The organism is Trichocoleus sp. DQ-A3, from assembly GCF_039961975.1.
Taxonomy (GTDB): domain Bacteria; phylum Cyanobacteriota; class Cyanobacteriia; order Cyanobacteriales; family FACHB-T130; genus FACHB-T130.
Genome location: NZ_JAMPKC010000011.1, coordinates 1 through 57,671 on the forward strand (window position 1 = coordinate 1; position 57,671 = coordinate 57,671).

Below are 57,671 nucleotides of genomic sequence, written 5' to 3' on the forward strand. Positions count from 1 at the left end.
CTAGCGTTGTGGAACCACACCGACTCCATCCCGAACTCGGAGGTGAAACGCAACTGCGGCGAAGATACTCGGTGGGTGACTGCCTGGGAAAATAGCTCAGTGCCAGGTTGATTATCAAAAAGCTCTCTTGCCGAATAATGATGCAAGAGAGCTTTTTTGCTTTTTGTATTGGGGGATAAATACTTTTGCTTAATTTCTTGAATAACCTTTAACCTAGAATTGTTGAACGAGAGATTGAGCTGTGGATGCCATATTAGAGCGATCGCATGAATTAAAACAAGCTTTAATTGAGTTTGTCTTGGAGGCGGAAGGAGAGCTGGCGCAATCGCTAGAAGCTTATGCCGCTGCTCAGCCACACCGAGAGCGTCAGGATATTGCACAAAGAGACCTAATTATTGATACCTTCTTGACTGAAGGAAAAGTAGGGGATGGGGATAAAGACGTTTTGGATTTGTTTCTGGAGAGCCAGCCAGAATTGTCCGAAAATGATCGCAACTTAGTCGGTAGCTGGCGGTGTAGCTTCATTGGCTTGTTTGCTACGCTCCAAGTCTTACCAGATGGCTTTGAGTTGATGAACTGGCTGACTGCTAAGCGCTACATCGTCAAGCCAAACACGCTTCTAACGTGGCAGGAGATGAGCCGGTTTAAAGAGGGAGAAATTTTACTCACTCGCATTGCACCTGTAACCGAGAGCGTCTGGATGTTTTCTGGCCCTTGTATCCCAATGGGGAGATTAGGAAAACCCAAGCTGGCGGTGGCAATCGGAAATTTTAAGGAAAATTACAACAAGTCGCTTTATAGCGATGCCCCAGAACTTCTAGAACTGGCGTGGCAATCAGTAGAACAATATCACCAAGATTTTCTGGGCTTTTTTGGTAGCGACGAAGTCGTAATGCCTGGGTACCAGATGAATAAGAAGATAGAAGAATTTCAGGAATTACTAACTAAGAAACGCTTAGCAGCGGCAGGCATTGATGAAAATAAATCGCTCTCGGAAATAGCCGCAGAAGCTGGGGTTACAGAAGAGGAAATGAAAGCAGCCGCAGAAGAATCAGGTGCCGATTCAAAAGCGATCGCTCAGATGTTTGACAGCAAAAACCCAACTAAGATGGTGACACCTAAAGTTGAGTTGCCTGCAAATCTCAAGAAAGCCGAACAGCTAACAGCCCTCACCCATCCTCGTTGGGGTCAAATATTTCTGCCTACATACAGCCGGTTCAAGGCAATGCTAGAAGCAGAAGACTGGCAGAACAACATTGAAAACACTGAGAAGCTGGTTCGTCAGTATCTAGAAGACTCGACGATTAATGCCTTCATTTGGCATCGCTTAGCCGAAACTTATCCAGCCCAAATGGAAAAGCTGTTGAAAACAGTGTTACAGCGTCCAGAATTGAAAATTGACCGCGATTTAGACGCTTTACTCCAAGAATATAACAAGGCGTTAGAGCCTGATTTACCGGAGATTGCCAGTGTGCCAGTGCATTTACATGATTTATTTCAGGAAGCGCTGGCAGAGGTTAGTAAATCAAAATCCAAGGGCAAGAGTAAAAAGAAGATAGGAATAGGCTTTCAAAAGTAGCGATTGGGACTGAAGTGGTTACTGTAGCACTTCTCAGTTGGATGGAATGTATTGCGGTTCTAAGGTTTGGTAGGGGCTTTTTGATTGCCATGCCCCTACAGATGTATCGCAACCCAATCGAGAATTGCTATAACTCCAGTGCTATCGCCAGTGTCAGCAATTGGTAGAATCACTATTTGCAACTTCATCCCAGTCCCTCTTCATGCCAGCCGCAGTTGTCACGCTAAAAAAAACTGAAAATCAGGATCGTTTAATCATTCAGAATCCCGCAGCAGGACTATCCTTGCAGGGACGTATTCGGGTGCCGGGGGATAAATCTATCTCTCACCGGGCTTTGATGTTGGGAGCGATCGCCCAAGGAGAAACCACCATTCAGGGACTTCTCTTGGGAGAAGATCCCCGCAGCACTGCTAGCTGTTTTCGGGCGATGGGTGCCGAAATTTCGGAACTGAATCCGGAAATGGTGCGAATTCAAGGCATCGGACTCGGCTGCTTGCAAGAACCCACCTCAGTTTTGGATGCCGGTAACTCAGGTACTACCTTGCGGCTGATGCTGGGGCTTCTCGCCTCTCATCCGGGACGTTTTTTTGCGGTGACAGGGGATAGCTCGCTGCGATCGCGCCCAATGTCTCGCGTTGTTAAACCGTTACAAGAGATGGGCGCTCAAATTTGGGGACGTCAGAACGACTCTTTAGCGCCTCTAGCAATTCAAGGACAACAACTGCGACCGATTCACTATCACTCTCCGATTGCTTCAGCACAAGTCAAATCTTGTATCCTCCTAGCTGGATTGATGGTGGAAGGACAAACTACCGTTACCGAACCCGCCCTCTCCCGCGACCATAGCGAACGGATGCTCAAAGCTTTCGGGGCAGAACTCAGCATCGATCCAGAAACCAATAGCGTCACCATTACTGGCTCAGCCAAGCTGCAAGGGCAGCCGGTGGTTGTGCCTGGGGATATCAGCTCAGCTGCCTTTTGGCTGGTTGCTGGGGCGATTGTACCGGGTTCGGAGTTGTGCGTGGAAAATGTAGGGGTCAATCCCACCCGCACCGGCATTCTGGAAGCTCTGGAGAGGATGGGCGCTGACATTCAGATGGAAAATCAGCGGATTGTCGCGGGTGAGCCAGTAGCAGATTTGCGGGTACGTTCCAGTGCCCTTAAAGCATGTGAAATTGCTGGCGATCTAATTCCTCGCCTGATAGATGAGATTCCGATTTTGGCTGTAGCGGCAGTGTTTGCCCAAGGAACTACTGTAATTCGAGATGCAGCAGAGTTGCGGGTCAAAGAAAGCGATCGCATTGCCGTTATGGCATCTCAGCTCAACCGCATGGGTGCCAAGGTTACAGAAAGACCCGATGGGTTAGAAATTACGGGGGGCACTCCTCTCATCGGCACTGATGTTGATAGTCATACCGACCATCGAATTGCCATGAGTTTAGCAATTGCTGCCCTTAATGCAGAAGGCACTACCACAATTGGGCGTGCGGAAGCCGCGGCTATTTCTTACCCTGACTTCTTTCAATCCTTAATCGGGATTATCAAGTGATATTTAAGCTCAGATGCTTACAGCATTTGCGTTTTCACCCTAGTTAAAAAAAAAGCAAGGTGGGTAGTATCCACTTTGCTTTTTAAATGAAGAATCACACAGCGATCGCCTTGGCTTTAGGCGATAATTGTTCGCGGTTATGAGGTTCCTCAAAATCAATTAACGGCCCTTTCGGAACAATTCTGGTGGGATTAACTTTTGGGTGGCTTTTATAGTAATGGCGTTTGATATGGTCGAGGTTGCAGGTTTCCTTTACCCCCGGCACCTGGTAGAGGTCTTTCAGGTAATTCCAGAGATTGGGGTAATCCACAATCCGGCGTGAATTGCACTTGAAGTGGACATAGTAAACGGCATCAAAGCGCAAGAGAGTGGTAAACATACACCAATCTGCCTCGGTGAGGCTTTCTCCACACAGATAGCGTTGCTCCGCTAACACTTTTTCCCAACGATCGAGAGCATCGAATAGTTCCGTCACCGCTTCATCGTAGGCGGCTTGGCTAGTCGCAAATCCTGCTCGATAAACGCCATTATTAATCGGTTGGTAAATTGCATCGATCGTCTTATCAACCGCCTCCTGCAATTCTGTTGGATAAAAATTCATCTCAGACTTGGCGAAATCATCGAATTCTGTATCAAACATCCGAATGATCTCGCGGGATTCATTATTCACAATCGTGGTAGTTTCTTTATCCCAAAGAACTGGGACAGTCACCCGCCCATTGTAATTAGAATCCGCTTTAAGATAAACTTCCCACAAATAGCGAGTCTTATTTACCGTATCGGGGATAGAACCTGGTTCTTCTGAGAATTCCCAACTATTTTGCTCAATTTCGGGTGCCACGACTGAGAGACTGATAACATCTTCTAATCCCTTCAATTGGCGCATAATTGCGGTTCGTTGCGCCCAAGGACAAGCCCAGGAAATATAGAGATGATAGCGACCTGGTTCAGCCTTAAAGCCACTAGAACCATCAGCTGTAATTTTGTTGCGGAAGGTTGTTGATGGACGAATAAATTTTCCTTGGGAGTCTTCTTGTTCTCGTTCGCTAACCCACTTTCTATCAATCAAAAGACCTAAACCCATAACGTTCTCCTTTGAGAGTATGAAGGGCAACCCCAGGAAGATTGCCCCACACTTATTGGTTCAGGTTCTCACCTAAAATTCATCGGTCTTAGGTGCAAAATAGGGCGAGTACCTTACTCAGCGCTGAGGATTTTTGGCACTTTGAAAAAGTCACCCTCTTGATCTGGGGCACCTGTGAGAATAGCTTCCCGGTTGGGAAAGGGTTGCAGTTCATCAGGGCGTGTCACATTGCTGACATCAATTGCCCTTGTTGTGGGTTGCACATCACTGACATCAAGTTCGCTTAATTGTTCAAAATACTCCAAAATACTGCCTAGTTGGGTCGTAAATTGGGCTTCTTCTTCGGGGGTCAGTTCTAGGCGAGCCAGATGGGCAACTTTGCGAACTTGTTCGCGGTCAATCATAACAGTGGTAATGGCTTATTGGTAATTGGTCATTTGATAGTAGATAGTAGGTAATTTTTTCTCTTTTGTTGATTACCTATTACCTGTTACCTAAAAGAAGATATCCATCGTAGATCGCCCAGTCGTTTTGAGCCAGTTTTGGGCTTCGATGTAGTTATTCGGAGCCATACTAATCGCTTGTTTCCAATATTCTCCGGCTTTGTCAAACAAAGCTTCAGCAGCTTCGGGATCTCCATCTTCCTTGAGCTTTTCACCCTGGAAGTGGTAAATGACGGCAATATTATTCAACGCTTGAGGCAGGCGAGGATTACAGTCAAGCGCTTGGTGGTAGTATTCCAAAGCCTGCTCGTGGTCACCATTGCTGGCGTATATCAGCCCCATATTGTAGAGGATATAACTGCGGTCGTAAGTGTCTTCCTCTAGGGTTAGGGCTTCCCTGTAATTGTCTAGAGCTTCGGCGTATTCACCATCTGCCTGCGCTGACATACCATCGCGGTAGTAGATGAAGGCTTCTTTTGCTTTCTTGTTGGCAGGCAGGATTTTCAGGATTATATCCGCCATTACCGTGAAGCTCTTGTCAATGAAGTTATCGTTTTTTTGCGTTCTTGGCATATCCGGCTCTGTAATGCTGCGCTAATTAGGAAAGTGTAGAGTGGTCAGTTTATCGCTCAGTGATGCTCTTTAAGCTAATTTAACGCGCTCTGGGAGTCAACTGGATTGAGATTAACAAATGCGATCGCGCATTTCTTGTTCTTTCCTCAATCAACCGAGTTTCTCAGCATTTTTTTCGCAGACGTATTATTTTATACAAAATAAATACTAGTTCTTGTGTATATTTAGAGAATGGAAATCTGTGCGCTTATATATACGGAATTAAAGCTTGGCGATCGCTCAGATGTAAGGCTAATGCACCCTTGACTATGGTTGAGGTTAATAATGCAAAGTGCCATCTGGGAGAATTGCACTATTGAGCTGGACGCCTTCGAGAAGCGCATTCTCAAAATCAGCATTTCGCAAATCTGCCCCCCGCAAGTCCGTTCCTCGGAGAATGGCATTGCTCAAGTCAGCACTAATCAGATTAGTTTCCCGCAAATCAGCCTTTGTGAGGTCAGCGCCCGGTAACTTCGCCATCGTCAACTCAGAACCGGCAAGGTTAGCGCCTGTGAGATTGGCTTTAATCAGCGCAGCCAAATTCAAATTAACGCCGCTCAAGTTAGCACCGCTGAGGTCGCTATTAATAAAGCTGGCACCGCCTAGATTTGCCCCGCCAAAATTGGCACCCCTTAAATCGGCAGCACTAAGATTGGCACCGGCGAGATCGGCACGCCTCAAGTCAGCCGCCCTCAAGTCCGCATCTCTTAACTCAGCGCCCCTCAAGTCACACTGAGGACATTGTTTAGTTTTTAGCAACTGTTGAACGTGTTCCAGATTGGCTGCTTTGAGTGGTGTTGCTAATCCCAGAAGTGAGAATAGAAAAAGGGACAGCCACATTAGCGAGGCGAAGCGGTGCTTCAGTTTAGTGTGGCAGATGCTAACAGAGAATAGGTTAAGAGCGATCGCGCAAGTTCTGGGTTTCATAATCTGCCTGCTGGAATTTGCCAAAATTTTATACTGGTGATAGTAGCCTCCGTCCTTGAGGAAAGCACATGGCTCCCAATCCCACCCTCATGCAAGCAGTTGAACACCTGGGCTACCGTGTCACGGTTGGCGATGTGGCAACCCAAGCTGGGTTAAATGTCAACATGGCTCAGGCTGGATTACTCGCTCTGGCATCCGACGCCGGTGGACACTTGCAGGTAGCAGAAACCGGCGAGATAGTCTACCTTTTCCCTAAGAATTTCCGGACAGTTCTCCGCAATAAGTTCTTGCGGTTGCGACTGAAGGAATGGTGGGAAAAAATTTGGAAAGTTTTGTTTTACCTGATCCGGATTTCCTTCGGGATTATCCTGATTGCTTCCATTGTCCTAATTTTTGTCGCGATCACAGTTATTCTAATCGCCGTCAATAGCAGCCGCGACAGCGATGATTCCGGCGGCGGTCATCACGGTGGCGGCGGTATGGTTTTTATGCCCCGCTTCTGGTTTGGCCCTGACATCTGGTGGTTTTTCTATCCAGACTATAGCGATCGCTACCAGCAGCGTCGTGTCTCATCCCCTCAAGGCAAGAGAGAGATGAACTTCCTAGAAGCCGTCTTCTCCTTTCTATTTGGTGACGGGAATCCTAATGCCGATTTAGAAGAACGCCGCTGGCAAGAAATTGCCACTGTCATTCGCAATAATCAGGGTGCGGTGACAGCCGAACAAATCGCCCCTTATCTCGATGACATGGGTAAAGGCTGGGGCAAAGAATACGAAGATTATATGCTGCCCGTCCTCACTCGTTTTAATGGGCAACCAGAAGTCAGCCCAGACGGAGAAATCGTCTATCACTTCCCAGAATTACAAACTACAGCGCAAGAGCGAAATTCGCAGCCGGTGGCTGCTTATCTTCGAGAGCGTCCTTGGCGCTTTAGCCAAGCCGATAGCGGACAAATTATGCTCTCTGCTGGATTAGGTGCCGTGAATATTATCGGTGCTTTAGTTCTTAATTCCCTGTTACGGGGTGAGATAGGAGTTCAATTAGCACAATCTGGCGGACTCATCGCCTTCGTGCAGTCAATTTACTGGATTTTACTGAGTTACGGCATCGCCTTCCTGTCAATTCCCCTAATCCGCTATTTCTGGATTCAGTGGAGAAATCAGCGAATTGAAGCCCGAAATCAACAACGACAAGAACGAGCCATCTTGTTAAATCAAGCGAATTCCGCTTTGCAGAAGAAAATTGCTTATGCTCAACAATTTGCTGCGAAAACAGTCATCGGTCGCGAGGATTTAGCCTACACGACCGAAACCGAGCTTATAGAACAGGAGATCGAGCAAGCCGATAAGATTGATGCAGAATGGCAGCGTCGCCTCAACCAGAGCGGTTCATAAAGATTCCTTGGGGCGTTTAAAAATCAAGAAACCATAACCATAACCCGGATGGGAATTCACGCCGGTTAATTCCCAGCCTTCCTGTCCGAGTTGATTGGATAATTCATGGAGAGGTGGGATGTCTTGTTTATCTCGAAAGTCTTTTTCGTTGACACTTTTGGGTCGGAGATCGCCTGCAAAGTAGTCAAACCGAACAAAGAGATACTCCCACTTTTTCACAGCAATCCTTCTGGCGTTTGATTAAGTCAGCTGAAAAGCAAGGAGCGATCGCTCCGGGATGAGCGAAGCGATGTCACTTGGTGGCTACCGCTTCGCTCATCCCGACTTTGGGGAGGTAACAGCCCCGCCTCTACTGCACTTTCATGCTAGCGATCGCGGTGCGCTGGTAATAATGCCCCAAAATTTGCTGGTAGTTTGTCCCCTGCTGAGCTAAATTGTAAGCCCCCCACTGGCTTAAACCAAGACCGTGACCGAAACCACGACCGTTGAGCTGAAAACCCGTTCCTGTAGAGCTAACCGTGAACAACGTACTCCTAAGCTTCAGTGCTTGACGCAGCTGACTTCCAGTCATCCGCCGCGTGCTACCACTTCCAACGACTTTCATCGTCATAATCCGTCCGCTAGGAGTGGTGCGTTCCGGTATCAAAGATTTAACATTGCTTACACCCAGAAGCCGACTAAGTTCGTTGCGGGAGAAGCTTTTCTGCCACTGGTAGCCCGGTGTCCCTTGGTCGTAGTCTGGAACGCCGCGCAGGTAAGCCAAGGGTTCCGACCAAACATTTTCCACATTTTCCGTGTGTCCTCCAGAAGCGGAGTGGAAGACAGCAAGAATAATTTGACCGTTGTAGGTTAAAACTTGCCCAGCCGTGGCATTCACAGCCATTTGCGTTGACTCGGCTTCGGTTTCCAGACCTTTGTAAACTTGCCAAGTCTGGGTATCGCCGACATCAAAAACGCTATTGCCAGCAGTTTGACGCTTATACAAGGCGTAGGAACGAGCGGCGACAGCTTGCGCCTTCAAGGCTTCCAGAGGCCAATTAGCACTCATTTCCGAGCCTAAGACGCTGTAAAGATATTGTTCTAAATCAACTTGGTTGACGGCGGTGAGTCCTTTGCCGGTGCGAACCAATCGAGTGCGTCCCCGATACCAGCGATCGCCGATCCAAACATAACCGCCAGCCGTCGGTTCCACTATCAGCTGCGTGCTTTGCTCTCCGCCCAGCGCCACGCCACCGCTTGTAGGACGGGCTTCCATGCCATCCATTGCCGCCATTTGCCCTACCACTCGACCGGCACTATCGCGGATTACGGCTTTGGTGGAACTGCCCACGGTAATCTTGCTGACGCCTTCTTGAATCGCTACGCGCAGTTCCATCGCTTTCGCAGGAGCAACCAGCATGAGCCACAACAAAAAAGTCAGCCACCATTTAGAAGGATGTAGCCGCCCGGAGGACGCCTTCCCGAAGCCTAAGATGAAGCAAGAAGTCTGAAGCATGAAGGATTTCTGTTTGCCTAGGAGCTGTTTAGTTACCATCTATTAAAATCTCCTCACACGATGCCAAATAGAGTGCTAGGGATAGTCATTATTAAATTCCACTTAAATTGAGCATGAGAGCAAGAATCCCGTCCTTGAACTTCTCTTAGGAAGGTGGATTTATTAAGTCCCAATTCAAAAGCGTATGGGTATGGCACAGAAAAAGCCCTTACATGAAGATGAATGAGTGTCAGTTATTTAATCCACGTTCCTTAGTTCAAGACCCTTGAGAGCTGATCCGCTTATAAATTGGCACAACCCACTGACTTTTCTTATCGTGGATATATTTACCATGTTTGCTGCCGGAGTGCTACTCATAAACCTTGTGAACTTTTATCCTGAGTCTTCAGCGGAACTGCGTGTTCCCCAGATGCTGTGTCAGGATAGTTACGGAAGGCAATTCCTAGACTTTGTGACCGTTTTCTTGCCAAAATGCAAATTACTTTTTTAGGGACAAGCTCTGGTGTACCGACGCGATCGCGCAATGTGTCCAGCGTGGCTTTACGGCTACCTCAACGAGGAGAACTCTGGCTGTTTGACTGTGGTGAAGGTACCCAACACCAGCTATTACGGAGTGACCTGAAAATCGGTCAACTGAACCGTATTTTTATCACCCATATGCACGGAGACCATATATTCGGCTTAATGGGTCTTTTGGCAACCTGTGGTTTGGCTGGCAATGTTCAACGCATTGACCTCTACGGTCCCCCCGGTCTCAATGAATACCTGCGTGCTTGCAGACAATACTCTTCAACCCATTTTTCCTACCCGGTTCAGGTTCACATCGTACAGCCTGGAGTGGTGTATGAAGATGAAGAATTTATCGTCACCTGTGGCCCCCTGAAGCATCGCGTCACTGCTTTTGGCTACCGAGTCACTGAAAAAGACCGTCCGGGGCGCTTCGACGTGGAAAAAGCCGCAGCCCTGTCAATTCCTCCGGGTCGGGTCTATGGACAACTCAAACGTGGCGAAACTGTGACGCTGCTAGATGGACGGCAAATTCATGGGGCAGATCTGTGTGGACCGACAGAAATCGGTCGCAAAATTGTTTACTGTACCGACACAGTTTATTGCGACGAGGCGGTAGAACTTTCGCAGGATGCGGATGTGTTAATTCACGAAGCAACCTTTGCCCACCAAGACGCCCAGCTAGCTTTTGATCGCTTGCACTCCACTTCAACGATGGCGGCTCAAGTTGCTCATACTGCTGGTGTTAAGCACTTGATCATGACTCATTTCAGTCCCCGCTATGCCCCCGGTAATGCCATTGTGCTGGATGACCTGCTTACGGAAGCGCGTGCCATTTTTCCGAGTACGGAATTGGCTTATGATTTTCTAAATTATGAGGTGCCTCGGCGGCGGGAAGAGGAATTAAAAATTAAAAATTCTCTTTTTTAATTTTTAATTGTGCATTGTTACTGTTTACAGACCGCTGGCGTTCCGCAGCCGGTCGCGTATTTCAACGAGACGGTTTTGACTGCTGACGGGCGATCGCGGTAGCGGAACTTCTGTGTTGGGCCAGCCGCTGAGATCGTTACAAGGACACGCTAAAGGCGGCATTCCTACAGTCCGGACGGGGACGGGCATGGTGCAACGAGAACAGGGTGACACATCCCATGCTGGTGTCAGCAACTGGGCAATTGGTTCTGCGGTGCCCTCTAAGTAGCAGTCCCCCGAGTCTGGGGAGAGGATTTGCTGCCAGCAGTTTTCAAATTCTTGCGAGTAGCGATCGCCCCGAATCACGGGTTGTGGCAGCAGCGCTTCTTGACCATTCCGAATCAAAACTTTTTTGCCTAACTGAAACCAATAAGCAAGATACTGTTTGACTTGGTGTTGAGATGCCATAGCAAAGGAGTGAATGGTAATAGGTATAGGGTAATGAACAACTCGCTTTTTCTCAATTAGCAATGAGTCATTCGCAATTGCCAGTTTGCCTTTAAGTCTTTCTATGCTAGCGCCTATGATAATTTTGGTAACGGCGTTCCCAGGTGGCTCAGGTTGAGAACGTGACCGGCAGTAACTAAGTAGACTGGGTTAGCGATCGCGCCCACTCGACGCACCAGCCTTCCCAAGCGATCGCGGAACATTCGACCGAGGGGATAGGCGGGAACAACGCCCCACCCCGTTTCCTCTGCCACCAAAATCGCATCACTGACGCTACTTTCCAAACTTTCCAGCAACTCCTGGCACGTCCTTTCCCAAGATTCATCGTCTTGGTCTAAAAAATTCGCCACCCAAGTTCCCAAAGAATCAACGAGGAGACAACTAGAATTCTGAGATGCCCGAATCGTTGCCGCCAGTGTTAGCGGCACTTGCAGCGTTGTCCATTCCCTAGGGCGTCGTTGTTGATGTTGTTCAATTCGAGCCAGCCATTCTAGATCGTTGGGGTCAACGTGAGCCGTTGCCACATAGATAACCGGCTTACCCGAACGCATTGCCAGAGTCTCCGCCCACTCACTTTTCCCGGAACGGGCTGGACCAGTCACTAAGATTAAATGCTTAACAGAAGTCATTCAGATGCGATCGCAAAGAACTTTTTTATCCGTTTCCGGCGAGTTGTGCATTAAAGTTAAATTCAACAGTGGCAGGATTTGTATCTTACCCACCTGTACAGTGTCCGGGTTATTCTAGCGGTCAGGCTTCCCATAAATTTTCATTTTGTGCATCGAGACCGTTAATCCTACCAGACAAATAAACAAATAAAATAGAAACACAAAGCATAGAAACACAAAGCAAGTAAAAATACCAGGAAAAGCACCAATCCCAACCTTTTAGAGATTCTAGCGGCAGTTAGTTAACAGGTTTGATTTGCAGGAGTGGCGTCAGATAACTATGAAACCAGAATTAAAACGGATTGAGACAACACTGGATCGATTGGCTGATCAAAGTCCTGTCATAGACAATCCGTCCCCTTGGGAAGATCAGCCCGATCCGAAGGGGTGGGGTTCAGAGGCATCATCAGATGCCAATCGCTCAATTTCAATGACCGTACAGGCTCTCTCTGACCAAAAGCAATCTGGCAAGACACCCGTCCTGCCAAAATTAAAAGCTCCCAGTTTCACCAACCATCGGAACGCTGCCAATCCTGCCTTGGCGATGACCCTGTTGCAAGAAATTGAAGCGATTGTTGGAGGTTGGCAGAAAGAACTTCATCAAACCTTGCGCCAAATTCAAGATATTTATCTAGAAGGGCCGATTGTTGATGGTTGGTTAGAGTCTCATTCCCGCGAACCAGAGGTTGGGGTTGAGGCGCTGCGTCAGGTGGTAGACAAGGGTCATGCCAAGTCCGTACACCAGCTGATGGACTATGTAGAAGAACTGTGCAATCAACCCGATGAAAAGGTGACTTGTGAATCTCCACGGGCTGGATACCGCCTGGTAGGAATGGATGAGAATGGTCAATTTTGGTCGCGTCCCTGTCCACCCGAACAGATTCCGAGTGTGAGTGTCGCGATCGCTCGTTATCAAAAGCTGCGCCTGCTGCTGAATCGCAAAGAGGATCTGGAAACCCGCCTCAGTCAACTAGCGGAAACACTCGTTGTTCTACATAGTCATCTAAGTGAGAATTAAAAATGCAAAATTCAAAATTGAAAATCAGTAATTTCTGCGATTTTTAATTTGTAATTTTGCACTTTTAATTAAGGTGTCCCCAATCCCAAATTTATGACAGAGCCTAAAGTTTCTGCGATTATCTGTACTCACAATCGAGAGCAGTATTTAGGTGCTGCCATTGATAGTTTGCTGAATCAAGATTTTCCGGATTTTGAAGTCGTGGTAGTGGATAATGCCTCCAGCGATCGCACATCCGAAATCGTCAAAGCACGACCAGGGGTAAGATACGTCTACGAAGGCGTTATGGGTCTATCTGTCGCCCGCAACACGGGTGCCAAGGAAGCCAAAAGTGCAATTCTCGCCTATCTAGATGATGATGCCGTTGCTAGCCCGTCTTGGCTGTCGGCACTCTATGATGCTTATCAAAGCAATGAAAAACTAGCGATCGCGGGTGGCAAAGTTACCTTAATCTGGCCCGATGGCATCACGCCTCCTCTGTGGCTTTCCCCTGGACTATCTGGGTGCTTGGGAGCATACGATTTAGGAGATTCCATCGTCTATATCAAACAACCTGGTATGACCCCCAGAGGCTTGAATTACTCGCTCAGACGTACCTTTTTAGAGCAAATTGAGGGGTTCGATGTTAATCTGGGTCGAGTCGGAAAAAATTTGTTATCAAATGAAGAATTACACATGACAGAACGGGCACTCAAATTAGGTTGGCAAGTTGCCTATCTGCCTGACGCCTTGGTTGCCCATAATGTATCTCCCGAACGCCTTGAACAAGCTTGGTTTTTGAGCCGAGGCTGGTGGCAGGGCATCAGTGAATGTTACCGCGAACAAATCGCCGGTAAGGCAGGACCGCGCCAGCTATTGTTAGGAGGCGAACGACTCGTGCGAGGTCTCTACAAATCTGTTAAATATTTTGGTGATGCTGCCCAACGGTTTGACAATCTCGTGTATGCCTACGGTCAGGTGGGTTATTTGAGTGCAGCAATTCAAGGGATGTTATCTGCTCCTTTCAAAGTGCAAAATCCAGAGCCGGAATTAAAAATTGAAAAAGAAAATTCTTAATTTTTAATTCTTAATTGCTAATTTCTAATTGTTCTTTCATCCTTCACGGTCATGACCTCCACACCCTCCAAACTTCCTGTTTCGGTTCTGATTCCCGCTAAAAATGAACAAGCAAATCTGGCGGCTTGCCTGGAGAGTGTAGCCAGGGCTGATGAAGTGTTTGTCGTAGATTCCCAAAGTAGCGATCGCTCGATTGAAATTTCCGAAAGTTACGGCGCAAAAGTTGTCCAATTTCACTTCAACGGTCGCTGGCCTAAAAAGAAAAACTGGGCTTTGGACAATCTGCCTTTTAGTAACGAATGGGTGCTAATTGTTGATTGTGATGAGCGCATTACCCCCGAACTCTGGGATGAAATTGCAACTGCCATTCAGAATCCAGAATACGAAGGCTACTACCTGAACCGTAAAGTATTTTTCCTTGGCAAATGGATTCAACATGGCGGTAGGTATCCCGACTGGAACCTGCGTTTGTTTAAGCACAAAACAGGTCGCTACGAAAACTTGGGGACAGAAGAAATCCGCAACACAGGCGACAACGAAGTTCACGAACACGTCATTTTGCAAGGCAAAGCAGGCTATCTGAAAAACGATATGCTGCACATTGACTTTCGGGACGTATTCCACTGGTTGGAACGGCATAACCGCTACTCGAACTGGGAAGCCCGCGTTTATTTAAATATCCTGACTGGCAAAGACGAAAGCGGCACGATTGGCGCTAATTTGTTTGGGGATGCGGTACAGCGCAAGCGGTATCTCAAAAAAACTTGGGTGCGCCTTCCATTCAAACCGTTGATTCGGTTTATTTTGATTTACATTATTCAGCGAGGCTTTTTGGATGGGAAAGCTGGATACATCTATGCACGGTTGATGAGTCAATACGAGTATCAAATTGGCGTCAAACTTTATGAATTAATGGAGTTTGGCGGTCAGTTGAACGTAGCAGCTTCCTCCTCCGTGCCTCCCCAGCCCGTACCCCAGCCAGATTCATTAAAAGGAAGCGTGTAGGGTGTTGGAACCAGGCGAACAACCGCCAGCGATCGCGTCGGAATCTCTTGTTGATTTACGCCGCTACGACCAATCCTGGTTTGACAGAGGACGACCGGGTTGGTTTGTCTTGCTGTGGTGGTTGGTACAAGCGATCGCCTTTCCCTTAACTCCCCATCCCTCTAGCGGTATCCGCTGCTGGCTTTTGCGTCTGTTTGGGGCAAAAATCGGCAGCGGCTTAGTCATCCGACCAACCGCCCGCTTTACTTATCCCTGGAAAATCGAAATCGGAGATTATAGCTGGATTGGGGATGATGTCGTTTTATACAGCCTTGACCGCATTCAGATCGGTCAGCACTGCGTCATTTCCCAAAAAAGCTACCTCTGTACCGGCAGTCATGACATCCAAGACCCAGCTTTCAAGCTAATGACAGCCAGTATCACGATTGGCAACGGCGTCTGGATTGCCACAGATTGCTTTATTGCGCCTGGGGTTGAAATCGGAGCGAATTCTGTGATTGGGGCACGTAGCAGCGTTTTCGGTAACATTCCACCCCAGCAGGTCTGCTGGGGCAGTCCTTGCCGTCCCCACTACCCTAGAGAAATTAAAAATTAGAAATTAAAAGTGGTGGAAAGAATCCCTTTTCTTTAATCTTTAAGTTTGCATTTTTAATTATTCATTCATTCATATTCCGATAAGTAGCAACGGCTGACGGAGAGATTCGGTTTAAGTAGCGGAAAATCCAATACTTAAATATCGTGTCCAAAATGACGGGAAATGTAGCAATAAATAGAAAGTTAAAATCTCTGTTTTCTGGTAAGCCTAAATGCCTTGCCGTTCCTTCCAGAATGACTTCCCAGCCGTGAGGAGAGTGAAATCCTACAAAGATGTCAGTGAACAAGATAATAATAAAAGCTTTAGCACTGTCACTGAGACCATAAACTACGTCATCTATAAAAGCTTTGAAAACTGCAATTTCTTTTTGGCTATTAAGTAGTAATAGGTAAAGAGATCCCGCTGCAATTAGGTCGGCAAAAACATTTTTGATAGCGTTGGCACTTCGGTGACTATATTCCTCCCCAATTTTTAATGCCTTCTCTTTAACTTCTTCTTCCATTTCCTCCTTAGATAATTGAGGAGCTATACCCATTAAGTTTTTGAATTTTAGTAATTCTTCAAATCTTTGCAATTCCTGAAAAGCCTCTTCTTCTAGATCGACATTCAGGAAAATCTCAGTTTTGTTTGGCTCCCGGAAGCGATCGACAAGAGGGCCGACGAAGAAAGTTTTACTTACTTGTTGAGTTAATAGAGGAACTAAAATTAAAACTAAAATAAACCGAATAGAAACAATGGTTTTCGTTTGAGAAGTACGAAAACTTTGAACAACTTCTTCTTCTGAATTCGGGTCAAAGTTTCTCTTGAGTCGATCTAGCGTACTCAAGATTGAGCGAGGCACAAAACTGGTTGTGTCAGTCATTGTTTCTGCCTCATCAGCCACTCGGTCGTCTGTAGAAAACAAAGTTGGCTGATTGACTAGATTCTTCGCTTCAATCCGGTCAACCTTCCTCAAATTTACTTCTACAGATTTAGATTTAGGAACAGGGACTAAGGCTGATGAGGAACGATTTTTTTCAGGCTTGTATTTAGATAAAACATCATCAATAAATTTAAGCTTTTCTAAAGTTATGGATTGTTTATCTTGAGGTTCAAAATCTTCTGTTCTAAAATTTGCCGCTCCAGTCGTCCTTGTTTTTCTTGTTACATCTGGATTAGAACGAGTCACTACTGAAGTGCTGGCCTGAAACTCTGCTAGCCCAAATTTAGCCGTTTTTAAATATTTTTTAAGTTTCGTTTCAAAAAAAGACATGGCATTTTCACGGTATTTTTGACCATCGGGGGAGATTTTTTTTCCGTCAAAATGTTCATCTTCCAAAGCCTTAATCATTAAGGCTGCCTTATATGCGCGATCCAAGGCTCTCTCAGGAGTTTCTGAGAACCACTGGTTGGCAGTTCCTAAGTAAGATTGGAGCTGTGACAAGAAAGATAGTTTCATAATAGAAACCGAACGATTACACAAGTATCACTCAGCGTTTAGCAATGTTAACGCAATCGCAGACCATCTGGATCGTCGGGCCGACTCGCAGTGGAAAGACAACTCGCCTTGTAAACCTGTTTTGCCAGTGGGTTGAACGGGGATCTCAACCGCGAGGTTGGCGTCGGAAGGCGGGAAGGCGGGAGCAGGCACCGACAATTTTAGTCTTTGCGGCTAATGATGATAATCGGAGCGAATTAGCTGACCGCTTGGCTACAGCAACACAGGGGCGGTATCCGATTCAATCTAAAACGCCTTTGGGTTTCTTTCAGGACGAGGCGATCTTATTTTGGCCTTTATTGATTCAGCGGTTGAATCTTAGGGCACAATTTCCAGTTAGACTGCGCCCAGAAACTGAGCAGGAGTTAGCCACCCGGTTGTGGCGTCCGGAGTTGGATAATGGTAGCCTTCAGTTTTTGGGGGTGAGCGAGTCTCGTTCGGTGCGTCGCGTTCTGGACTTGTTGCAGCTGTGCGCGATCGCAGGACGACCTATTGAAGAAATTCCCAGTCTTCTCGAACAAGGTTTTGCAGATCAACAAGGGTTTGCCAGGGACGACGATCCGGTGGTGGATCGTCCCGACTGGGAGAAAATCGGAAAATTGCTGATTGATTGGCGGCAATGGTGTTTAGACCGGGGATTGCTGACCTATGGGATTATTTGCGAACTTTATTGGCGTTATCTGCTGCCAGACGAAGCTTATCAGCAGCACTTGATTCGCCGGTATCAGGGAGTACTGGCGGATAATGTGGATGATTATCCAGCGATCGCCTGCGATCTATTCAACTTCCTTTTAGATAAAGGAGCAGCCGGAGCCTTTACCTATAATCCGGATGGGGCAGTACGACTCGGTTTGAACGCCGATCCAAATTATCTAGCCAGTCTGGAGTGGCGCTGTCAGGTAGAAACTTTGAGCCAGGAACCGAGCAGTGTGGCGGCACTTTACGGAAAGCCGGTGGTGGAAGCGGTGAGCGATCCCATGTTTCTGTTGACCTTACCAGATTCGGTACAGTTGATTCAAACCACATCCCGCGCTCAGTTGTTGCGAGAAACCGCTTTGGCGATCGCAAAGGCGATACACAGTGGGCAGGTGCAACCTCAGGAAGTGGCAGTGATTGCCCCTGGTTTGGATGCGATCGCTCGCTATACCTTAATCGAAATCCTCAGCAGCCAGGATATCCCCGTCCAAACCTTGAGCGAACAGCGTCCCCTGAATGCTTCCCCGACGATCCGGGCGCTGCTGACGCTGCTGGCACTCGTTTATCCAGGCTTGGGGCGGCTGGTAGACCGGGATGCCGTTGCGGAAATGCTGGTAGTACTGAGTCAGGAGTCCGGATTCAGGAGTCCGGAGTCAGGAGGTAGCACCCATTCATCCCCGATCGTTCATCCTTCATCCTTCAAGATTGACCCAGTCAGGGCGGGTTTATTAGCCGATTACTGCTATTCCCCCGATCCAGAGCAACCCCGGTTGCTGCCGGTGACGTATTTCCCCCGCTGGGATCGGCTAGGGCACTCAGCCTGTGCTGCTTATGAAGAAATTTTGCAGTGGCTAGAAGTGCAACGAGGTCAGCTGGAACAGCGTCTGATTCCCAACTGCGTCGCCTTGCTTGACCGGGCAATTCAGCAGTTTTTGTGGAAAGGCAGCAATCTCCCCTACGACCAGCTAGCCGCCTTACGCGAACTGATGGAAACCGCCCAACACTACTGGGAAGTCGATGGACGGCTGCGGCAGAGCGATCGCATTGAAACCCCAGATTACACCACGATCGATCGGTTTATCTGCTTGTTGCGTCGCGGTACTGTCACCGCGAACCCTTATCCCGTGCGCCCCCTCGGTCTTGACCGTCACGCCGTGACTTTGGCAACCATCTTCCAATATCGGGCGGCTCGTCGGTTCCACCGATGGCAATTTTGGCTGGATGCCGGTTCGCACCTCTGGTCAAAAGGCGGTGCTGCCACTCTCTACGGTGCCCCTTTGTTTCTCAAGGATTGGTCGGGAGAGGCGCTAACCGAAGAAGATACCCAAGAAGCAGATGAGCAAAGACTGCGGCGGATTTTGCTGGATTTACTGGGGCGAGTGGGGGAGCGAATTTATCTGTGCCATAGCGATTTGGCGACCAATGGACAGGAGCAAACTGGCCCGTTATTGTCCTTAGTCAATGCTTCAATTCCTTTGAACCCTGATTATGCACTCAGCTAACCACGCGATCTTGGCGAGGTTTTTAGAGGGCATGGAGAAAAAGGGTGAGTATCCAGATATATGCCCAAGCCATCGGTATCCCGATAAATAATCCCGCGATCGCCCAGCCTCTTTGATGGGCTTTGAATTGTTCAATACTCCGCCATTTTTTACTTTTCCAAGCCCATTCATTGCCCTTAGAACCGAGGGCGAACCCCATCAACCAACCGATACTCGGTATCCAGGCTAAAAGTCCAATCCAAACATGATTGCTCAAAGGCCATAGATAAGGCATCAGAAATGCGCCCCAATTCCAACCTTTGATTTCATCGGGTACTGGTACTGTCTCATCCAATAAACCGCCTTGCCCAGAATTATTGACCAGGGTTGGTTGCTTTGAAGGTTGGATACCCGTTGAAGTTTTAATCCTTGTTCCTTCTTTAAGCGCTTTCAGGGCAGATTTTGCACCCGCGAACCGTTCCTCTGGAGCTGGTTCTGTTAACTTTTGAATCCAGCTAATGAATGGGGGACTGATGCTCACCTGCTCAGAAAATTGAATCCGCAAGTTCCGAGAAGGCAAATCTGCCGGTGCCGTACCTGTCAACAAATGAATTAAAGTAGCTCCCAGGGAATACAAGTCTGAAGCTGGAACAGACCTTCCGCCAAATTGTTCCATCGGCGCATAGCCGTAAGTTCCGACGACAGTAAAGGTAGCTCCCTCTTTCGCGGCTTTATCTTGCACCGCTCCAAAATCAACCAAATATACCTTGTCGTCATCACCCCAAATTAAATTGCTCGGTTTGATGTCTCGGTGTAGGACTGGGGGACTCAGCTCGTGTAGATAAATCAGAATATTCAGAATTTCCGAGGCAATCTTACGGACTTCCTTTTCAGTGAACTTTTTCCCTTGTACGAGTAATTCCTTCAGAGAGGTACCGGGGATGTGTTCTTGGACTAACCCGAACCAGAGCGATCGCTCATCGATACAAAAATCATCCCCATATTTAGGAATTCGGGGATGATTCAACTGCTTAAGGATTTGTGCTTCTCGCTCAAACAGTTTGAGATCGTCCCACTGTACCTCGCCGCCAAATGCGAGGAGTTTGACAACGACTAAATTTTTTTCTTCAGTTTCAATATCCGTCGCTAACCAAGTTTGTCGTCCCGCATTTTGTCCCAATCTTTGTTTGAGTTGATAACGCCCCTGTAATATCTGTTCGGCTTGCAGCATTATTCGTTATTTTCCGTAGAAAGCTGAGATGAGGGATTTAGAAACTTAGTATTTGCCTTCACGTATACTGATAATTCGGTTTTTTATCTTGTCACAGCGCCCTTATCTACCTTCCTATCTGCTCTTTTGGTATCTCTAGTGTGCCCGCAGGACAGGCTGGTTTGCCATTGTTATAAATTGGCTCTGGTAGTTTGGTAGCACCAACAGCATTAGATTCACACAAAATTGCTATTGTTTTCATCTTGCCCTTAACAGCATCTGAGGATTTTGCAGGTACTATAAACACACCTCCAACATAGCTTTTGTTATTACGATGGGGTATTGCGTAGTTAAATGCAGCTTTACTCGCCACCATACGAGTTGCATATTCGTAATTTCCTTTCTTATTTTCAACGCCAACCCCTAGTTTTTCAACCGAATCAGAAAAGTCATTCTTTTCTATAAAATAAGCTTGCTGACCCCGATTCATCGCCCCAACAGATTGTCTTGCTTCTGATTTTTCAATGATTGCCCGTTTGTTAAAAAAACTTGGCAGAGCAATAGCCGCGATGAGAGCCATAAAAGTAAATAATGGCAGCACAGTTAAAAGGACTAAACGACCATAACGAACCGAATTGCCCTTTGACGGAGCCTCTGTTTCGCTATTGGAGCTTTTAAAATTTTCCACTTGTTGCAGAGCTTCAAGTGCCTCGCGCGCCGTGGTAAATCGTTTTTCTGGAGCTGGCTCTATAAGCTTCTCAATCCAACTGCTGAAATGAGGATTGAGGCGAACTTTATCGGTAAATTGAATCCGCATCTGATGCTGCGGTAACTCAGAAGGCGGCGTTCCAGTTAACAAGTGGATTAGGGTGGCTCCTAGTGCGTAAAGGTCGGATGATGGAACTGCACGTCCCCACAACTGTTCTGGTGGCGCATAGCCACTGGTTCCCACCACAGTAAAGGTGACACCTTCTGCCTTTGCACGGTCTTGAACCGCACCAAAATCAACCAAATAAAACTGCCGATCTTCCCCCAAAATTATGTTGCTAGGTTTAATGTCTCGATGTAATACAGGTGGACTTAATTCGTGCAGATAAATTAGAATTTCTAGGATGTCCGTGGCAACATAGCGTACCTGCTCTGGTGTAAATTTTTTGCCTTGATCTAATAGCTGACGCAGGGAATTGCCGGGAATGTAATCTTGCACTAATCCAAACCAAGGTAAGCCGCCGCCTGCCTGTTCATCGAGAGAAAAATAATCTTGATAGGTCGGAATTCTGGGATGGTTTAAGTTTTTCAAAACTTGAGCTTCCCGTTCAAACAGCTTGAGTTCCTCCCACTGCATTTGAGGGCTGAAAGCTAGCAATTTGACAATTACCGATTCGCTGGGTTCTGCTTCTAAATCTTCTGCCAGCCAGGTTTGACGCCCTGCATTTTGTCCCAGTTGTTGTGTGAGGTGATAATGCCCCTGTAATATCTTTTCTGCTTGCAGCATGATAATTTTACTTAGTTAGTTGCTAATTGAAGGATTGAAAGATTACGAATACCTAGTTTGGGATGGTTCTTGGTCATTCGCTCCTATCTCAGCCAGTCTTGGATCTGTCGAGCTATCCAGTTACATTCAGGTTCAGTCAGGTTCTGAGCGAAACAGTATTTCAGCAATCCAGTTTCGAGAGTGACTCCTTCTAAAGGAATTGCTTCAACATTTTTGATGCTAGAAACTTTCCCCCGATGGCTAAGATATTTCAACCCAAACAATTCCCTTTTAATTACAAAGTTATCTTGATAGAATTCGATGCAATAATCTCCCCAATAGTTGAGTATGGGCCATTTCAAATCGGCGGGAATTTTCCACAATTCATTGTGTAGGCTCATCCATAGCCGACCCAAAATAAGTGTTAATAGAATGGAGAAAATGAACAAAAACATCGTAGGAAGCGATGACAACAGGGAGAGGAGCATATAAAATATTGAGAAAGCCAGCGATAACAGCACCAAACCCAGCAAAAATAGAGCGATTATGGAGGTCGCTACTAGCATCAATTTCCCTGTAAAGGCGAGAATGTCTTTAACTAGCAAGATTCCCCGCCCAGGAATTTTAATTTTTAACTGAGTAGAAGACTTCCAAAGCTGAACGCGACTGCCAGCAGGCTGACGGATTTGTTGCAGGAGGGCGTTGAGAGAACGATTGGCTTTGAGATCCTCCAGTGCTTGACGGGCGGTGCGATATCGTTGCTCTAAATCGGGTTCTGCGATCGCTTCAATCCACCGTACAAAATTGGAGTTAAGGCTAACCTTGTCGCTAAAGTGAATCCGTAGATTCTTTTGAGGCAAATCTGCCGGGGCGATGCCGGTTAACAAATGGATCAAAGTTGCCCCCAGCGCATACAAGTCGGATGCCGGAACTGCCTTTCCCCAAAATTGCTCTAGCGGCGCATAGCCAGTCGTTCCCACCACAGTGAAGGTGACTCCCTCCGCCACGGCTGAATCTTGAACTGCGCCGAAATCCACCAGATAAATTTGTTCATCTTCTCCCCAAATCAAGTTGCTAGGCTTGATGTCGCGGTGCAGCAACGGCGGGCTTAACTCGTGCAGATAGATAAGAATATTCAGCACCTCGGTGGCAATCTGCCGCACCTGGGCTTCGGTAAAGCGTTTGCCCTGTTTCAATAATTCTTGCAGGGAGGCACCAGGAATGTATTCTTGCACCAATCCAAACCAGCACAAACCAGCGCCAATCTGCTTATCGAGAGAAAAATAATCTCGATATTGGGGAATTTTGGGGTAATCGAGATTTTTCAGAACTTGCGCTTCGCGCTCAAATAGCTTGAATTCGTCCCACTGCATCTGGGGGCTGAAGGCTAGCAGTTTGACGATGACTTGTTGTGGCGGTGATGCCTCAATGTCAGTTGCTAGCCAGGTTTGACGCCCAGCATTTTGTCCTAATTTCGCTTGAAGTTGATAACGCCCTTGCAATACCTGCTGTGCTTGCAGCATCTCGCCCTTGGTTCCTTAGCGCCGTATGTACTCCAATTTAGCTAGCGATCGCTCTAAGCGCTACCGTTTCGCTACCACCCCGTCAGGTGTCCACTCTATTTCACTTAATACTGAATACAAGCGATCGCCCTCTCTTTCCCAACAAACGCGATCGCTCTGTTGAGGACGACAGCGAAGCAATATACCCCAAAAAGCGTAGAGACGCGATTAATCGCGTCTCTACAAGAATTTTATTTGTTTACTCTTAGAACTTAGGCATCATTCAACGCCGCAATACCAGGAAGTTCCTTCCCTTCCAGCAACTCCAGACTAGCGCCACCGCCAGTCGAGATGTGGCTCATTTGTTCGCCCAAGTTCAACTGTTCCACGGCTGCCACCGAGTCGCCACCGCCGATAATGGTAGTCGTCCCGCTCTTAGTGAGATCGGCAAGAGTCCGCGCGATCGCTTCCGTTCCCTTGGCAAATTGCGGAAACTCGAATACTCCCATCGGACCATTCCAGATTACCGTCTTGCAATCAGCAAGCGATTCCTGGAAGAATTTCACCGAGTCAGGACCAATATCCAAACCCATCCAACCATCGGGAATGGCGTCAATGCTAACCGTTTGAGCGTTGGCATCAGCAGCAAAATTATCTGCAACGACGACATCTGTCGGCAATAGCAGTTGAACACCACGCTCTTTCGCCTTCGCTTCCAAAGACTTCGCCAGTTCTAACTTATCTTCTTCCACCAGCGACTTCCCGACACTTAGCCCACGAGCCTTGTAGAAGGTAAAAATCATGCCGCCGCCCAGGATCAGCTTATCGCACTTATCCAGCAGCGTTTCGATGACGCCAATCTTGCTAGAAACCTTGGAACCCCCGATAATTGCTGCCAAAGGACGCTGAGGACTTTCAATCGCGCTTTGCAGATACTGGAGTTCCTTTTCAATCAAGTACCCCGCCACCGATGGGCTGAGATACTTGGTTACACCTTCTGTAGAAGCATGAGCGCGGTGAGCTGTTCCAAACGCATCATTCACATATAAATCGGCAACTGAAGCCAGTTTTTTAGCGAATTCTGGGTCATTCTTCTCTTCTTCCGGGTAGAAGCGGACATTTTCCAGCAGCAGCACGTCGCCATCTTGCATCGCCCCCACCTTGGCAGCGACATCATCACCGATACAGTCGTCAGTCTTGACAACTTCTTTACCCAGCAATTCAGACAGGCGCTTTGCCACCGGCGTCAGGCGGTATTTATCATCGACACCTTTGGGACGCCCAAAGTGACTAGACAGAATTACCTTAGCGCCTTTGGAAGTTAAATCCTGAATTGTCGGCAGAGCTGCCCGAATGCGAGTATCGTCAGTAATGTTGCCATTGTCCAGCGGTACATTAAAATCCGCCCGTACCAGTACCCTTTTGCCGGATAAATCGGATGCCGATAAATTTGCTACAGTTTTCTTGGACACAGCGTAAACCTCCTAATTGCGTCTTTTTATACTCTTCACTAGCAACCGCGTGTCACTGGTCGTTTGCCCTTTTCCCTCAAAAGCTAGATAGACCAAACCAAATGCAGGGGTAAGGTTATTTCTAGCTCTCTAGCCGTCCACATTTTACAAGAGTTGGGGTTTCTACAGGAGCGTGCCATGTTCAAGACTGTTCTGTTTCCTGTCGATCAAAGTCGAGAAGCGCGCGAAGCGGCTGATGTCGTTGTGAATGTTGTGCAAAAGTATGGTAGTAAATTAATTTTGCTTTCGGTGGTAGAAGAACCCAGCCCAGAGCCAGAGGTGTCGCCGCTCAATTCAGATGCTGCAATGACATCGCCAGAAGCAGTCGCCGAACTGCTCAAAACAGCTCAAAATCTATTTGCCGATCAAGGCATCCAGTCTCAAACGATTGAGCGTCAAGGCAAACCAGCTTTTACCATCTGCGATGTTGCTGACGAAATTGACGCCGATTTAATTGTGATGGGCTGTCGAGGGCTGGGTTTGACTGAAGAAGGCATGACTGACAGCGTCACGAACCGGGTAATTAATTTATCTCCTTGTCCGGTATTGATTGTTCCTTAGTCAAAGTTTAGATTTTGGATTTTGGATTTTAGATTCAATCTAAAATCTAAAATCTAAAATCTAAAATCTAAAATCTTATGACGACTCCTTCAATTCAGTGGTATCCCGGACACATTGCCAAGGCTGAGAAAGCGCTTAAAGAACAGCTCAAGCGTGTGGATGTGGTGTTAGAAGTGCGAGACGCCCGAATTCCCATCTCTACGCACCATCCCCGCGTGCCAGAGTGGATAGGCGGCAAGGCAAAGGTATTGGTACTTAACCGCACGGATATGATTTCTCCCGCAGTCCGGCAACTGTGGACTGAGTGGTTTAGGGATCGGGGGGAAACGCCATACTTCACAGATGCCCAGCATGGGAAGGGTGTTGCAGCAGTGGCACAGGCGGCGCAGGCAGCGGGTGTAGAGATGAATCAACGAAGAAGCGATCGCGGGATGCTTCCTCGTCCAGTCCGTGCCGTTGCGATTGGGTTTCCTAATGTGGGCAAATCGGCGCTAATTAATCGTTTATTAGGAAAGCGAGTGGTAGAAAGCGCCCGTCGTGCTGGTGTAACGCGCCAGCTACGCTGGATACGCATTTCCGATGAGATTGAACTTTTAGATGCCCCTGGCGTTTTGCCTTCCAAGTTAGAAAATCAGCCTGCTGCTTTAAAGTTAGCGATTTGTGATGATATTGGTGAGGCGTCTTACGACAATCAACGAGTGGCATCTGCGTTAGTCGATTTGCTCAAAACGCTCAACGCCCCCGATGCCGATTTATTTCTATTGAAGTCTTTACAGTCTCGCTACGGAGTAGATCCCACTTCGTTCGCAGGCGACGAATATCTACAAGCTGTGGCAGATGAACGTCATAAAGGCGATGTAGAGCGCACAGCACGACAGCTATTAAATGATTTTCGCACGGGTTTATTAGGTGCGATTCCCCTAGAATTGCCGCCAGTCTGAATAGCAAAAGCTCCGGACAATTAAATGTCTTGGAGTAAGAACTATTCCTATTTAGAAGGACAGGTATTTTTTGTCCGACCCTTCCAAATCCAACCGGAGACTGGAGAGTTAATTTCTATCCAGCCACCTTCTTCTTTTCCAGTAACAGAGACTTTGGTTCCTGCTTTCACAACATCCCCTGTTTTCTTTCGTCCATCCACAGAGCGGACATTGGATGAACTAAGAACAACAACACAAGTGTTTTTCACTTCATTTTTAGCTGGCGCAGTAATTTGATTTTTAGCCGTTTCAGGAGAGGACGGGACTTGACGACTTGCAAAAATTACCCCAATTGCAATGACAAAGATAGCAGTGCTTGCTCCAATTAACAGCGGCAATTTGTTAGGAGATTTAAGTCCAGAATCCAGGCTGGACGACGAACTAATCGGAGCTGGGGCGGGATTTCCAGGAGCAATTGTCACCGTGTTCTGCGTGGCGGGTGCGGTTGGAGGCGTTGCTTCATCTACGACGCTAGCCGGAGAATCCACTGTCTTTTCCGATGAATTGCCTGTAGCAATGGTTACGGTATTGTCCGTAGGGGGCGCGATCGCCGGGGTGGAAATAGGAGCAGGGGCGTTATTGGGCGAGACGTGGGGATTGGTGCGTTCTTGGAGCGAGCGCAGTGCCTTATTTGCCGACACAGAACCGTCTTTCCAGTAACCGCGCACCTTCTGTCCCAAGACTGCGGCGATCGCTGCCGGGGAATTCGGATTGGTTAGGGAAGCAAGCGATCGCAATGCCTCGGTTGCTGACTGATAGCGGAATTTGAAGTAGTGGCGTACCATTTGACTCAGGACAGCGGCTAACCCATCGCTAACTTGAGCCAAGTGCCGCCAGAGAATCTCCCCGCTGTCGGGATCTTCTGCTAATTGCCTGGGATTCAGCCCGGTCAAGGCTTGGATACCAATCATGCCCAGTGCGTACAGATCGCTGCTAGGGCGGGGTCTGCCTTGTCCCTGTTCGCTAGGCATATAGCCTGGGGTACCAATCGCAACCGTCTCATTCATCCCTTCTTGAGCGATGACGGATTGCATCTGCACCTGTTTGACGGCACCAAAATCTACCAAAACTAACTTCTTATCGGAAGAACGGCGAATTAAATTATCCGGTTTGAGATCCCGATGAATCACCCCGTTCTCGTGTACAAATTCCAGAATAGATAATACTTCAGACAGCAGTTGAATCACCTGACTTTCGCTCCACTGCTGTCCTGGTGGCAGTTCTACACTTAGAGGCTGTCCGTCGATAAATTCCTGCACTAAGTAAAACTCTTCCTGCTCCTCAAAGTAAGCTAACAGCCGGGGAATTTGGTCGTGGTTCCCCAACTTTTCCAGAGTTTCGGCTTCGCTATTAAACAGGCGTCTCGCTGTTTGTAAAAATTCGGGATTGCTAGTCGCGGGTTTGAGGTGTTTAACAACGCAGGTAGGGTTCCCAGGTCGGCGAGTGTCTTGGGCAATGTAAGTATGACCAAATCCACCTTGGCCTAGCGCCTGGATCACCTGGTAGCGCTGGTCTAGTAATATGCCTATCATGGTGTCGCTGCCCTGAGCTGAGGTAAACCGTATAACATAATTGAGTTTTTCCAAAAAGGAAGCAGTGTTTTCCGGATGTTTCATCAGATATGCACGGATTGCATATCTGATGAAAGAGCTACCCCCTTTCAGGGAATCGCTCTCTCCCGCCGCACTCTTGATTGACTGCGTATGAAAACCGCACTTTCGCGTCTTCTCTGGTGCCCAGTTGTCAATGCTTCGACGGTCTCGCTAAAACCTCGACCTGACATCGGGAACCAGCGAATACTATGATACTGTTGTTCAAGGAATGAGGGGTATGACCCCCCATTTATATAAGATAAGGCTGAAGGGCGCAGAGGCATTAACGCTAAAACTCAAACGATTTGCCGATTAAGCTGCCCTAAGCGTGTAGCTTGGGCAGGGTTGCATAAATGCCTTTGAGAATGCCATAACCTTGAGGGGAAGTGAGGGAAACCAATCAAAAGCCCCTTACTTTGCTGAGTTTTTGCACGCCTCGTTCGCTTCGCTTCAAAAAGGGATAGGAGTCATGGCTGAACTCAATCTGCGTCTACGAGAGGGAGATACAGAAAGAACGATTACGGTGAATCGGGATGAATTTACGATCGGTCGTTTGCCAGAATGCAACTTGCATTTGCCTTTCGAGGGAATTTCCCGGTGTCATGCCCGCTTTTTGAAAACGCCTTCTGGGGCGTGGACAATTGAGGATATGGGCAGCAAAAACGGAACGCGATTGAATGAACGCCCTGTCATCTCGCCTCAACAGGTAAATCACGGCGATATTCTTTGGCTGGGGGATATTAGCCTGAATATTCTTTTGAGCCATCCTGCTCAACCCCATCTAACACAGCTGGTGGAACCCGTGGCTCAAGGAACCACCATCTTTCGCAATGTTCAAGAGCTGCAACAGCAGTGGATACAAGCGGAAGGGACGCTAGACGTAGTTAGCAATAAGGAAAAAGCGATCGCTCGTCTCAAAGATTTGGTGAATATCGCCAAGAATTTGAGCGCAGCTGAATCGATCGAAGCAATTTTCTACCAGGTGCAGGAAGTCGTTTTCCGCGAACTTCAAAGCATTGAGCGCTTGGCATTGTTAATCGATGTAGAGGGTTCCGGCAAACTAGAATTGCTGAATGCCGCCGCTAGAGATATTTTGGAACAACAGAATCTAACGGCAAATGGCAGTTGGATTAGCCGCACCATTTGTCAAAAGGTATTTGCCGAGAAAGTCGCAATTCAAACCGCTGATGCCCAGATGGATAAACGGTTTGAGGGGCAACAGAGCATTTTAGTCAAAGGGATCAAGAGCGCGATCGCCGTCCCGCTTTGGGATGAAAATAAAGTAGTCGGTGTTCTTTATGCCGATGCTCATCTTTCCTCTAGCCATTGGACGAAAGGAGGCGAGGAAGACCTCAGCTTTTTTTCGGCTTTAGCGAATCTGGTCGCATCCGCAGTCCAACGTTGGCTGTTAACACGGAAACTGAGAAACGAAGAAACCATTCGGACTCGACTAGAGCGCTATCACTCCCCTGCCGTTGTACAGCACATTATGACCTTAGGGGCCTTAGACAACGGTCGTCTCACGCCTGCTGAGGTTGATATCAGCATTCTCTTTGCCGATATTGTTGGCTTCACCGCCCTTTCGGAACGGTTGAGTCCTACAGAAATTGCCCAATTACTCAATGATTTCTTCGAGGAAATGCTACAGGAGGTTTTTACCGCTGGAGGAACGTTAGACAAGTATATTGGAGACTGCATCATGGCATTTTTTGGCGCTCCGGAACCTCAACCGGATCATGCCGACCGAGCTTTCGCTGCCGCCAAGGGAATGCTGACTCGTCTAGAGAAATTAAATGCCGCTCGAGTCTGGCGCGAACCGCTGCAAATTCGGGTTGCTATCAATAGTGGCAGAGCCGTGATTGGAGATGTCGGTAGCTCTCAAAGAGTAGACTATACCGCTTTAGGAGCAACGATTAATTTAGCCTCCCGCATGGAAGGAATCTGCCCCCCTGGTGAATGTGTCGTCAGTGAAGCCACGTATTCATTGCTGAAGCGATCCCAAGACTTGCAGACGGTAGGAGAACACCATTTCAAAGGGATTGACCGACCTGTCAGCGTTTATCAAACCAAGCGGCATTAAAGTGCTGGCTCCCCTCTGAGTTTTAGTGGAGCTAAAGGGCGGATTTTGAGTTTTCGGCTAAGACCAAGCCAAACCCTTTCTCGACGACGAAATCGAGGAGTTTATCGCTTCTCCTCACCAGCCCAAAAAATTTATTCCTCACCTTCCCCGTATCGGGGTGGGTTAGCCAGAGGTGGCAAGAGGTTGAGCAGAAGGTTAACCGAAAAGGAGCTGGGTGCGATTTCCCGGTCGTTGCGACCTATGGCAACACAGCGTATCATCTGTCGAAGGATTTCGTCAGAGTTAAGATGGTGGCAGTAATTGCCGGGAAAACGCATATATTTGTGGGTGCTTTCTTTGACTATTGCTTTGTCCAGGAGTTTTAGCAAGCCTTGTTCGCCTTGGTTCAAGGAGGTTTAGAGTCATGGCTGAACTCAAGCTGCGCCTACAAGTTGAGGAAAATGCTGAAAGCACCGTCACGGTGGATAAAGAGGAATTTATTATTGGTCGTTTGCCAGAATGCGATCTGTACTTGCCTTATTTTGAAATTTCCCGCTGTCATGCCCGGTTGTTAAATACACCGGATGGCGTGTGGGTAGTCGAAGATATGCATAGCACAAACGGAACGCGGTTAAATGACCGTCTGCTAGCAGCGCCCCAAAGAGTGAATCATGGGGATGTTATTCAGATGGGTCATGTTTTCATCCACATTCTTTTAGCTAGTTCTCCTCAACAAAAAACTCAACTCAATCCCATCAATGCAGATCCGATCCCCGAAGAAGTGACGATTCTTCGCAATGCCAAAGAACTGCAACAGCAATGGATACAAGCGGATGATGAAGGGAGTAATATTGCGAATCCCCACAAAGCGATCGCTCGGCTGAAAGACTTGGTTGATATCGCTAGATGTCTGAATTCTGCCGAATCGATCGAAGCAATTTTCCAGCAGATACAAGAAATTGTTTTCCGCGATCTCATTAGTATCGATCGGTTGGCATTGTTGATTGATGTCGATTGTTCGGGGGAACTTGAATTACTTCAAGCAGCAGCGAGAGATATTTCTCAGCAGGAAAATCTCGCCGCAGATGGCAGTTGGATTAGCCGCACCATTTGTCAAAAAGTATTTACGGATAAAGTCGCCATTAAAACCGCTGATGCCCAAATGGATGAACGGTTTGAAGGCGAACATAGTATTTTAGCAAAAGGCATTCGTAGCGCTCTAGCGGTTCCTCTGTGGGATGAAAATCAGGTAGTCGGCGTTCTTTATGCCGATGCCCATCTTTCTTTTACCCATTGGAACAAAGGAGGAGATGAAGACCTCAGCTTTTTTTCAGCTTTAGCGAATTTGGTGGCGTCGGCGGTGCAACGTTGGCTGTTAGCAGAGAAACTCAGAAGCGAAGCCAACATTCGACACCGATTAGAACGCTATCACTCTCCTTCAGTTGTGCAGCATATTATGAATGTAGGAGGATTAGAAGGCGGTCGTCTTACCCCCACAGAAGGCGAAATCAGCATTCTTTTTGCCGATATTGTTGGCTTTACTGCGCTTTCGGAACGTTTAACTCCGACAGAAATTGCCGATTTGCTCAATAGTTTCTTTGAGGAGATGCTCAAAGAAGTTTTTGCCGCCAGAGGAACGCTAGATAAATTTATTGGAGATTGCATTATGGCATTTTTTGGCGCTCCAGAACCCCAGCCGGATCATGCCGACCGGGCTTTTGCCGCTGCTTGGGGAATGCTGGAACGTCTGGAGCGTCTGAATGCTCGTAAGTTCTTTCAACAACCGCTGCAATTGCGGATAGCGATTAACAGCGGTAAAGCGGTGGTTGGAGATGTGGGCAGCTCTCAGAGAGTAGACTATACCGTCTTAGGCGCTACGATTAATCTTGCCTCGCGGATGGAAGGAATTTGTCCCCCCGGTGAATGTGTCGTGAGTGAAGCCAGCTATTCTTTGCTCAGTCAACCGAAAGATTTGTTTCCGATGGGAGAGTACCGTTTTAAAGGTATTGACCGACCGATACGGGTTTATCAGACTAAGCGGCAGAGCGTTATCCACGATGGTATTCAGTCGGGTTAGAGATGAGATTAAACCTGGAACCCCATTTCTTGCAATCCTTGGCGGAGTCTAGCGGCTTCCTCTGGGTTGTGTTGCTCGTGAAGGGCGATCGCTTTCCCAAAGGCTTCTAAACTTTCGATTACGTTCCCCATTTTCAACAGGGCAACTCCCAGATTTTGATACGCCTCTGCATAGTCTGGGTTCAGTTGAATCGCTTGGCGGTAAGCAGCGATCGCATCTGGCAGACGCCCGATTGCCTTTAATGCCATGCCCAGATTGTACTTTCCGACCGCAAAACTAGGGTCAATCTGTAAGGTCGTTTCATAAGCTTTTTGGGCATTAGTAAAATCCCCAGATGCTATCAACAAGTTGCCTAAATTGTTATAAGCCCCTAGTTTAAGTTTGGGCAGAATTGGCTGTTGAATGGCGACTTGATAATGTGTCGTCGCTTGTGCAAGATCGTTCACACGAATATAGGCATTGCCCAGATGGTAGTGCAACTCGTATAAAACAGAAGCATCAGTCTCTGCTGATTTTAAGCCGCGCTTTAGGATTCCGATTCCCTTACTAATTTTCCCTGTTTCGACATAAAGCGCCCCCAATTTACAACAATCATAGGGATCGTTGGGATGGCTTGCCAGATAGCCTTCCATCGCCGCCTGCGCCCTATCGAATTTGTTTAAAGATGCGATCGCTCCCGGTTGATAGCCATAGTGCAAAATTGCGACATCCGACAGAGAAACGATCTGCCACTGGGGTTCTCTCTGCAACAATTCGGCAACGCTATCATCCACGAGCGAATGGTAAGGACGAGAAAAGCGCACGTCTGGGTGATTGCGAAATAGACGAGAAACTAGGGAATAGGGTGATTGAGAGGCTCCGACTTCTTGACGAATCAGGTTGACGACGAGATGGCGATCGCTTTCCATCGCTTGCTTCATCTGCGGCACAATTTCCGGTGTCAGCACTTCATCCGCATCCAACACCAGCACCCAATCTCCCTGAACGTACTTCAGCGACTCATTCCGCGCCGCTGAGAAGTCATTGCACCATTCAAAGTGATAAACCTTCGCCCCAAATTCTCTGGCAATTTCAACGGTTTTGTCAGTGGAGCCGGTATCCAGCACCACCATTTCATCTACCACATCTTTGACACTATTCAAGCATTGTGGTAAAGACGATTCTTCGTTTTTAACAATCATGCAGAAGCTTAGCTTCATTGGACACCATGAACTGGCTTAAGGGACTCGTGGTTATTTTAAATGCGATCGCATAAAGCTAATTAAACAGTAAAAAAAGAATTCTTTTTTTGCCTGCCCTTCGGTAGATAGGGATCAAAACTTATATATTTTTGATGTGTAACAGCATACAAAATATCGGCTCCTGGCTAAAAATTGGATTTCCTGCTCTGAACCAACTTGCAAAACGGGAGTTTATAATACATTTGTTCTTCCGAAACAGGGTAGATTTGTATGACCCTTGGTACCTTGAATCACCTAAGCTTGACGGTTAGCGATCGCTCGAAATCGGAACCGTTTTATAACGCAATTTTGGAATTCATGGGCTACCAGCAGGTGGAGAAAAATGATGAGTTTATTATGTGGTGGTCAAAGGATGTCGGGGCAATTTTGATTTATGCCGCGAATCCAGATTCCCCGAACAAACTACACGATCGATACTCGCCAGGACTACACCATCTTGCCTTTAACGCCGACAGCCGCGAACAGGTAGATAACTTATACAACCTGATTCTTGAACTAGGCGCTACAGTCCTCGATCCGCCAGCCGAATACAACCAGTATGCACCGGGCTACTACGCTGTCTTCTTTGCCGATCCCGATGGGATCAAACTGGAATTGGTTCATATGCCCAATCTACCCTAGAGCACTTTCCTGCTCGCTGGATCTTGCGGTTTCTAGGTGCCCTTCTGCCTGATTTACTGACAGCGAGGATGACGCCCTCCTTGGTCACAAATTAAGTCAATTTGCTTGGCATCTAAATTCTTGGCTTGAGAAAAATCGACGCCCTTAACACGAGCCAAGGATGCGGCATTGGGTGCCTCTTGAATGAATTGATCCGACTGCAAGGGTTTTGGGGCGGCAAAGGTTGCCCCCTTCAAATTAGCTCCTGCTAAATTCGCCCCGCGCAGGTCTGCCGCACTCAGGTTGGTGTTTTGTAAATTGGCATTTTGCAACTGAGCCTGAGCGAGATTGGCACCAACCAGCCTGGTGGCGCTGAGGTCAGCTTTTTGGAGATTGGCGTTCTGAAAATCTGCTTCTGAAAGGTCTGCTCCTTGCCAGTTGGAGTTCGTCAGCAGCGCAAAGGGAAACTTAGCCCCGACAGCGCTAACTTGTCCGAGACGGGCGCTAGAGAGATTGGACTGAGTAAAGTTGGCATTGGCTAAATCTGCACCCGTCAGGCTGGCATTTTCTAAGACAGCTTGATGGAAGTCTGCACCGATTAGCTTGGCACTACTGAGGTTGGCTCCGACGAGTTGAGCCTGGGACAAATTAGCCCGATTCAAGGTGGCACGGATTAGGTTGGTGCGATTCAGGGGGACACGGCTCAAAAGAGCGCCACTGAGGTTCGCTTCTTTAAGATCGGCTCCATTGAAGTCCGCAATCCGATCATCAAAGGTGCCCAGACGCCCATCCTCACCGGCACCCAAGAAGCGGCTATTCCGTAAACTGGCACCTGCGAGGGAGGCTCCTTTGAAAAGAATCCCAGAAAGATCAGCTTTGTCTAGAACCAGAGTAAATGGAGCAGGCTCGTGGCGTACCTGTGCGAGGTCGGTGCGACTGAGATCGGCCTTGTAGACTTGAGCGGGGTAGATGCTGAGAATTTTAGCGATCGCGCGTTGAGTGCCCACCAGTCGCCTTGCTATTAACTGTTGCTCTACGAATCCACTCCCTTGCAGCAGCGCTTCGTCCTTTTGCAGGGAAAGATTTAAGCGCTGCAAGTAGGGTAAAGCTTCCGGACCCGTACTGACTAAGGTTTGCCCAATTGTCTCCATCAAAGCGGGGACTCTTTCTTGACCCAGCAAATCTACTAAGAAGGGAATCGCTCGCGAGTCGTCCAACCTTGCCAGCGCCAAGATAGCACTCCGTCGTTCTTCTAATTGGTTAGGGGAAGATTGACTTAACCGCTCGACCAGCGCCAAAAACACTTTGTTATTCTGTTGCTTGGACGAGCGCCAATTTGCCTGACTTTGAATGTACATTTGAGTGCCGACGAAGGTTCCCAAGACAGCACTCATGCAAGAAAAGCCGACAATTATCAGCGTCAGACTGGGGTTTTGACGCATCCAATCCCAAAGATGCAGCGATCGCTTGGAAGAGGGTTTGGAAGATGGAGAAGTCAGGGCAATGCTTGTGATGGTTTCCCTTGCTCGCTTCGCTGGCTGTTCGGTTCCCGGCAATTGGTTTAACTGAGGAGCATTCCGCGACCGATCGGGTACAAAAGCCCTGGCTCCATCGATGACAAAGGTTCCAGCGATTCTATCGTGCAAGGTGCGACGTTCGGGATTGAACAGCGCGATCGCATTTTCCCCCAGCCACATCAAAGCAGACAATCCCAGCAAAATCCCCAAATCTGGAAAAGCACCGCTGTAGCGCCATATCAGATAAGCCGTCGAAAGCGGCAATCCCCACCTGCCGACTCCCTCTCTCCAAATCGCGCGAATCAATCCTGGCGGGTCACCTGATGCTTGTACTACTTGGACCCCTAGCCAGCCCTTGGGCGAAGTTTGCCCGGTTTTTCCCAATTTATACAGTTGCCAGCCTACGACCAGGACAGGAGTCACCAGCGCCCCGCACCAAAACAAATTGGTGAGTGGAGCAACCCGTTGGTTGCTTGCGCGCCGGGGAATTGCTAACGTTTGAGCGATCGCATCCTCGGTGGTTGCTAGCACTGGGTTGAGAGGAACGGTTTCCTGAGAGACACACGCACCAGCATTCGTACAAAACTTGGCGGCAAGACCGATGCTATAGGGAACTAAAGCACTCGCAAGCACCAGCGAGACTTCCACAATCGTGGCAGCACCCCGTCGGGTACCCAGTGGTAGTCGGTGCATCTGTATCCGCCAAGACGGGCTTTTGCGATTCGAGCTTTTTTTCACGCTTTGGGTAGCCATTCGAGCATTCCACAAATAGCAGTTAGCTGTTCGCTTCTAGCAAATTTTGTCCGGGCAGGCAACCCTTATTTTGCTGGTAAAGATCCGCATTAGTAATGAACCTGCCCTACGTCCTTAGACGACTATACCCGTCCGGAGTCCATAGTCCTCATTGCTACCCAAAAAATTAAGACTTGCTAATCGGGGGACTTGGGGGCAATAAACAGTTTGTACGCCAAATACACTAACCCTGCCAAGATGCCGAGACTAATCAGGGATGCAACTAGATACAAAACGCTTCTGATTAGCCCAAAACCAACCAAAGCCGCGACGGCGACAACAGCAACTTTACCAGCACCAGGAAGCCCTTGAAACCAGTTAGCAATTTTGTTGAACAGAGACTGAATTGATTGAGATTCTTTAGGTTGAACCTGGAGAGGTTTCCCCGGTTCGGTTTCTATCATTGGCGCGGGAGGGTTGCTCTGATTGATTTGAGCATCTAGTTCTTGGAGTTTACGCTCCCAGTCTTGATTTTCTTGAGGATTCATCTTTTGTTTTTATAGTGAGTGACGAAAATGACGGTTACAAATGAAAAACTGACAGTCAAGCATGTATTGTCTTGGTGATTTAAACAAAAGTTTGTTTTAGCAACACCATGACTTAAAAAAGAAGAAATTTTAGCGCCCTCTCAGATACGTGACACTTTAAGAAAAGGAACACACTCGAAACACCTTTATTTACTTCTGTAGGACACTTATAGTAAGACTTCCTTAAAAAGGCAAGGGGATGACGAAATGAAGATGCTTCGCAAATGGATAGTTATTCCCACAACCTTGGCGTTAATCTTAACAGGCGCTGGGGCGGCTCGTAGTGATGCCCCAGTGTTAGAACTGTCGTCGAAGTTGTCGAACGAGCCGGTCGTCCTCAACGGGGCTTCTGGCGGTCAAACAAGTAGTAATTGCGGTTATATCTCCCAAACCCCGAATCAAGTTGTTCGGGTAACGGCAGATCGGATCGATTACTTGCGGTTGAGTATCCAAAGCAGTGGCGAGCCTACGCTTCTGGTTGATGGCCCAGGAGGACGATTCTGCGTGTTGGCAGATAGTGTTTCTGGAGATAAGCCGGAGATTTCAGGAGTTTGGCTTCGGGGGGATTATAACGTTTATGTCGGCGATCGCGCGGGTGGCACCCATCCTTATACTCTATCGATTACTGGACAGACTAAATAATCAGTCATTCGTCAGTCGTAATCAATCAAAAACGAGTGACGAATAACTTGATTTTGTTCTAGTCTTCCAAAGAGCGGGCAGATACCTCAACGGCTTCAACGTCAATCGTTCCGGGAGGCGTCAAACGGTTAAAGTGTCCCTGTTCGATTTTGAGCGACTCGCCACAATTGGGGCACTGGCACTCGGTTCGATTCAAAGCTGTAAATTCATAGCTACAGACGGGACACTGGTCGGCAATGAGGTTGCGTTGCAACCACCAGCGAAAGCCCAGGAAGGCAAGGACTGGTGCGACGAGGATTAAACCTATCAGAATTAGAAAAGATTTTACCAACCAGCCAAGCCCAATCGACCCCAGCAACCAAATGATGAGCAGCAAGGTAAGCCAAGAGCCGACCCCAGAAAGCTTGAATTGAAAGGAATTGGGGCTGTTCTGGTTCACGGCAGTCTCCAACAAAAGCAAGGTAGTATGGACTACTTCCATCCTAAATCAGAATCGATTCTCTCTGAGAACAGAGGCCGTTCAGTATTGATTTTCAAACGTGCCTAATCGCATTTAAACAAGCAATTGTTTTAACTGCTGGGCAAGGGCATCTTTGCCAAACAAGGTGAGGCTTTGTTCTCGCAACCACTGAGAGTTGCAGCGCTGGTCGTCCCCTTTGAGGATTTCAATACAGGCATTTGCCACGGCTTCTGGATTGCGATGGGGGACGCGCCAGCCTAAACGTCCATCCTGAAGGGGATCGGCGGAGCCATCATCGTTACCGGATAGGACGGGGATGCCACAAGCCATCGCCTCTAAATAGACAATGCCGAAGCCTTCTTGGGAAGGCATGATGTAAGCATCAGCGACGCGGTAATGGTCTACCAGGTCTTCGGTGGGAACGAACCCGGCAAAGACAACCCGGTCGGCAACTCCTAAATCTTTGGCAAGCTGTGCCAGTCGGGGTTGATCGTCGCCACGACCGATCACCAAATATTTGACTTCTGGGAATACTTGAGCGATCGCAGGGATGGCTCGAATGGTAACGTCTACGCCTTTGTAGATATCGCCCGACCACAGCCGCGCTACAGTCATCAAAACTTTGGCACCGCCAAGATTATACCGTTCGATCAATGCGGGTGGCTTCGGGCCTGGAGTAAAGTAATTCCCATCCACCGCACAGGGTAGCATTTGCACTTTCTTGGGGTCTAGGTCATTCACCGCGCAGGCGCGATCGCGGCTATAGCGACTAATTGTCCAAATTCCCTCCGCCTGCTTGAGTGCCCTTCGTTCTTGATTGGCTAAGGGTTCCCAAAATTCTTTTCCGTAAGTCAGCACCGTATAGGGAATCCCCAGCGGCTGACACAGCAGCCTCACCAGGGGTGACAGATTAATATGACCGCAAAAAACATGGTGGGGACGGCGTTGTAACAGACAAGCTAGCAGTGAAGTTGCTAGCCTTAAGCGTCCCTTTTGGGGATTTTGGCTTTTGAGATAATGAAATTTGAGGTTTTTTCCCTCAAAGGGATTTGGGCATCCAACGCCATCTCGTAGCAAAAATACCTCGCCTTTGGCTTGATTTCCCAATGAGGTATAAGACTGCAAAATATCCTTAACGTAGGATTGAATGCCCCCTTCGCATCCAAAAACTTCCAGAAAAATAAATATATGGTTAGCGACTGGTTTAACAGTCGGCTCTAAATAATCTATCTTTTCTCCCACTTCAATATCCATGAATTTTAGGAGTTTTGTTCCATCTGGGCGATGGACGGCACCTCAGCACTTTGTAAACGTTCCAAGTCCTTCAACACCATTTTTTCCAAAAGACCCTCGAAGCTAACTTGCGGTTCCCAGTTGAGTTGGCGCTTGGCTTTCTCTGGATTTGCCACCAGATAGAAATGTTCATCCGATCGCAGAAACTTGGGATCGACAACGACATAACGAGTCCAATCTAGCCCCACACACTCAAAAGCAGTCGCCACCAATTCCCGAACGCTGTGTAACTGACCCGTCCCAATCACGTAGTCTTCTGGTTCATCTGCCTGCAACATCCGCCACATTGCTTCCACATGATCGCCAGCATAACCCCAGTCGCGTTTGGCGTCCAGGTTGCCCATTTCCAGGCGATCGCTTAACCCCAATTTAATCGATGCTGCCGCTAAAGACACCTTCCGCGTGACAAAATTTGGAGGTCGTCTCGATGACTCGTGGTTGTATAAAATACCGCTACAGGCAAACCAACCGTAGCGCTGTCGGTGATGTACCATCGTCCAATGGGCGTGCAACTTTGCCGCTGCGTAAGGGTTCATCGGACGAAAAGGCGTATTCTCATCTTGAGGCGACCGATCCACCTGCCCAAACATCTCGGAACTGCTGGCTTGATAAAACCGCGTGTTTAATCCAGCCAGACGCACTGCATCTAACAGCCTGGTCGCCGTACCCGTTACCAAGTCCAGCGTTCCCAGCGGGTCTTGCCACGAATCTGGGACGAAACTGGGAGCGGCTAAATTATAAATTTCTTGGGGCTGTAGTTGTTCCACTACTTCCAACAGAGTTGCGCTATCCCTCATGTCAACCGCACAAACCTCAATTTGGCTGGCGAGGGAACCCAGTTTAGCCAGACTGGATTGGCGGTGCAGCGGTACCAACCCAGCCACCCGATAACCCCGTTCCAAAAGTAAACGGCTGAGATAGTAGCCGTCTTGCCCGGTGATTCCTGTAATTAGCGCTGTCTTTGCCATGAGTTGAGTTTAACCACTTAATGTTGCGTTGGGGCTGGAGTTTGGTTCAGGCAGCTACATCCTATGTTCTTTTATACTTTGCTTTTTCGGAAGCGACTAGATAATACTTAACGCCCGTAGATGCTTCAAAAGCAGCACAAAAGCACTGCTTTTGAAACCCACAGGCGTCAAGGATAACAAATGATTGTCTTAAAACAGACCCAATGTCAGAGATTTGTCAATGGGGAAGGTGGCACCAATACCCAACCAGAGGGTAAAGAAGGTTCCAAACAGGAAAACCGCCGTGGCGACTGGGCGACGGAAGGGATTTTGGAATTTGTTGACGTTCTCAATGAAGGGAACGAGAATCAAGCCCAAAGGAATCCCTGCCATGCAGGCGATACCCAGCAGTTTATTGGGTAGAATCCGCAGAATTTGGAAAACAGGCCAGAAGTACCATTCTGGGAGAATTTCCAGAGGAGTGGCAAAGGGGTTTGCCGGTTCGCCAATCATCGCTGGGTCAAGCACAGCCAGACCCGTACACAGTGCAATCGTCCCCATAATTACTACAGGGAAAATGTAGAGTAGGTCGTTGGGCCAAGCGGGTTCGCCATAGTAGTTATGACCCATGCCTTTGGCAAGTTTTTCACGTAACTGCGGATCGGTTAGATCCGGCTTTTTTTGGGTTCCCATTGTTGTATGTGTTCTCCTATGCGTTTCGAAAGCTTTGAGCTAAGCAAGAGGCAAAGTGGTCAGGGGGTAATAGAGGGATAGATAATGCAGGGAAGAAAAATGACTTTCCCACTTTCTCTACTCTCCCCATTGGGCGCTGGACATGGGCTGGATATCTCCTGCCCTGCTGTAGGGACGGAGATATCCCGTCTCTACAGCACTCAGTACTCTTTACAATGGGCCAGAGATGCCTTGCTTGCGAATCATCAAGAAGTGTAGCAACATGAAGACGGCAATCAGCCAGGGCAGCACAAAGGTATGCAGGCTGTAGAAGCGTGTTAGAGTGGCTTGTCCAACACTGGTACTTCCGCGCATCAGCTCGACGATTTGATCGCCGACCAAGGGAATCGCAGCAGGGACGCCAGAGACAATCTTAACGGCCCAGTAACCAACCTGATCCCAAGGAAGTGAATAGCCGGTGACGCCGAAAGAAACGGTGATCACAGCCAGAGTGACACCCGTCACCCAGGTCAACTCGCGGGGCTTTTTGAAACCGCCGGTGAGGTAAACCCGAAAGGTGTGCAAAATCATCATCAGCACCATCATGCTGGCAGACCAGCGGTGGATGGAGCGAATCAGCCAACCGAAGTTGACGTCCGTCATCAGGTACTGGATGGAGGAAAAAGCCTCGGTGACGGTCGGCTTGTAGTAAAACGTCATGGCGAATCCAGTGGCAAACTGGATCAAAAAGCAAGTCAGTGTAATTCCACCCAGGCAGTAGAAGATATTTACGTGGGGAGGCACATACTTGCTGCTGACGTCATCGGCAAGCGCCTGAATCTCCAGACGCTCCTCAAACCAGTTGTAGGCTTTTGAATCAGTTACCTGCTTAGAAAACATGAACCCAGAGTTCCTAAAAATTTATTGCTGTTTTTGACACGAGCCAACCCCATGAGACAGTTTTCCGCTCTTTTCGGGGGCATGAAGCTGCAATGGGGATCAGTAGACACCGCGATAGAGAGAAGTCTAGGCGTAGCCTCTACAAAAAATGTAACATAGCCCGAAAGGGGGATTCTGTGTCATGCACAAACGAGTGTTAAGGGTTGTATTCGTACTAATCATACAAACTATCTTTACGTTAAGTTGGTGGACTTCGCCAGCGATCGCTTTAACGGAGGAACAGCAGCTTTTATCGGAAGCATGGCGAATTGTCAACTATGCTTACGTGGATGACAGTTTCAATCAACAAAACTGGTGGATGGCTCGTCAGAAGGCGATCAAGCAGCCTCTGTCTAATCGTGAGGCGACTTACACGGCAATTCAAAATATGCTCAAAACTCTGGAAGATCCGTTCACGCGGTTTTTAAAACCCGACCAGTACCGAAGTTTACAGGTGAATACTTCCGGAGAGCTTCAAGGGGTGGGACTGCAAATTGCTCTTGATGCCGAGACGGGCGAGTTGCAAGTGGTGGCACCGATTGACGGTTCGCCTGCTGCGAAGGCGGGAATCCGATCGCGCGATCGCATCCTGGAAATTGATGGCATCCAGAGTGCCCAACTGACCCTCGATGAAGCCGCCGCGAGGATGCGGGGCGCTGCGGGCACAGAGGTAAGGCTCCTGATGCAACGGGAGACAAAAACGCCTGAAGAAATTACGCTAGTGCGATCGCGAATTGCCCTCAACCCCGTTTATGCAGTCTTAGATTCCAGCAGTTCTCGCCTCCCGGTGGGTTACATTCGCCTGAGTCAGTTTAGTGCCAATGCCCCAACTGAGCTGGCGAATGCCGTCACCAAGTTGGAGAAACAAGGGGCACAAGCTTATCTGCTCGATTTGAGAAATAATCCAGGAGGGCTTTTGCAGGCAGGCATTGAGATTGCGCGGATGTGGTTGGATGAAGGCACGATTGTCTATACGGTCAACCGACAAGGCATTCTGGGCAGTTTTGAGGCGTCTGCACCAGCTCTTACCCACGCTCCTCTCGTTGTTTTAGTGAATCAGGGAAGCGCCAGTGCTAGCGAGATTCTGGCTGGGGCACTTCAAGACAATGGTCGTGCCCAATTGGTAGGCGCTCGAACTTTTGGCAAAGGCTTAATTCAATCTTTGTTTGACCTCTCAGATGGGTCAGGATTGGCGGTGACGGTTGCCAAGTACGAAACGCCAAACCATCACGATATTAACAAGCTAGGCATTACGCCAGATCGGGAAGTGCCTCTGGAGCCAATTACGCTTGACCAGGTGGGTACGGAAGCAGACCAGCAATACAAAACGGCGTTGGAGGTGTTAACCGCTAATGCGGTCGTTGCCGATGCGGCTTGATTCAGGAGTCAGGACTGAGGACTGAGGACTGAGGGCTGAGGAGTTAGGACTGAGGAGTTAGGGCTGAGGGCTGAGGAGTTAGGGCTGAGGGCTGAGGAGTTAGGAGTTAGGACTGAGGAACTGAAGAGGCACAGGTGCTTCAGGGGCAGATGAATTGAGAGAATTCTTGCTTAGTGCTTAGTCCGTGCTTCGCACCGAACACAACGACTATAAACATTAACGGATATCGCCTAACGGCTGATAATAACAGCCTTCAGTTTTTTTATTTCTGTTGTGAGTAATACCAAAATCGCAAAAAAAGAAAATCTAGATAAAACTTAATAGTGCATTTACCGAAGCGAGTGCAGTAAGTTTGATTCCACAATGAAAGAGCAGTGTAAATTGGGAATCAAGCAATGCTCGGCTTGAGTGGAAATAGATTCTAGAAAAATCTGAGGCTGAGTGGGTTTTAACTGCGATCGCACGGGCCCATGCGATTGCTTAATTTTTAAGGCACGCCTACCACTGGTGAGAGTTTTTACCCCTAAATATAGCGATCGCGCTCATGGTTTTCCTGGCAAACGATCTTAGATACTCTATCAGTCGGTCAACAGTTTTATCTGTTGCCCACTCATTGCTGAAGTTTTTAGCTTCACAACCAGATTCCAGAGTGGTACTCATCGCCGGGGGTAAGTCTGATTTTACTCCGAGCGACCTGTGCCCGGAGAGACAATCAAAAGGAGCGCGGTGCGGGTATGCATCCCCAGAAGCAGGTGCTTTGGGCTTGCCGGAGCTGCTGACCCCGCCCAACTGTTTTTTGAATCTGGCAATGGGGAAGCCATCAGCAACCCATTGCGAGAATAAATGTGAGAATCAACACAGATGGTTGCCTTGTTCGTTGAAGCTGCGGAAGTTAACTCGAACCCTTAGCTCAACTCCAGAGACTCAAAGCAAGGTGCCCTCGTTGGTGATTTTGGGACTGGGCGATCGCTTCAATGTGATGTTGCACAGCTACAAAACCACTGAGAATTCTGAACTAAACACCAATCCTTACGAGCTGTGTTTTGGCTTCGATCCGGCGATTTTGGGCAGTATTTGCGCTGAAATTCCTCGCGGGTTGCACTTAACCCCAGAAATCTCTTCACTTTTCAAGCGAGCCATTGCCGATTGGTGCCCTCAACCCAATCTCCCAGCCTTGCAGAGCGAATTCACATCAACGCTGGTGAGTGCTATCTTAACCAGTCAAATAAGCACTCAGACTCCAGAAAAAGCAGATACAAATGCTTGTAGCAGTGCTGGGGCGAGTTTAATCGGCAATCCTACAACCGAGATTCAGATTAAAACCGCCTTGTTGAGGGAGCCGGGAATCCAGGCGCACCTTGTCCAACCCCCCATTCCCCAGGCTGTAGTGCCGAGTTGGCAACAGCCAGAAAAGTTACTCCAAGAACTGCTACGAATTAGCTGGTCAAGCCAGGGAGCGCAGGTAATTTTGCAGCGTTCGGCGGTGTTGATTCAAGAGACTTTTGGGGTTAGTCGGTGTTTAATTGCGTTCTATAGCGCCAAAGATGAGCGTACCTTGTGGAGTGCGATCGCCCACGATTCATCTATCCCCGTTTCGGCTCGGCAAACTCACGATCCTGAATGGGCAAACGTCGAACAGTGCCTTCTCAAACATCATCAGGGCAAGCCTTGGGCAACTGAGCGAAACATTGGCTCAACGGCTGCCGAATCGATCTTTTTGACCTGGTTGCATACACACCCGCAGAAAATCGAGCCGCGAGAGATGGCATCTCTACACGGCGCGTCTGGATTGGTTGGTTTGCTAGTGCTTGAGCAATGGGATCAGAAGCGGGAGTGGCAACCGGGAGAGCGGCAATTACTGCATCTGGCGCTGCAATTGGTAGAGCGAGGACACAACCTGGCAACGCTTTACCAGCAAGCGGAGGAACGAATTACTCATGCGGCGCTATTAAATCGGCTGGTTGCCCAAATCCGGGCCTCTTTAGAACTGTCCCATATCTTTGAAACGGTGACGCTGGAACTGGGTCATCTTTTGGTGGCAGATCGATGTTTGATTTTTCAGTATTTAGAGGAACAGCAGTGTTGGAAGCCGCTGACTGAATATCGCGCTCATGCTGATATCCTCACAGCCATGAACTTGATCGTTCCCGATCAAAAAAACTGTTGTTCCAGAACGCTGCGGAATTTACAGGTTGTCCAGGTGAGCGATACGCGCTTAGTGGATGACCCGATGAATCGCTCTTTGGCGGCAAAATATCCGGGCGCTTGGTTGATGGTGCCAATTCACCGGCAGCAAAAGATTTGGGGCTGCTTAACCTTTGCTCAGGATCAATTTCCCCGCTACTGGCACGAGTCGGAGTTAAGATTTATCACGACCGTTGCCGACCAACTCGCGATCGCTATCTACCAAGCAACCCTTTACCAACAAATTCAGGCGCAAAACCAAACCCTAGAAGCCTTGGTACGAGAACGCACCGCTGAGCTGGAAAGTTTTTTTGATGCTCACCCAGACTACATTTTTGTGGTCGAGCGCGAGAATCTGCGTCTGCGCTTTTGCAATCATGCTTTTGCTCAAAGGATGGGGTTTGACAACCGATATGCCGTTCAGGATCGGTCGATTCTAGAATGCTTCCCGCCTCTGATTGCTAAGTCGTTTGCCAAACAAAATTTGCGGGTTTTTGAATCGGGAGAAACGCTACACGAACAGGAAACCCTAGTTTTCCCAGATGGGATTCACCACTTCGACACTTCCAGAGTGCCGTTGAAGCACTCTAATGGTGAGGTTTATGCTTGCTTGGGGACTTTCCGTGAAATTACGGAGCTAGTGGAGACGAAGCAGGCGCTATCTCTGAGAACCGAGCAGTTGCAAGATGCCTTGACTGCTGCGAATGCAGCTTCTCAGGCGAAAACTGAGTTTCTAGCAACCATGAGTCATGAATTGCGGACACCGCTCACATCTGTGATTGGGATGTCCTCCGCTTTAATGCAACCGTATTTTGGCGAACTGAGCGGAAAACAGAAAGAATATCTCAAGATTATTCACAATAGCGGACAGCACCTGTTGCAGCTGATTAACGATATTCTCGATTTATCTAAGATTGAATCCGGTAAGGCGTCTTTAACCCTCAGTCAGTTTTCTCTGCGTCAGGTAGGGATTGAAAGTTTGGAACTGCTGCAAGAAAAGGCTCAAGTCCAACAGGTGAAGCTAACAGGGGATTTCGCTGAGTTGCCTCCCGCCGATGAATTTTGGGGGGATGAACGGCGCGTGCGGCAAATCTTGCTGAATCTACTCTCGAATGCGGTAAAGTTCACACCACCAGGGGGTGAGGTATGGCTGCGGATGCAGTGTGAAAGTAACCAGGCGATGATTGAGGTGGCAGACACGGGAATTGGGATTCCGATGGAGAAACAGCATCTTTTGTTTGAGGCGTTTCAACAAATTGATAGCTCTCTGCATCGGCAGCACGAAGGGACTGGGTTGGGATTGGCTTTAACTCGCCAGTTGGTGGAGATGCATGGCGGCACGATTAGCTTCCATTCAGAGGTAGATGCGGGAACGGTATTCGTGGTTTATCTTCTAGCCCAAAATCCAAAGTGAAGGGGTGAGGGAGAATCGGTCGCAAAGAATAAATAAAATCTAGCGACATCTAGCGACTCCCGACTTTGTTTTCGGCAAACCTTCAAAACAATCGGTCGGGATATCCCCTGGGTTTTCTACAATGGAATGGGGTGTTCCATCCGATGTGTCCCGATTGGGTGGAGATGCACAAATGGTGTTAAGGATGGTGTCAAGGACAGCCAGTTGAAGTTTTACGTGCTGGATGCGGCTGTTCCTTCGAGGGGTTATAAGTCGGGATGGTGGCGCTGTATTCTGGAGAATCTGCTTGCACTTTGCTCTTTTAAGCAATTGGCTGGCACGTTAATTGCCAATCTGGAATGGCTAATTGCTAGCCAGTTAATTCTCCTGTAGACCAATTCAGATTTAGATCATGGAACTCTGGTTGCTCCTACTGTTACTAGGACTGTTTACCTACTTCATCGTGAAGCGCAGTGTTGCCAGCATCACCCGAACCCCAATCTGGCTTTTGTGGATGGTGATGATGACACCGGCATTCATTTGGAGTGCCTGGATTTTGGTCTACGGTGAAGATAAGCGAATGCCGCCAGCTTTGGAGATTGCCCCGTTTATCATTTGCCCGATATTGTACTGGCTGCTGATTCAGTGGGGGCGTCGAGATTTTACCCCGCCGCCAAAACCGCAAGAAATGGTGGCGGAACAAGCTCAGAATCCATCTGAGGTACAGCCTGTTTCTGCTAGCGACGCAGGAAGTACTGTCCGTCCGATTGATAAAACGGAGGAAAAAAATCTTCGCAATTGCTTTCCCTGGTCTATCTATTACCTCCAGAACATCGATTACCGACCCCAAGCGGTAATTTGTCGCGGCAAGTTGCGAACGAATCCGGAGGTGGCGTACCAGACAATTCGGGAGAATATTGAGAAATTATTTGGCGATCGCTTCTTTGTTGTCTTTCAAGAAGGTTTGAATGGGAGTCCGTTCTTCGCACTGGTTCCCAATCCCCAAGCTCACTCGCAGGCACAGCAGCAAACCGAACCTTTAAAACGACCGGCTTTAGCCTTAGGGCTGCTGCTTGTAACTTTGTTTACCACTACTTTAGTTGGGGTGGAAATTTCAGAAGTTTCTAACGCCGCACTGCAATCTAACCCAGCTTTGCTGTTAAAAGGACTGCCCTATGCTTTGGCATTGGTGGCTATCTTAGGCATCCACGAACTCGGTCATTACCTGAGTGCCCAATATTACAAAATTCGCACCACGCTGCCTTACTTTATCCCCGTTCCTTTTTTCTTGGGCACATTTGGAGCGTTCATTGGGCGGCGATCGCCCGTACCCAGCCGCAAAGCGTTATTCGATTTGGGCATTGCCAGTTCCGTCGCTGGTTTTTTGGTGACGTTACCGCTATTGTTTTGGGGATTAGCCCACTCGGATGTGGTTGCTGTGTCGGAGCAGTCGAGTATCTTAAACTTCACTTCTTTGAATCCCCGGTTTTCCCTGTTATTAACTTTGCTAAGTAAATGGGCGCTGGGATCTGAACTGACAGCAAACACGGCAATCAAGCTTCACCCAGTGGGAGTGGCGGCTTATATCGGTTTTATCTGGACAGCGTTTAAGTTGATGCCGGTAGGACATCTGGATGGCGGTCACATTGTCCATGCCATGTTTGGGCAACGAAATGGGGCGATGATTGGTCAAATTAGCAGACTGCTGATGCTGGGATTGTCTTTAGTTCAGCCAGATTTGTTTATTTGGGCAATATTCTTATTCTTGATGCCAGTTTCTGATGAACCGGCGCTGAATGATGTGAGCGAACTTGACAACAAGCGCGATCTCTGGGGATTGTTAGTTTTGGCACTTTTAGTGAGCATTCTATTGCCAGTGCCAGGAAATCTCGCGCAGTTGTTGAAGGTTTGATTCAGATAATTGAGTAAAAGGTAATTGGGAATTGGTAAAAAGTTTTAAGGGGAGACGCGATTAATCGTGTCTGAGTTATGAGTTGTGAATCCAAGAATTTTCTTGGAACTCATCACTCTCATTAGCCATTAGCAAAGGAATAAGAACAATGGAAAAACAGCCGATTCAGGTGATAGGTGGTGGTTTAGCGGGGACGGAAGCGGCGTGGCAAATCGCTAATGCGGGTGTGCCAGTGGTGCTGCACGAAATGCGACCGCTGCGGTTTAGCCCTGCCCACCACTCCGAACACTTGGCAGAATTGGTGTGCAGTAATTCCTTTGGGGCAATGTCGAGCGATCGCGCAGCCGGTCTTTTGCATGAAGAATTACGTCGTCTCGGCTCAATGATTATCAATAAAGCCGACGAACACGCGGTTCCCGCTGGGGGTGCCTTGGCGGTGGATAGGGGCGTATTTAGCCGCGAATTGACAGAAATCCTCGCGAATCATCCCCTGATTGAGTTACGACGCGGTGAATTGCGCCAAATCCCCACAGAAGGCATTGTTGTCCTCACCAGTGGCCCACTAACCAGTCCGGATTTGGCTGAAGATTTGCAGCAGTTCACGGGCATGGAATACATGAGCTTTTTCGATGCCGCCAGCCCGATTGTGGTGGGAGAATCGATTAACCGGGATGTGGCTTTCTTAGCTTCTCGCTACGACAAGGGAGACGCGGCTTATCTCAATTGCCCGATGAATCGGGAGCAATATCTCCACTTTAGGCAGGAACTCTGCAAGGCTGAACAAACGGAATTGAAGGACTTTGACCGGGAAACGGCTAAGTTTTTTGAAGCTTGTCTGCCAATTGAAGAACTGGCGCAGCGGGGGGAAGATACGATGCGTTATGGCCCGTTGAAGCCGGTGGGATTGTTTGATGCCCGTAAAGGCGATTTCCGCGCTCCAGAAAATCAGTCGCAACGTCCTTATGCGGTGGTGCAGTTGCGTCAAGAAGATAAGGCGGGGCAGTTGTGGAATCTGGTAGGATTTCAGACGAATTTGCGCTGGGGCGAACAAAAGAGAGTGTTTCAGCTGATTCCAGGGTTGGAAAATGCTGAGTTTGTGCGGCTGGGCGTGATGCACCGCAACACGTTTATTAATGCGCCCCAACTGTTAAAACCTTCTTTGCAATTCCACAAACGCGCCACGTTGCTAGCGGCGGGGCAATTGGTGGGGACTGAGGGCTATACGGCAGCGGCGGCTGGTGGCTGGCTGGCAGGGACGAATGCGGCGCGGCTGGCTTTGGGCAAAGATCCGCTAACGCTACCAGGAACGACGATGATGGGGGCGTTGTTTGAATTTATTAGTTCGGCGTCATCAAAGCATTTTCAACCAATGCCGCCTAATTTCGGAATTTTGCCGGAACTGCCGACTCGGATTCGCAATAAGCAGGAGCGATATGGAGTTTATCGCGATCGCTCTTTTGCCGATTTAGCGAGTTGGAAAGCTGCGGCTAAATTGCTCGTTCCCAAGCTGAGCTTGGAACGAGAAGCAACAAGCGCTTCCATTGAATAAGGAACGGGGATTTAATTAACCTCCCATTTTGCATAGGGAGATGGCGCTGCCATCCCCTACAGAATGGGAATGAGTGTAAGTGATTTGATCCACCTTCCTCAGTAGCATTAAGATCCCATGAGTCCGAAATAATAACTTGCAGCAACCACGAGAATTGTTAATACTCCGATTGTCGTGCTGATAAGAAATTGCTTAGAGGTTTTTTGATTAAGCTCCTGTTTACTTTCACCTTGCTCAGTGGTAGCCCCACGATTGGTTGCTTCGTTAGTTTTCATGGTTGTTAATGGTTTATGGTTATTTAGTACCCAGTTTGCTACAACTGCCAGAAACTTCATCTAACTTAAGAATTATCAAATAAATGTATACAGCGATACTTAATAGCTTTATACTCAGTTGTCTAACAAGCAGAACTGGTTGCTTATGAATTGAATTTAACAATCTTTTGCTAAGGCTTTTTTAGGCTTTAAATTACCTAAAGCAGCTTGTACAAATGAGTTTTTGATAGTATATTTTTATAATGGAAATCTGTGCGTTCAGGTAAATTGTTTCTCAATTAGCCGTACTGCCTCTACAGCACCATTAGGATAATCCGCAGGGCGATTGGATACCTGATTTTGCAGCATTGCCACAGTCGCGATCGCGTCCTCAATCTCTTCAACACAGTAGGCGCATCGTAAAGCCCTAACTTTTTGACGGTCATATAGTCGCTTAAAGGCAAAAGCGACTAACGGGACGCCCACCGCAGCACATTCATGAACCGTGTTGTAACCAGCCCCGCCGACAACAACATCAGCCGCCGGTAAGCATTCAATTCCCGGTGAGTGAGAAATCCAGAACTGCGGCGGACATCCTTCTGGACAAAACGGTGCTAAAACACACACCGTTGCCTCTGGAAACGCTACATTTAGGTGAGTTGCGAGCTTACCAAAGAAAGATGATTCGGAAGCTTGTCCGGCTGCACACACCAGGATAATCTTTGTTTTGATAGTAGATTCAGTCTCTTTAGTCCGAGAAGGCAGACTTTGTTTGTTTAGCTGCGACTTACAGTCGCCAGGTTTATGACACAATGCATCAAGACCAAGTAGCGATCGCGCCTTTTTTCTATCTGGCAGTTCCTCAGCATTGCGAATTAACCAGGGACTGGTGTAATAGACAATTGGTAAATCTGCTAGCGGCGAATCTTCTCCATCTCCCGGCACAATAACCGCATCAAAGTTTTCTTTAACAAAAGAACGCAACTCAAAACGGTGAATATAAGCTGGGGTGATATCGCGGTGAACTAAAATTCGGGGAATGTGCTTTAACTGGGGCAAAATATCTGCCAACTCACCACCCAACCCGCGAGGAAAAGTATCGACAATTAAACAGTCGTACCGGGTGTTTAATAAAACATCCCGCACTTGTTCGCAAGTCGCCCCAAAACCAGCGTCAGGTGCAATGATTTGCACATCGCAACCCTCACCGCCCAAGTAAGTTGCATAAGGGGTATTCGTAAGAATTTTGACGTGATGGTAACGGGTAGCCATTCGTCCGAGAGATAAGCTACGGGTAAGATGTCCCCAACCGCCTCCCAAAGCATAAATTAACCAAATTGACATTTTTGGAGTTTTCAACGCAAAGAACACAAAGGTAAACGCAAAGGTACGTTAAGGAATCGTTTTTTCTTGGTGTGCCTCTGCGTTATCTTTGGCGTCCCTCTGCGTTAAAAATTTAACTTGCCCCCATATCCATCTCAAAATCGGCATCCATTTCCCCTTCTAGACTCATATTGTCTGCTTCGGTGAAATCGACATTGCCAGTTTCCGGGTCATAATCATAGCGATCGCGGTTGTCATAGTAGTTGCTGCCCCAATAACCGCGATTGTAGTTACCATATCCAGAGTAATAGGAATAATCGTAGTAATAGGGGTTATTATCTGGGTAACTACAATAAGGACAGCCAATGTTTGTAGTGCGTCCGCAGCGACGTTTGAAGAGAAATCCCACCATGCGATCGCATTCTCCACTTGCAGCCATCCCCGATGAACTGGTAGCCTGACTGCTGCTGGGATTGAGTTGAATTTCGTAGGGGCCGATTTGCAAGCGATCGCCATCGATTAGCGTACTACTGGGCAACCGGACGCTGTTAATTAAGGTGCCAGTACTGCTATTTTGATCGACTACGATTAACTCGCCATTCGCTACATCAATTAGAGCATGATATTCAGCCACTTGCTCGTTGGCTAACACAATTCTAGCAACCCGATTACCATCAATTTCTTGGGGCATTGAGGCAAATTCTCGACCCAAGGCGACAGGCGTTTCTAACATGGGCTCTCGTCTTTCGCCGGTGGCTGGATCTATCCAACTCAGTTGAATTTGCAAGGATTATTTCCCTCCCGAACGATTAACTGCGTAAGCTAAAGCGGCTTTTTGTTCTTTGCTTAAAACGTCGAATCCGAAACTAGCGATCGCAATTGCGCTTACCTGAGATTTTGTAGAAAAAACTGGTTTGTCGGCTGCATTGATCAGAGAAGTTTTACCATTCTTTACTTTCACCTTGTAAAGCGACTGTTTATCCGGTGACTCAACCTCAAAACCGTAATCTCGCGCCTTAATCCTGTAAATTTCTTTATCTGCCGCATCTTCTAACTTGTAATCTCCATCATTCTGTCTTCGCAAAACATACAATTCTTTTGTTTGATCTGCATTCTCAATCTTCCAGTAACCCTCTTTGGTTACAACGTAGCCTAAAACTTGATCGGCAGGATTCTTGATTTTTACTTTCCCCCCACCATCAACATTAAATCGAGCTAATTCTTTGTCCTTTCCATCAAGCAATTTTGCCCCATCCGCCTCTGGTTTCAGGGCAAAATCTTCCGCACCCCCCTCTTGTTTAAATTTTATCTTCTCTGTATTAGTCGTCACCGCTGACGAATTATTTTGAGCAATTGGAGATGTTTGCGGGTTAGATGTTGTAGATACTTCTGCTGCCTGCTTAACAGAATTACTACAAGAAACTAGTATTATTACCGCTGCCAAAGCTAAGCCGGAAAAAAATTTTCTGTTCATGTTATTCATTGTTCAAGTTTCCACCAAAATCCTTCCTTTATTTAGGAACAGTTTGCATAATTAATGTTCCGGATTTTTGCAAACAAACTAAATATGTTTTTATTTTTACTTACTTTGCCTTAGATAACATCCGAGCTAAATTTAGAACTTGATACAGGCTGAGAAACATCATCGTGATAGTTTGATACAATGTTTCTTCGTTCCAAGGCATCGAAGGTGGCATTTTCACGACTAAGTTTATTCCCTTATCCGTCACTCTCATCCGTTTTACCTTAGTCAGTTTTGGAATTTTTACTGCATTCACAGCTTCATTGTTCAGAACTTTGATTGCCCCGTACCGTCGTTGCGGATAAGTTAAATCCAGACTGATATCTAATCCCTTGGCTTTCGATTTCGTTTTGTATTTTGATTTGCCGCTTCTAGAAGTTTTCCATCCATAAGCGGTCTGATTTAGCTCAGAAGTTGTTAATACAAAACGAGTTTTATCTAAAAATTGTCCTTCCATTTTTAGCCAATCATCTTGGAAAATATCTATTTTAAATCCTGATTTCGAGGGATGGGCAACTGTTTTAATCTGCTTAGATTTTTGATGGGCTGGACTGAGATCTAAATGAACACTGACCTTAGCTTCCTTATCCATATCTCGCTCCAGCATTTCCAAAATTTTTTCCGTTAATGCATAGCGATGATTTGGTAAATTTAATCGGCTATATTTACTCCTCCTTATTCCTGCATAAATCGCTACAATCGTACATCCTAATCCAACAAACAATAATAAAATAGTTACAATATTTCCAAATAATTGAAGCCCATCTCCCATCTCTCCTACAACTATCATTAAAATGAACGCTATAACAATTGAAGTAATCGCACCAATAACACATTTGGTTGCTAAACTTCCAAACTCTGTTTGCTTTGCCTCCGAGGCTCTATCTAGGGTTGCCATTTCCCTTAAGTCTTTGACAATATCAGAAACAGCAGCCGTCACCGAATAAGTCAGAGATTTGCGAAAGGCTTCTAAATTTATTGACATTTGTAATAAAAATTCAATATCAATGAATCGGGAATTACGGAAGGTAGCGATCGCTTACCTAAAATCACACTCAAACGCTTTGATAACAGATACGTTCTCGGAAGTGGTAACTATCGTTACAAAAAGTTAGAATCTTAGGGCAAAATTGAGTCATAGTTTAGTTGATGAACGATTCTAGAATAGTTTACGTTTCTTTTGATACCGTACCAGCGCCCAAGGGAGCCGCAATTCATATTTCTGCTTTTACTCAAGCTTTGGCAGATGCTTTTGGCGACATTCAGCTAGTGACAGTTTCCCCGACAGCCTACGCAGTAAATCAGAGGGAATCACCTCATGTTATCCAATCCATGTTACCTGCGCTAGGAGATACGTTAATTAATCGAGTGCTTTATTTTCGCGCGATGCTGGGCAATTGGTGGCAGAATCAGTGGTTTGAGACAGTGCATATCCGTTCTATTTATGAAGGATTTCCCATTGCCCTGAGCAAAGAAAAATTATGTAAGTATTTAATTTTTGAAGTTAATGGATTGCCATCCATTGAACTCAAATATCGCTATCCAGCAGTGGCAGAAGATCGGGAATTATTGCACAAATTAAAGGCACAAGAAAAAATTTGTCTAGAAGCATCAGATTTAATTTTAACGCCTAGTTCCGTAACCAGGGACTATCTCCAAACAAGAGGGGTTCCCGGCTCAAAAATCCGCGTCATTCCCAATGGAGTTGATTTAGATATATTTACTTATCGTCCTTCAAAACTTAGGGATGCCGAGTATCCAAATCTTCCCTATCAGGACAAGGAAATGCCACCCCTACAGATTGAAAATGATTCAATAAAGACTCAGCCTCGATTTCAGGTGTTATATTTTGGGACATTTTCCCCTTGGCAAGGGATTAATCTTGCTGTTGAAGCACTGGCACTTGCTGACCGGGATTTTCCTACTCAATTAACAGTCATTGGACAAGGTCGCGACTTTCAGATTTTAGCCTTAAAACAGCTAGCTTTAAAACTAGGAGTAGCAGAGTCTCTCACGATTTTAGACCCTGTATCGCAAGCGGAACTCGTCCAAAAAATTCATGCATCTGATGTAATTTTGGCTCCGTTGACGCCCAATGACCGAAATCTGGTTCAGGGTTGTTGTCCTTTAAAAATTTTGGAAGGAATGGCGACAGGTACGCCGGTAATTGCTAGCGATTTACCTGTGGTGAGAGAATTGGGTGTGGATGGGGTACATTTCCTGCTCGTCAAACCAGGTTCTGCAAAGGAAATTAAAGATGCCTTGCTGAGGTTAAAAACAGAACCGGAATTGGCAATAAACTTAGCAAGGAATGCCCGTCAGCAGATTGAGAATGATTACACTTGGAAACACGCCGGTGATGCTTTGGTAGCAGCTTATGAGGAACTTGGAATTAAACGATCGATAACAGTTTGAAGCCGCTGATTTTCATGTTTTAGAGAAAATTCAGCGAGAATACGATCGCGCCCTGCCATCCCAATCTGACGCCTAGCACTTGGCTCTAAATCTAAACACTCCAGCACCGCCTCACCCAGTCGATGTAACTGGGAACGAGGAAGCAAAAATCCACTTTTCCCATGCTCAATCACCTCTGGAATTCCACCGGCATCGCTGGCAATACAGCAACAACCACAAGCGATCGCTTCTAGCAACGCATTCGGCATCCCCTCCCATACCGAAGGTTGCAGATAGACATCACACAGCCGCAGATGCCCCGCTACCGCCGCAGGACTCGCTAAATGTCCGGTAATAATCACCCGCTTGGCGTCTTCTGGATGCTGAGTCGCATAGAGTTGTAGTGCTGCTTCTTGAGACGCCCGCACTTCCCCGATAATTAACAAACACGCAGGACGTTGGGCGCGGACTATTGTTAAGGCATTCAGAAGAAACTGCTGCCCCTTCTTTTCTCGTAATTCTCCGGAAAATCCCAGTACCGCTTCATCAGGAGCAATGCCTAAAGATGCTCTCAGAAGGGATGATTCATGAGTTGCGCCGATAATGGGGGGCGAAAATACCCGCTCGTTGACGCCATTTTTCAAAACCATCACATTATCCCGCTGGGCGAGTAGCTGAATCTTTCGGGCCATATCAGCACTCACCGCCGTAATCAAACGGGCATTTAACAACGTCCATTGCAGTCGCGCAAAATCTCCCGGTGGAAACATGGCTCGATCGATATCATTCCCACGGGCGCTTACCGTGCTGGGAAGGCCATTTGTCGCTGCAAACCAAGTAGCTAAGAACCCACTGGGGAAGACATAGTGCCCCCAAACAGCATCGTACCCACGGCACTGATGCAGCCAGTCGAGGACGTTAAGCGTATGAGGCATCGTCATATCCCAGTGGCGATATAGCCCCACCCGATGGACTTTGAGATGTTTGACGATTTGGAAATCTTGACTTTCAGCGTGCCCGGTTGCTCCCCCTCTGGCAACATCTGAACTCCGGACTTCTCCCGGTTGCAAGTAACGACTCCACGCCACAACGTCTACTTCAATGCCCAACTGGCAGAGGGCGGCGGCGATGCGTCCGGCGCTACTCGCTAACCCGCCAATATCTGGGGGAAATCGTTCCGTGAGAAAAAGAAGACGTCTCAAGGGACTCTAAAGAATTGCTACTAGGACTGTTTAAAGTCTAAAGTCTAAAATGCGATCGCTCAGTTGTGAATCTGATTCCCTTAACGTTTTGTCTAACCTAGAGGGATTTCGTTTAATTCAGGAAAAATCTGAAAAACCCAGGAGGATCTTATTCCCTTTCTGCGAGCCATCAGCGGTCAACGGAATGAGACAACTAATCCCCATGAACGGGGATTAGGGGCAGGGAGCCGCAGGCGATGGTAGTGTGGGTTTTTTTGATCGAGGGGAATCCCCTCACCGCTATTCCTTCTCAGTCGCCCCCCTCAATCGCTACCAGCACCACTGTAATATTGTCTCTGCCCCCTTTATCTTTAGCGGACTCGACAAGGGCGTCGGCTGCCTTTTCCAAGGAAGTAACCTTGAGGTGAGTTGCAATCAACTGATCCGAGAGTTCTTCTGTGAGTCCATCGCTACACAGCAGCAGTCTGTCGCCTGCTTGCACATCCAGCGGTTGGATCTCAATCAGACGCAAATCTTTACGACCCAGACACTGAGACAATACGTGACGCCACGGGTGCATTTTAGCTTGTTCGGAAGTCAGCTCCCCGGCTTTCATCGCCCGTGCCACCCAAGTATGATCCTCAGTGATTTGCTCTAGAGTTGCCCCTCGCATTCGATAAAGGCGAGAGTCCCCCACATGAGCGACCCAAGGCTGCTGTTGGCGAAACATCACTACAACGCCTGTCGTGCCCATATCTGAGCGTTCTGGATGATTCGCTTGATCTTGTAAAATCGCCTGATTTGCATCCAAGAAGGCTTTTTCTAATAACGCTGGGCAAGTCTCGTCGGAATGCCAATGCTCATCTAGATAGGTGTAGATAGCCTGAGTGGCGATTTGGCTTGCCTCCTGGCCTCCTGCATGTCCTCCCATGCCATCAGCAACTATAAAAAATCGCCCATCAGGGTCGATATGGTAGTCATCT

The 57,671-nt window shown here is 47.8% G+C and carries 50 protein-coding genes and 1 rRNA gene (1 of these 51 running past the window's edge); 23 read left to right on the plus strand and 28 right to left on the minus strand.

What is annotated here, in order from left to right:
* The 3 genes from rrf to aroA form a co-directional block, all read left to right on the plus strand.
* Positions 1–108, plus strand: a 5S ribosomal RNA gene (gene rrf, locus NDI44_RS16815); the annotation flags it as partial.
* A gap of 133 nt (positions 109–241) precedes the next feature.
* The gene (locus tag NDI44_RS16820; protein ID WP_190414351.1) at positions 242–1,579 is read left to right on the plus strand and encodes a hypothetical protein; all 1,338 of its coding nucleotides are present in this window, start codon (positions 242–244) and stop codon (positions 1,577–1,579) included.
* Between the two features lie 202 nt (positions 1,580–1,781).
* Positions 1,782–3,128 (plus strand): 3-phosphoshikimate 1-carboxyvinyltransferase, encoded by a 1,347-nt coding sequence (gene aroA / locus NDI44_RS16825; RefSeq protein WP_190414353.1) that lies wholly within the window; start codon positions 1,782–1,784, stop codon positions 3,126–3,128.
* 94 nt (positions 3,129–3,222) lie between these two features.
* Here aroA and NDI44_RS16830 read toward each other — a convergent pair whose 3' ends face one another.
* The 4 genes from NDI44_RS16830 to NDI44_RS16845 all read right to left on the minus strand — a co-directional run bounded on the left by NDI44_RS16830 (position 3,223) and on the right by NDI44_RS16845 (position 6,194).
* Positions 3,223–4,212 (minus strand): glutathione S-transferase family protein, encoded by a 990-nt coding sequence (locus NDI44_RS16830; RefSeq protein WP_190414354.1) that lies wholly within the window; start codon positions 4,210–4,212, stop codon positions 3,223–3,225.
* Positions 4,213–4,325: 113 nt separating this feature from the next.
* Complete coding sequence (gene gatC / locus NDI44_RS16835) at positions 4,326–4,616, minus strand: Asp-tRNA(Asn)/Glu-tRNA(Gln) amidotransferase subunit GatC (RefSeq protein WP_190414356.1); 291 nt, start codon at positions 4,614–4,616, stop codon at positions 4,326–4,328.
* Positions 4,617–4,706: 90 nt separating this feature from the next.
* On the minus strand, positions 4,707–5,228 hold the full coding sequence (locus tag NDI44_RS16840; protein WP_190414358.1) for a photosystem I assembly protein Ycf3: 522 nt from the start codon (positions 5,226–5,228) through the stop codon (positions 4,707–4,709).
* A gap of 318 nt (positions 5,229–5,546) precedes the next feature.
* Positions 5,547–6,194 (minus strand): pentapeptide repeat-containing protein, encoded by a 648-nt coding sequence (locus tag NDI44_RS16845; protein ID WP_242037125.1) that lies wholly within the window; start codon positions 6,192–6,194, stop codon positions 5,547–5,549.
* A 68-nt stretch (positions 6,195–6,262) separates the two neighbouring features.
* On the opposite strand from NDI44_RS16845, the gene NDI44_RS16850 reads away from it, so the two are divergent.
* Positions 6,263–7,588, plus strand: a complete 1,326-nt coding sequence (locus tag NDI44_RS16850) for a hypothetical protein (RefSeq protein ID WP_190414360.1) — start codon at positions 6,263–6,265, stop codon at positions 7,586–7,588.
* Here NDI44_RS16850 and NDI44_RS16855 read toward each other — a convergent pair.
* Both NDI44_RS16855 and NDI44_RS16860 read right to left on the minus strand, forming a co-directional pair.
* The gene (locus NDI44_RS16855) at positions 7,583–7,807 is read right to left on the minus strand and encodes a hypothetical protein (RefSeq protein WP_190414362.1); all 225 of its coding nucleotides are present in this window, start codon (positions 7,805–7,807) and stop codon (positions 7,583–7,585) included. The two genes, NDI44_RS16850 and NDI44_RS16855, sit on opposite strands and share 6 nt — an antisense overlap.
* Positions 7,808–7,937: 130 nt before the next feature.
* Positions 7,938–9,122 (minus strand): SpoIID/LytB domain-containing protein, encoded by a 1,185-nt coding sequence (locus tag NDI44_RS16860; protein WP_242033823.1) that lies wholly within the window; start codon positions 9,120–9,122, stop codon positions 7,938–7,940.
* 432 nt (positions 9,123–9,554) lie between these two features.
* Between NDI44_RS16860 and NDI44_RS16865 the strand changes: the two genes are divergently transcribed.
* Positions 9,555–10,520, plus strand: coding sequence for a ribonuclease Z (locus NDI44_RS16865; RefSeq protein ID WP_190414364.1), 966 nt, complete (start codon positions 9,555–9,557; stop codon positions 10,518–10,520).
* A gap of 24 nt (positions 10,521–10,544) precedes the next feature.
* Here NDI44_RS16865 and NDI44_RS16870 read toward each other — a convergent pair whose 3' ends face one another.
* Entirely contained in the window at positions 10,545–10,967 is a 423-nt protein-coding gene (locus NDI44_RS16870; protein WP_190414366.1) for a hypothetical protein, read from the minus strand.
* 113 nt (positions 10,968–11,080) lie between these two features.
* Positions 11,081–11,635 (minus strand): bifunctional adenosylcobinamide kinase/adenosylcobinamide-phosphate guanylyltransferase, encoded by a 555-nt coding sequence (gene cobU, locus NDI44_RS16875; protein WP_190414368.1) that lies wholly within the window; start codon positions 11,633–11,635, stop codon positions 11,081–11,083.
* 319 nt (positions 11,636–11,954) lie between these two features.
* Here cobU and NDI44_RS16880 point away from each other — a divergent pair, with 319 nt between their 5' ends.
* The 4 genes from NDI44_RS16880 (at position 11,955) to hpsU (ending at position 15,348) form a co-directional block, all read left to right on the plus strand.
* On the plus strand, positions 11,955–12,692 hold the full coding sequence (locus NDI44_RS16880; protein ID WP_190414370.1) for a hypothetical protein: 738 nt from the start codon (positions 11,955–11,957) through the stop codon (positions 12,690–12,692).
* A gap of 93 nt (positions 12,693–12,785) precedes the next feature.
* Positions 12,786–13,748: a glycosyltransferase family 2 protein gene (locus tag NDI44_RS16885; protein ID WP_190414371.1), complete on the plus strand. Its 963-nt coding sequence runs from the start codon at positions 12,786–12,788 to the stop codon at positions 13,746–13,748.
* A 51-nt stretch (positions 13,749–13,799) separates the two neighbouring features.
* Positions 13,800–14,753: a glycosyltransferase family 2 protein gene (locus NDI44_RS16890; protein ID WP_190414372.1), complete on the plus strand. Its 954-nt coding sequence runs from the start codon at positions 13,800–13,802 to the stop codon at positions 14,751–14,753.
* Between the two features lies 1 nt (position 14,754).
* Positions 14,755–15,348: a hormogonium polysaccharide biosynthesis acetyltransferase HpsU gene (hpsU, locus tag NDI44_RS16895; RefSeq protein WP_339380476.1), complete on the plus strand. Its 594-nt coding sequence runs from the start codon at positions 14,755–14,757 to the stop codon at positions 15,346–15,348.
* A gap of 61 nt (positions 15,349–15,409) precedes the next feature.
* On the opposite strand, the gene NDI44_RS16900 is transcribed toward hpsU, so the two are convergent.
* The gene (locus tag NDI44_RS16900; RefSeq protein WP_190414373.1) at positions 15,410–16,786 is read right to left on the minus strand and encodes a proton extrusion protein PcxA; all 1,377 of its coding nucleotides are present in this window, start codon (positions 16,784–16,786) and stop codon (positions 15,410–15,412) included.
* 44 nt (positions 16,787–16,830) lie between these two features.
* On the opposite strand from NDI44_RS16900, the gene NDI44_RS16905 reads away from it, so the two are divergent.
* The gene (locus tag NDI44_RS16905; RefSeq protein ID WP_190414374.1) at positions 16,831–19,023 is read left to right on the plus strand and encodes a recombinase family protein; all 2,193 of its coding nucleotides are present in this window, start codon (positions 16,831–16,833) and stop codon (positions 19,021–19,023) included.
* Between the two features lie 22 nt (positions 19,024–19,045).
* Here NDI44_RS16905 and NDI44_RS16910 read toward each other — a convergent pair whose 3' ends face one another.
* The 3 genes from NDI44_RS16910 to NDI44_RS16920 all read right to left on the minus strand — a co-directional run bounded on the left by NDI44_RS16910 (position 19,046) and on the right by NDI44_RS16920 (position 23,209).
* Entirely contained in the window at positions 19,046–20,233 is a 1,188-nt protein-coding gene (locus NDI44_RS16910) for a serine/threonine-protein kinase (protein ID WP_190414375.1), read from the minus strand.
* Between the two features lie 106 nt (positions 20,234–20,339).
* Positions 20,340–21,707: a type IV pilin-like G/H family protein gene (locus tag NDI44_RS16915; protein WP_190414376.1), complete on the minus strand. Its 1,368-nt coding sequence runs from the start codon at positions 21,705–21,707 to the stop codon at positions 20,340–20,342.
* Between the two features lie 83 nt (positions 21,708–21,790).
* The gene (locus NDI44_RS16920; protein ID WP_190414377.1) at positions 21,791–23,209 is read right to left on the minus strand and encodes a serine/threonine-protein kinase; all 1,419 of its coding nucleotides are present in this window, start codon (positions 23,207–23,209) and stop codon (positions 21,791–21,793) included.
* Positions 23,210–23,234: 25 nt separating this feature from the next.
* On the opposite strand from NDI44_RS16920, the gene NDI44_RS16925 reads away from it, so the two are divergent.
* Positions 23,235–23,372 carry a hypothetical protein gene (locus NDI44_RS16925; RefSeq protein ID WP_190414378.1) on the plus strand — a complete coding sequence of 46 codons (138 nt, stop codon included), beginning with the start codon at positions 23,235–23,237 and terminating at the stop codon, positions 23,370–23,372.
* A gap of 88 nt (positions 23,373–23,460) precedes the next feature.
* On the opposite strand, the gene NDI44_RS16930 is transcribed toward NDI44_RS16925, so the two are convergent.
* Positions 23,461–24,660, minus strand: a complete 1,200-nt coding sequence (locus tag NDI44_RS16930; RefSeq protein WP_190414379.1) for a phosphoglycerate kinase — start codon at positions 24,658–24,660, stop codon at positions 23,461–23,463.
* A 177-nt stretch (positions 24,661–24,837) separates the two neighbouring features.
* On the opposite strand from NDI44_RS16930, the gene NDI44_RS16935 reads away from it, so the two are divergent.
* Entirely contained in the window at positions 24,838–25,260 is a 423-nt protein-coding gene (locus tag NDI44_RS16935) for a universal stress protein (protein ID WP_190414380.1), read from the plus strand.
* Positions 25,261–25,337: 77 nt separating this feature from the next.
* Positions 25,338–26,201 carry a ribosome biogenesis GTPase YlqF gene (gene ylqF, locus NDI44_RS16940; RefSeq protein WP_190414381.1) on the plus strand — a complete coding sequence of 288 codons (864 nt, stop codon included), beginning with the start codon at positions 25,338–25,340 and terminating at the stop codon, positions 26,199–26,201.
* A gap of 47 nt (positions 26,202–26,248) precedes the next feature.
* Here ylqF and NDI44_RS16945 read toward each other — a convergent pair whose 3' ends face one another.
* Positions 26,249–27,772, minus strand: coding sequence for a protein kinase (locus NDI44_RS16945; protein WP_190414479.1), 1,524 nt, complete (start codon positions 27,770–27,772; stop codon positions 26,249–26,251).
* A gap of 529 nt (positions 27,773–28,301) precedes the next feature.
* Between NDI44_RS16945 and NDI44_RS16950 the strand changes: the two genes are divergently transcribed.
* Entirely contained in the window at positions 28,302–29,912 is a 1,611-nt protein-coding gene (locus tag NDI44_RS16950) for an adenylate/guanylate cyclase domain-containing protein (protein ID WP_190414382.1), read from the plus strand.
* Positions 29,913–30,315: 403 nt separating this feature from the next.
* Positions 30,316–31,968 carry an adenylate/guanylate cyclase domain-containing protein gene (locus tag NDI44_RS16955; protein ID WP_190414384.1) on the plus strand — a complete coding sequence of 551 codons (1,653 nt, stop codon included), beginning with the start codon at positions 30,316–30,318 and terminating at the stop codon, positions 31,966–31,968.
* Positions 31,969–31,976: 8 nt separating this feature from the next.
* Here the strand turns inward: NDI44_RS16955 and NDI44_RS16960 are convergent, their stop codons facing one another.
* Complete coding sequence (locus tag NDI44_RS16960) at positions 31,977–33,149, minus strand: glycosyltransferase (protein ID WP_190414480.1); 1,173 nt, start codon at positions 33,147–33,149, stop codon at positions 31,977–31,979.
* 270 nt (positions 33,150–33,419) lie between these two features.
* On the opposite strand from NDI44_RS16960, the gene NDI44_RS16965 reads away from it, so the two are divergent.
* Entirely contained in the window at positions 33,420–33,830 is a 411-nt protein-coding gene (locus NDI44_RS16965) for a VOC family protein (RefSeq protein WP_190414385.1), read from the plus strand.
* A 53-nt stretch (positions 33,831–33,883) separates the two neighbouring features.
* Here the strand turns inward: NDI44_RS16965 and NDI44_RS16970 are convergent, their stop codons facing one another.
* The gene (locus NDI44_RS16970; protein ID WP_190414386.1) at positions 33,884–36,079 is read right to left on the minus strand and encodes a pentapeptide repeat-containing protein; all 2,196 of its coding nucleotides are present in this window, start codon (positions 36,077–36,079) and stop codon (positions 33,884–33,886) included.
* Between the two features lie 176 nt (positions 36,080–36,255).
* Positions 36,256–36,606 (minus strand): hypothetical protein, encoded by a 351-nt coding sequence (locus NDI44_RS16975; protein WP_190414387.1) that lies wholly within the window; start codon positions 36,604–36,606, stop codon positions 36,256–36,258.
* Between the two features lie 246 nt (positions 36,607–36,852).
* On the opposite strand from NDI44_RS16975, the gene NDI44_RS16980 reads away from it, so the two are divergent.
* On the plus strand, positions 36,853–37,287 hold the full coding sequence (locus NDI44_RS16980) for a hypothetical protein (RefSeq protein ID WP_190414388.1): 435 nt from the start codon (positions 36,853–36,855) through the stop codon (positions 37,285–37,287).
* 58 nt (positions 37,288–37,345) lie between these two features.
* On the opposite strand, the gene NDI44_RS16985 is transcribed toward NDI44_RS16980, so the two are convergent.
* The 5 genes from NDI44_RS16985 to petB form a co-directional block, all read right to left on the minus strand.
* The gene (locus NDI44_RS16985; RefSeq protein ID WP_190414389.1) at positions 37,346–37,726 is read right to left on the minus strand and encodes a hypothetical protein; all 381 of its coding nucleotides are present in this window, start codon (positions 37,724–37,726) and stop codon (positions 37,346–37,348) included.
* A gap of 114 nt (positions 37,727–37,840) precedes the next feature.
* Positions 37,841–39,001: a glycosyltransferase family 4 protein gene (locus NDI44_RS16990; RefSeq protein WP_190414390.1), complete on the minus strand. Its 1,161-nt coding sequence runs from the start codon at positions 38,999–39,001 to the stop codon at positions 37,841–37,843.
* A 5-nt stretch (positions 39,002–39,006) separates the two neighbouring features.
* Positions 39,007–40,008, minus strand: coding sequence for a GDP-mannose 4,6-dehydratase (locus NDI44_RS16995; RefSeq protein WP_190414391.1), 1,002 nt, complete (start codon positions 40,006–40,008; stop codon positions 39,007–39,009).
* A 189-nt stretch (positions 40,009–40,197) separates the two neighbouring features.
* On the minus strand, positions 40,198–40,680 hold the full coding sequence (gene petD, locus NDI44_RS17000; RefSeq protein ID WP_190414392.1) for a cytochrome b6-f complex subunit IV: 483 nt from the start codon (positions 40,678–40,680) through the stop codon (positions 40,198–40,200).
* 210 nt (positions 40,681–40,890) lie between these two features.
* On the minus strand, positions 40,891–41,559 hold the full coding sequence (petB, locus tag NDI44_RS17005) for a cytochrome b6 (protein WP_190414393.1): 669 nt from the start codon (positions 41,557–41,559) through the stop codon (positions 40,891–40,893).
* A 181-nt stretch (positions 41,560–41,740) separates the two neighbouring features.
* On the opposite strand from petB, the gene ctpA reads away from it, so the two are divergent.
* The 5 genes from ctpA (at position 41,741) to trmFO (ending at position 50,014) form a co-directional block, all read left to right on the plus strand.
* The gene (ctpA, locus tag NDI44_RS17010) at positions 41,741–42,976 is read left to right on the plus strand and encodes a carboxyl-terminal processing protease CtpA (protein WP_190414394.1); all 1,236 of its coding nucleotides are present in this window, start codon (positions 41,741–41,743) and stop codon (positions 42,974–42,976) included.
* A gap of 649 nt (positions 42,977–43,625) precedes the next feature.
* A complete protein-coding gene (locus NDI44_RS17015; protein ID WP_190414395.1) occupies positions 43,626–46,574 on the plus strand; it encodes an ATP-binding protein in 2,949 nt (982 codons plus the stop codon).
* 126 nt (positions 46,575–46,700) lie between these two features.
* Positions 46,701–46,946 (plus strand): hypothetical protein, encoded by a 246-nt coding sequence (locus NDI44_RS17020; RefSeq protein WP_190414396.1) that lies wholly within the window; start codon positions 46,701–46,703, stop codon positions 46,944–46,946.
* Positions 46,947–46,965: 19 nt separating this feature from the next.
* Entirely contained in the window at positions 46,966–48,465 is a 1,500-nt protein-coding gene (locus NDI44_RS17025) for a site-2 protease family protein (RefSeq protein ID WP_190414397.1), read from the plus strand.
* A 148-nt stretch (positions 48,466–48,613) separates the two neighbouring features.
* Complete coding sequence (gene trmFO / locus NDI44_RS17030; RefSeq protein ID WP_190414398.1) at positions 48,614–50,014, plus strand: FADH(2)-oxidizing methylenetetrahydrofolate--tRNA-(uracil(54)-C(5))-methyltransferase TrmFO; 1,401 nt, start codon at positions 48,614–48,616, stop codon at positions 50,012–50,014.
* Positions 50,015–50,547: 533 nt separating this feature from the next.
* On the opposite strand, the gene NDI44_RS17035 is transcribed toward trmFO, so the two are convergent.
* From NDI44_RS17035 to NDI44_RS17050, 4 genes are all read right to left on the minus strand, one after another.
* Positions 50,548–51,612, minus strand: coding sequence for a UDP-N-acetylglucosamine--LPS N-acetylglucosamine transferase (locus tag NDI44_RS17035; RefSeq protein WP_190414400.1), 1,065 nt, complete (start codon positions 51,610–51,612; stop codon positions 50,548–50,550).
* Between the two features lie 112 nt (positions 51,613–51,724).
* Positions 51,725–52,324: an FHA domain-containing protein gene (locus NDI44_RS17040; RefSeq protein WP_199304899.1), complete on the minus strand. Its 600-nt coding sequence runs from the start codon at positions 52,322–52,324 to the stop codon at positions 51,725–51,727.
* Between the two features lie 57 nt (positions 52,325–52,381).
* Entirely contained in the window at positions 52,382–53,065 is a 684-nt protein-coding gene (locus NDI44_RS17045; protein WP_199304900.1) for a hypothetical protein, read from the minus strand.
* Positions 53,066–53,174: 109 nt separating this feature from the next.
* Positions 53,175–54,098: a hypothetical protein gene (locus tag NDI44_RS17050; RefSeq protein ID WP_190414402.1), complete on the minus strand. Its 924-nt coding sequence runs from the start codon at positions 54,096–54,098 to the stop codon at positions 53,175–53,177.
* 164 nt (positions 54,099–54,262) lie between these two features.
* Here NDI44_RS17050 and NDI44_RS17055 point away from each other — a divergent pair, with 164 nt between their 5' ends.
* Positions 54,263–55,528, plus strand: a complete 1,266-nt coding sequence (locus NDI44_RS17055) for a glycosyltransferase family 4 protein (RefSeq protein WP_190414403.1) — start codon at positions 54,263–54,265, stop codon at positions 55,526–55,528.
* Here the strand turns inward: NDI44_RS17055 and NDI44_RS17060 are convergent.
* Together NDI44_RS17060 and NDI44_RS17065 are read right to left on the minus strand one after the other, a co-directional pair.
* Positions 55,489–56,709 (minus strand): glycosyltransferase, encoded by a 1,221-nt coding sequence (locus NDI44_RS17060; RefSeq protein WP_190414404.1) that lies wholly within the window; start codon positions 56,707–56,709, stop codon positions 55,489–55,491. The two genes, NDI44_RS17055 and NDI44_RS17060, sit on opposite strands and share 40 nt — an antisense overlap.
* A gap of 289 nt (positions 56,710–56,998) precedes the next feature.
* Positions 56,999–57,671, minus strand: partial view of a PP2C family serine/threonine-protein phosphatase gene (locus NDI44_RS17065; RefSeq protein WP_190414405.1) — the 3' portion only. Its footprint extends 56 nt past the window's final position; only the last 673 of its 729 coding nucleotides appear in the window; its start codon lies beyond the right edge, outside the window — the gene reads right to left on this strand; the stop codon is at positions 56,999–57,001.

Excerpts from the sequence above, each read along its gene's own strand:
- aroA (WP_190414353.1), top strand. The coding sequence starts at position 1,782 with ATGCCAGCCGCAGTTGTCACGCTAAAAAAAACTGAAAATCAGGATCGT.
- NDI44_RS16830 (WP_190414354.1), bottom strand. The coding sequence starts at position 4,212 with ATGGGTTTAGGTCTTTTGATTGATAGAAAGTGGGTTAGCGAACGAGAA.
- gatC (WP_190414356.1), bottom strand. The coding sequence starts at position 4,616 with ATGATTGACCGCGAACAAGTTCGCAAAGTTGCCCATCTGGCTCGCCTA.
- NDI44_RS16840 (WP_190414358.1), bottom strand. The coding sequence starts at position 5,228 with ATGCCAAGAACGCAAAAAAACGATAACTTCATTGACAAGAGCTTCACG.
- NDI44_RS16845 (WP_242037125.1), bottom strand. The coding sequence starts at position 6,194 with ATGAAACCCAGAACTTGCGCGATCGCTCTTAACCTATTCTCTGTTAGC.
- NDI44_RS16850 (WP_190414360.1), top strand. The coding sequence starts at position 6,263 with ATGGCTCCCAATCCCACCCTCATGCAAGCAGTTGAACACCTGGGCTAC.
- NDI44_RS16860 (WP_242033823.1), bottom strand. The coding sequence starts at position 9,122 with ATGGTAACTAAACAGCTCCTAGGCAAACAGAAATCCTTCATGCTTCAG.
- NDI44_RS16865 (WP_190414364.1), top strand. The coding sequence starts at position 9,555 with ATGCAAATTACTTTTTTAGGGACAAGCTCTGGTGTACCGACGCGATCG.
- NDI44_RS16870 (WP_190414366.1), bottom strand. The coding sequence starts at position 10,967 with ATGGCATCTCAACACCAAGTCAAACAGTATCTTGCTTATTGGTTTCAG.
- cobU (WP_190414368.1), bottom strand. The coding sequence starts at position 11,635 with ATGACTTCTGTTAAGCATTTAATCTTAGTGACTGGTCCAGCCCGTTCC.
- NDI44_RS16880 (WP_190414370.1), top strand. The coding sequence starts at position 11,955 with ATGAAACCAGAATTAAAACGGATTGAGACAACACTGGATCGATTGGCT.
- NDI44_RS16885 (WP_190414371.1), top strand. The coding sequence starts at position 12,786 with ATGACAGAGCCTAAAGTTTCTGCGATTATCTGTACTCACAATCGAGAG.
- NDI44_RS16890 (WP_190414372.1), top strand. The coding sequence starts at position 13,800 with ATGACCTCCACACCCTCCAAACTTCCTGTTTCGGTTCTGATTCCCGCT.
- NDI44_RS16900 (WP_190414373.1), bottom strand. The coding sequence starts at position 16,786 with ATGAAACTATCTTTCTTGTCACAGCTCCAATCTTACTTAGGAACTGCC.
- NDI44_RS16905 (WP_190414374.1), top strand. The coding sequence starts at position 16,831 with ATGTTAACGCAATCGCAGACCATCTGGATCGTCGGGCCGACTCGCAGT.
- NDI44_RS16910 (WP_190414375.1), bottom strand. The coding sequence starts at position 20,233 with ATGCTGCAAGCCGAACAGATATTACAGGGGCGTTATCAACTCAAACAA.
- NDI44_RS16915 (WP_190414376.1), bottom strand. The coding sequence starts at position 21,707 with ATGCTGCAAGCAGAAAAGATATTACAGGGGCATTATCACCTCACACAA.
- NDI44_RS16920 (WP_190414377.1), bottom strand. The coding sequence starts at position 23,209 with ATGCTGCAAGCACAGCAGGTATTGCAAGGGCGTTATCAACTTCAAGCG.
- NDI44_RS16925 (WP_190414378.1), top strand. The coding sequence starts at position 23,235 with ATGTACTCCAATTTAGCTAGCGATCGCTCTAAGCGCTACCGTTTCGCT.
- NDI44_RS16935 (WP_190414380.1), top strand. The coding sequence starts at position 24,838 with ATGTTCAAGACTGTTCTGTTTCCTGTCGATCAAAGTCGAGAAGCGCGC.
- ylqF (WP_190414381.1), top strand. The coding sequence starts at position 25,338 with ATGACGACTCCTTCAATTCAGTGGTATCCCGGACACATTGCCAAGGCT.
- NDI44_RS16945 (WP_190414479.1), bottom strand. The coding sequence starts at position 27,772 with ATGATAGGCATATTACTAGACCAGCGCTACCAGGTGATCCAGGCGCTA.
- NDI44_RS16950 (WP_190414382.1), top strand. The coding sequence starts at position 28,302 with ATGGCTGAACTCAATCTGCGTCTACGAGAGGGAGATACAGAAAGAACG.
- NDI44_RS16955 (WP_190414384.1), top strand. The coding sequence starts at position 30,316 with ATGGCTGAACTCAAGCTGCGCCTACAAGTTGAGGAAAATGCTGAAAGC.
- NDI44_RS16960 (WP_190414480.1), bottom strand. The coding sequence starts at position 33,149 with ATGATTGTTAAAAACGAAGAATCGTCTTTACCACAATGCTTGAATAGT.
- NDI44_RS16965 (WP_190414385.1), top strand. The coding sequence starts at position 33,420 with ATGACCCTTGGTACCTTGAATCACCTAAGCTTGACGGTTAGCGATCGC.
- NDI44_RS16970 (WP_190414386.1), bottom strand. The coding sequence starts at position 36,079 with ATGGCTACCCAAAGCGTGAAAAAAAGCTCGAATCGCAAAAGCCCGTCT.
- NDI44_RS16975 (WP_190414387.1), bottom strand. The coding sequence starts at position 36,606 with ATGAATCCTCAAGAAAATCAAGACTGGGAGCGTAAACTCCAAGAACTA.
- NDI44_RS16980 (WP_190414388.1), top strand. The coding sequence starts at position 36,853 with ATGAAGATGCTTCGCAAATGGATAGTTATTCCCACAACCTTGGCGTTA.
- NDI44_RS16990 (WP_190414390.1), bottom strand. The coding sequence starts at position 39,001 with ATGGATATTGAAGTGGGAGAAAAGATAGATTATTTAGAGCCGACTGTT.
- NDI44_RS16995 (WP_190414391.1), bottom strand. The coding sequence starts at position 40,008 with ATGGCAAAGACAGCGCTAATTACAGGAATCACCGGGCAAGACGGCTAC.
- petD (WP_190414392.1), bottom strand. The coding sequence starts at position 40,680 with ATGGGAACCCAAAAAAAGCCGGATCTAACCGATCCGCAGTTACGTGAA.
- petB (WP_190414393.1), bottom strand. The coding sequence starts at position 41,559 with ATGTTTTCTAAGCAGGTAACTGATTCAAAAGCCTACAACTGGTTTGAG.
- ctpA (WP_190414394.1), top strand. The coding sequence starts at position 41,741 with ATGCACAAACGAGTGTTAAGGGTTGTATTCGTACTAATCATACAAACT.
- NDI44_RS17020 (WP_190414396.1), top strand. The coding sequence starts at position 46,701 with ATGGGGTGTTCCATCCGATGTGTCCCGATTGGGTGGAGATGCACAAAT.
- NDI44_RS17025 (WP_190414397.1), top strand. The coding sequence starts at position 46,966 with ATGGAACTCTGGTTGCTCCTACTGTTACTAGGACTGTTTACCTACTTC.
- trmFO (WP_190414398.1), top strand. The coding sequence starts at position 48,614 with ATGGAAAAACAGCCGATTCAGGTGATAGGTGGTGGTTTAGCGGGGACG.
- NDI44_RS17035 (WP_190414400.1), bottom strand. The coding sequence starts at position 51,612 with ATGTCAATTTGGTTAATTTATGCTTTGGGAGGCGGTTGGGGACATCTT.
- NDI44_RS17040 (WP_199304899.1), bottom strand. The coding sequence starts at position 52,324 with ATGTTAGAAACGCCTGTCGCCTTGGGTCGAGAATTTGCCTCAATGCCC.
- NDI44_RS17045 (WP_199304900.1), bottom strand. The coding sequence starts at position 53,065 with ATGAACAGAAAATTTTTTTCCGGCTTAGCTTTGGCAGCGGTAATAATA.
- NDI44_RS17050 (WP_190414402.1), bottom strand. The coding sequence starts at position 54,098 with ATGTCAATAAATTTAGAAGCCTTTCGCAAATCTCTGACTTATTCGGTG.
- NDI44_RS17055 (WP_190414403.1), top strand. The coding sequence starts at position 54,263 with ATGAACGATTCTAGAATAGTTTACGTTTCTTTTGATACCGTACCAGCG.